Here is a 57,671-nt window from a genome sequence, read left to right as displayed (position 1 = left end):
AGTGTAGGACTTACTGGGATGACCATAAACGAAAGTACCGCAGTTGCCATCGCAACTGCTGGTGCTAAACGAAAAGTCAGCTTGTCGGCAAACTTTGGTGTCCAGTCTTCTTTGAACATGATCTTGAGCATGTCGGCAACGATCTGGAACATACCACCCGGACCAACACGGTTTGGACCATAACGGTCTTGCCATAACGCCAAGAGACGACGCTCAATAAATGACATTAATGCAGCAACCAAAACCACCACCAACAGGATCACAACTGCTTGAATCACTGAATAAGCGATTGGCCAGTTCTCAGCCCAAAGTGGCGTTTGACGTATAATTTCTTGATTCATGAATTACACTCCTACTGCCACAGACACAGGCTCTGCCAATGAAACGGTTGGTGCTAGACCAATTGGATAACCAATATAGCCTGTTGGTAAATATTCGATGACCTGTACAGGTAAGCTGATGCTCGTTTCGCCTGCTTTCACTGTAATACGTTGACCATCTTGAACATTTAAGCGTGTCGCATCTTGTTCACCCACGGCAAACATCGCTTCAGGAATACGTGATTCCATTGCTGGTGTTTTAATGGTGAATTCACCTGAACCAAAAATATGGTGCATTGGCACAAGACGGAAGCTTTCAGGATTCACAACCACGGCAGTCGGTGCAACATAGCTACGTGCAGGACGTTTTGCTAAGCGATCGAATAAACGTACACCCGAATCACCACCTTTTAAGTGACCACCGACTTCATCTTGGTACTTGTTCCACGCTTGTGGCGAGTTCCAACCCGCAGCCCATGCGAAAGGTACTAAAGACGATGCTGTCTGATTACCCACATAACCTTCCATAGAGAATGTTAATGCTGAATCTGGATCAGTTGGTTGTTTTGGCTCGTGAATTGATAACGGCGCACGCATTGCAGTACGACCTGAGTAACGACGTGGCTCACGTGCAATTTTCAAACCATGAACACGATAACCTGCATCTGGTGCAACATCTTGAATCGCTTCAAGTACTGGTACATTCTTCACGATGTCATCAATTACATCATCAAGCAATGTCCAATCAACTGCTTTACCTTTAAGACCTGTCTCAACAGCATGTAACCAACGCCATGATTCTTTGATCGCATATTCAGGCTTGTAGTAGCTTGGGTCATACACTTGATAGAAACGTTGTGCACGGCCTTCTTGACTCACTACAGTGCCATCACCTTCAGCAAAACTTGCTGCTGAAAGAACAATGTCTGCAAGCTTCACGGTCTCAGTTTCGCTGTGATCCAATACGATCACAGTTTCAGCTTTATCAAGCGCAGCTTTTACTTGAGCGACTGGCAAACGACGAGTTAGGTCATTTTCAACCACAACTACGGCATCATAGTCTTGTGCAAAAGCTTGTTCTAAACTTAAACCACCGAATAATGCCAAGCCCATTGAGTTCACTTCGGGAACAGTCAATGATAAACCAGCATTTTCATCTAAGTTTTGTGCAACCTGTGCAGCCGCTTCGATAATCGCAGGATCTTGTAAACTCGTACCAGAAATAATCAAAGGCTTTTTCGCTGCTTTCAAGGTATCTGCAATGGTTTGCGCAAATGCTTTTGCATCATCAGCCAAACCAGTCAGTGCTTCACCTTTAAGCGCAGCAGCAACCGCGAAACCTAAACGTGCGATGTCATTTGGCGATGCAACGACTTCACCCGTTGCCACATCCGCTAAACGTGTTTGCGTTGCAGCAAGAATATAGATTGGAGATTTAGCATCTTGACCAATACGTTGTACAGGCTCTGCCAACCAATCGGGTGTACGTGTTTTAGCTGCCATTTCTTTGGCTTTATTTTTCGCTGCTTGGCGAACCGATAAAGCCATACGTGGCGCAGTTTGAGTTAAGTCTTCACCCAAGATCAACACCGCATCGTAACTTTCAATTTCACGCATATTCGGGTTGTAAATACCCTGTGTTTGCATGATTGAAGCAGCTAATTCAACCAGATTTTGCTCTTTTTGAGACATACCTGTTGAATAGTTGGCTTGACCAACAAGTTGGCGAAGTGCGTAGTTTGATTCCAAGCTTGCGCGTGGCGAACCAACACCTAATACTTTTTTGCCTTTTAGTTGAGCAATGACTTGATCAAGTGCTTGATCCACACTCACGGTTGTCACAGCGTCACCATTACGGAACTGTGGTTGACGTGGACGATCTGCACGATTCACATAACCCGTACCGAAACGACCTTTATCACACAAGAAGTATTGATTTACTGAACCATTGAAACGGTTTTCAACACGACGGATTTCGCCATAACGCTCACCCGGTGAGATGTTACAGCCCGAAGAACAGCCATGACATACGCTTGGAGCATACTGCATATCCCATTTACGGTTATAACGTGCTGAATGCGTCTTATCGGTAAATACACCAGTTGGGCAGACTTCAGTCAAGTTACCAGAAAATTCAGACTCTAAAGTTCCTGATTCTGGACGACCGAAATAAACACGTGATGCATTGGCATAGACACCAAAGTCTGTACCACCCGCATAATCTTTGTAATAACGTACACAACGATAGCACGCAATACAGCGGTTCATTTCATGTGCAATAAATGAACCCAACTCTTGGTTATGATGGGTACGCTTCGTGAAGCGATAGCGACGACGGTCATGTTGCGTCATCACCGTCATATCTTGTAAATGACAGTGACCACCTTCTTCACAGACTGGACAGTCATGTGGGTGGTTGGTCATTAAGAATTCGACGATTGATGCACGAAAATCTGTTGCTTCTTTGTCTTCAATCGAGATATAGGTATTGTCGGCAGCTGGTGTCATACAAGACATGACTAAGCGCCCACGTGTATCTTCCGCATTATTATATTGCGTAACAGCACATTGACGACAAGAACCAACAGAACCTAAGGATGGGTGCCAACAAAAATACGGGATGTCGATACCAAGGCTGAGACATGCTTGTAGCAAGTTTTCAGAGCCATTGACTTCATACGATTTTCCATCGACATGAATTGTAGCCATAGTCGAATTCCTTAAGCTTGTTCTACGTCAAGAGCAGAAGCATGGGTTTTAACCTTTGCTTCGAACTCATGGCGGAAATATTTTAATGCGCCCATAAGCGGCTCCATCGCACCCGGTGCGTGAGCACAGAAAGTTTTACCGATCCATAATTTACGAGTCAGTTCTTGTAAATGATCGATATCTTCTTTCTTACCTGTACCTGTTTCGAGTGCTTTCAGCGCTTTGACTGCCCAAGGTAAGCCATCACGGCACGGTGTACAGAAACCACATGATTCACGTGCAAAGAACTCTTCTAAGTTACGCGTTGCAGAGACCATACATTGGGTTTCATCAACCACCATCAACAAACATGTTCCTAAACGTGAACCTGCTTTCATGATGCTTTCAGCGTCCATTGGCAGGTCAATATGTTCAGCCGCTAAGAAATCTGTTGATGCGCCACCCGGTAACCATGCTTTCAGTGTTAGACCGTCACGCATACCGCCCGCATGATCTTCAATCACTTCGCGCGCAGTTGTACCAAAAGGAAGTTCCCAAAGTCCTGGGAATTTCACCTTACCTGATGCACCATAAATCTTAGTACCTGGGTCTTTAGACTTATGTGCAGAAAGGTTGATATACCACTCTGGCCCACGCAACATGATTGCTGGCAAGTTGTTATAGGTTTCGACGTTGTTGACAATCGTTGGACGACCCCATGCACCAGCAACTTGTGGGAATGGTGGTTTAGTACGCGGATTGGCACGACGACCTTCAAGCGAGTTAATCAATGCAGTTTCTTCACCACAGATATAACGCCCTGCACCCGTGTGAACATACATCTCAAAGTTCCAACCAGTACCGAGGATGTTTTCACCCAAGTAACCTTTGGCACGAACTTGCTCTAATGCTTCATTTAAGTATTGAGCAGCTTCGATATATTCACCACGAATGAAGATATAACCATGAGTTGCCTCTAGGGTATAACCAGCAATCAACATACCTTCGATCAATTGATGTGGAAGTTTTTCCATCAACAAACGGTCTTTGAATGTTCCAGGTTCCATTTCATCAGCATTACAGATCAAATATCGTGGACCACCATCATTTGGTGCCATCAATGACCATTTAATTCCTGCTGGGAAACCTGCACCACCACGACCTTTAACCGTTGCAGCTTTAATGACGTCGAGTACATCTTTTGGAGGCATACTAAGTGCTTTTTTAAAGCCTGCATAACCTTCTAAAGCTTCGTATTCATCAGCATTGCGTACTGCATCTTGCTTACTCAAACGCCAAGTTAGCGGATGAGTTTCTGGATTACCGTCGCCATAAATTGGTTTTGGTTCAGTATTCATACATACTTCTCCAATAACTGTTTAACTGATGATACATCCACTAAACCGTGAGTATCTTCATCAATCATTAACGTTGGACCTTTGTCACAATTGCCTAAACAGCAAATTGGAAGCAAGGTGAAACGACCATCTGCTGTAGTTTGTCCGTATTGAATGCCTAACTCGCGCTGAAATGCTTCTGCTAAAGTTTCTGCACCCATTAAGAAGCAAGCAATCGAATCACATAATAAAATTACGTGACGACCTACAGGTTGGCGATAAATACGGTTGTAGAACGTTGCTACACCCTCTAAATCTGCCACACTGATTGTCAACAATTGCGCAATCGCATTCATTTGAGCGTCATCTACCCAGCCATTACGACGTTGTACGCATTTTAATGCATCCAATGATGCCGCACGTGGATATGGATAGTGATCAATATGGTGTTCAATCTCATGGATTTCTTCAGCAGTCAAAATCCCTTCAACATTCACACGAGGTTTTTTATCAGTCAAAATCATCATAATCGTTTACCCCTAGCGATCCACGTCAGCCATAACCACGTCAATGGTCGCCAAATAAATGATCAAGTCAGAAACCAAACTGCCATTAATCACAGAAGGCATTTGCTGCAAATGTGTGAAGGTCGGTGTACGAATACGAGTACGGTAACTCATCGTCGACTTATCTGAAGTCAAGTAATAAGTACTCGCACCTTTCACCACTTCAGTCATAAATGATGACTCACCTGCAGGCATGACAGGACCCCATGACACGCTCAAGAAGTGCGTAATCAAGGTTTCAATATCTTGTAATGTCTTATCTTTCGGTGGTGGAACTGCCAATGGATGATCCGCTTTATATGGACCAGAAGGCATATTATCCAAGCACTGTTGAATGATTTTTAGTGATTCAGTGATTTCACGGAAATGCACTAAAACACGTGCATATGCATCGCCTTCATATTCCACTGGAATATCAAAGTCGAAGTTTTCATAACCACTGTATGGACGATATTTACGAACGTCAAAGTCAATACCCGTTGCACGTAAACCAGTACCCGTCACACCCCAAGCCAACGCAGATTTAGCGTCGTATTGCGCAACATTGCGGGTACGACCAATAAATACTGAGTTTTTAAGTGCCGCAGTATAGTACTCGTTCAAACGTTTTGGCATCCACTCCAGCAATTCTTTAACAAGTTTTTGCCAGTTGTTTGGAAGGTCATGCGCCGTACCACCGATACGGAACCATGCTGGATGCATACGGTAACCCGTGATCGCTTCAACGATGTCATAGACTTTTTGACGGTCTGCGAACATATAGAATACTGGAGTCATACCACCGGCATCCTGAATCGCTGTACCACAGAATAATAAGTGGTTATTGATTCGGAATAATTCGTTTAACATCACACGAATCACTTGCGCACGCTCAGGTACTTTAATACCAGCAAGCTGCTCAACCGCCATCACATAAGGCATGTTTTGCGCACAACCGCCCAAGTAGTCAACACGATCGGTATAAGGGATGAATGAATGCCAAGTTTGACGTTCAGCCATCTTTTCCACACCACGGTGGTGATAACCGATATCAGGTACACAGTCTTTCACTTCTTCACCGTCCAACTGCAATACCACACGGAACGCACCGTGTGCAGATGGATGGTTAGGACCTAAGTTCAAGAACATGAAGTCTTCATCAGCATTACCGCGTTTTAGACCCCAGTCTTCAGGCACAAAGCGTAGGTGTTCTTGTTCAAAATCCTGTTTCGCTTGATTCTGCATATACGGCGTATATTCTGTCGCACGTGCAGAATATTCTTTACGTAATGGATGACCTTCCCAATAGGTTGGTAACAAGATACGACGGAGCATTGGATGCCCAGCGAAATCGATACCAAACATATCGTAAGCTTCACGCTCGTACCAGTTGGCATTTGGCCAAATATTGGTTGCGGTTGGGATGCTTAAATCATTTTCATTTAATGCAACTTTAATACGAATATCACTATTACGCTCAAGCGACAACAAGTGATAAAACACAGTAAAGTCTGATGCTGGTAAACCATCACGGTGAACACGTAAACGCTCATCAACCGCAGATAAGTCAAACAGCATTACATAAGGACGTTCCACTTTACGGAGGAACATAAGGACTTCTTGCACGCGTGCGCGCTCAACCCAGACTGTTGGAAACTCTTCAAAAGTCGCCTGCACATAGAAGTTCTCACCAAATTTGGTTTTGAGCTCTTCTACGATTGCAAATGCTGGGCGTGAATCAACTTGCGTTGACTCTGGCATAGCAATGTCAGTTTCAGCCATTGGCTTGGCTTCCTATTTAATACAAATTCTGGCAATTTTCCCGATGATCATGTCTCTTCAGACATGTCACAATTCATCGTTCAAATTATTTAATTTCATCCATAGAGCGTAAGTTTTTCACCGCAATACGTTCCGCATTTTTACGATCGCGTTCTGGCATCATCTTTGGCTTATACACAGGCTGAAGATCATCACCAATCACCGCTGAAAGTGGACGGCGCTCTAGTTGAATTTGGTCTTGAAGTAACATCAATGCTTGGATTAATGCTTCTGGACGAGGTGGGCAACCTGGGATGTACACATCAACAGGAATAATTTTATCGACACCTTGTACTACAGAATAGATGTCGTACATACCACCAGAGTTCGCACAAGCACCCATAGAGATGACCCATTTAGGCTCAAGCATTTGTTCATACAAACGTTGAATTACAGGCGCCATTTTGACAAAGCAGGTTCCTGCAACAATCATTAAATCTGCTTGACGTGGTGAAGCACGAATAACCTCAGCACCAAAACGAGACAAGTCATGTACACCAGTTAAAGTCGTCGCATATTCAACATAACAGCATGATGTACCGAAGTTAAAAGGCCATAAAGAGTTTTTACGCCCCCAGTTCACTGCGGTATGCAACACATCTTCAAGACGTGTCATCATCACACTTTTATTCACTTCTTCCTCAAGAGGATCAGTTACGATTTGACGATCTTGTAATGGATATTGATCGGCATCTGGATTCGCACGGGTTAAAGTATATTTCATCCCGACTTACTCCTGTTCAAATGATGATGTAGTCGGTGTTTTAGACTTAACACGACCAGAAGACTGCGCTGGAATATGACCAGTAGGATCGACAACAAGCTCTTCAATATTATTGAATCGAGTAATGTCAGCAATATTCATATTCGGTGAACCAATTTTTGTTGTCACACCAGCAGATTTACGACGATCTACAGGTGCCCAATTCAGCGCGCCTACAGAAATTGCATAAACCAAAGCGATCAAAAGATCCACAACAAAAATAACGACCGTGGTAAATCCAAACCAACCTACTTCACGAACTGATGTCGACCATGCGTAGAGGTAAAGAGCTTCCAAGTCAAAGACAACGAAGAAAATTGCAACTAAATAGAATTTGGCTGACAAGCGGATACGAGCACCGCCCGCACCAACTACACCTGATTCAAACTGCTCTTGCTTCGCACGCCCCCATGCTTTACCCCCGAGGAGTAAGGGAACTGTAAGCATAAAAACGCAAAGAAATGTAACGCCGATCACGAAGGCGATAATCGCCCAATCGTATGGAGTAATGGCACTCATGCGGGGATAACTCCTGGCAGGCCTATTTTTAACAAAGAATGTATGTATTGGCCTTCAAATACACCAAACACAAAATTAATCCCGCCAATTGTACCTGATTTCTAATTTCTCATGCTAGTTGAAGCGCTTTAGTCTTTAGGATGATTTTGTTGATTAATTTCCTGATACGACCTAGATCGCTACAAATTCACCCTTAAAAATCGAATTATCAAATCGACTAACCAATGTTAATCATTTTTTTCTTTATTCTTGCGCCAAAAATATCCGCAACTTGTCATCAATGCTCAAAAATATTGCAGCATGAACTAAATCATTGCATTGATACAAATTTGTGCTGAAAATTTAAACAAAATTTATATAATAGCCCGACCTAATTTACCCCAAAGAAAAGTGTCAGCATTGAGGCTGTTCATACCTGTGCCGAACAGATTCGCCGACACATGAGCCAAACTCCTATTTCAATTGATCAATAGCAGCATTTTTTCATTCAGCTTAGCATTGGCCTGTGCATTTGCACGCCCGAAAATCACCAGCCGATTGAGCATTTATTCAAGCAGGCGGACAATGCGCTTTACCACGCAAAAAGATAGGGCCGAAATCAGGTTGTCATTTCGACATAATATGTTGCAATTCAGCTACATGCTTTAATTAACTTTATACACTATTTGACTGAGAGATCGATATTCTAAAAGTAGCAAACAAGGAGAAAAATATGCATTTAGAATATACACATGACTCAGATTATTTCTTTTTTTCACAGCTGCTGATGCGGCACATTGAAAGTTATATTCAAAAACACCCTGATGCTGATAATGCAATTTTCGACCTAAGAGATATCTATGAAGTCTTTAGAGAAGACTTTGCGGCAACAACAACCAATCTTGAAAGTATTCTAAACATTGCTGATAGCTATAAAGTTGAAACATTAAATGGAGATCAACCATTGATTAAAAGTTATAAAATAGACGTAAAAAATAATTCATTACTTCTAGATTTTAATATAGATGCACTGAATGGCTTAAGGTCTGGTCATCCATTAATCGAGCCTGATTCATCTATTCATGAATAAGCAATATTTATGCTTCATAAAAAATTAAAGCCAAAGTTTGATGCTTTGGCTTTCTTATATTCTTCATACAAGCTTAAATGAATTAAAACTATTTTTTTATGTTTTGTTTATAACGCTTCGCTGGCCATGTCATGGTAAAACGTGCGCCACCTAAGTTAGGGCTTTGGTCTACCATAATATCTCCACCGAACCAATACGCGATACGACTCACGATTGATAAACCCAAACCATACCCACCTGATGCGCGTGTACGACTATCATCCAAACGAGCAAAGGCTTCAAAAATACGTGCGCGCTCTTGCTCTGGAATGCCTGGCCCATCGTCCTCTACACAGACATATGCCTTACCATCAGCACGAACACCACCACTAATTCGAACTTTATGATCGCAATAACGAACGGCATTTCCAACCAAGTTTTGTACCACACGATGCAAATAGCGACGTTCAGCATCTACAGATAATGACAACGGCGGTGCAATTAACTCAATTTCTTTTTGAGTCTTCAGTGCTTCAGTTTCCATTGCAACCTGATCGAGTACTTCGACCAGCACAAGGTCCTCAAAGTCCAAAGATGGTGTACCCTGCTCCAGTTTCGCATAGGTCATGATCTCATCAATCAGGGTATTGAGTGCCTCAATATCCTTATCAATCATCTCGACCTGCTGAATACGGTAACTATAGTCATCCTCTTCTGCCAGCATCTCCATACCAAAGCGGATACGTGCCACAGGCGTTCTGAGTTCATGCGACACTGCGCGCATCAATTCCCGTTGCGACTCAATCAGGCGCTGGATATGGTCTGACATATTGTTATAACTTGATGCCAAATTTGCCATTTCATCTGTGCCTTCAATCGGAACACGTAATGACAGGTCACCCGATTTCATTTTATTCAGGGCATGACGAACCTGACGAATTTTCCGCTCAAGCGGTAGAATTAAACCGTAAACACCTAGACTTAATAAGAATAAGCTAAATAAGGTAATACCTGCTGAAAGCTGAAAAGGCATCCAATTAAACATTGGAACTGGACCTAAGATAAGAACTTGTGCAGGATGATTTGGCATTGGAGAAACAATTGAAATCGTTGTACCACGTACAGTTGCACTATCCTTATATAACAGAATACTTTGGTCTTGACGTAAACGACCGATTTGCTCTGAATCTAGATTAATATCTTTAATATTGGCAATCGTAATCGGATAGTAAAAATGTTTTTTAATTCTTTCTAAATATTCACGCTCTTGCCCCGGATAAAAAATCAAATAATCCAGTACAAAAATTGGCAATGCCTTCATTTGGCGCTCGCCGAGCTTATCCACTTTGATATAAAGATAATGTTTCGCATCATCTTTCAGACCAATAATGATATAACCCACACCATTATTGGCATCATAACGAACCACTGATTTCTGCTCAGCAATCCGCTTTTTCTCAGTACGAGAAAGCTCTACACGTGCTGCATCAACATAGTAGATTGGAAGTTCTAGTAAATCGGAAGCATCAGAAATCCAATCTAGCTTTTGTTGTTTTTGAGGTTGTCGAGATACGCCCTCACTGATGACATATGAAATACCATCCGTCAGATATTCACGATATTCTTGCGCGCGTTGATAGTTGATGACCTGTACCAGCAAATAACAAAATGCGGCAACAACAACAACTAAAACCACTAATCCAGCATAAATTCGCAAGAAAATGCTGTTTTTTAGTACTCGACTTACCATAAGGGAAATAAATCCAAGCTAATTTAAAGCAAGATGCAAATTATATCCCGTTAGTTTCTTTAACGAATAAATAACCTTTGCTACGCACAGTTTTGATACGTTTTGGATTTTCTGGATCATCACCAATTTTTGGACGAATACGTGAAATACGCACATCGATCGAACGGTCTTGACCATCGTATTCAATACCACGGAGACGCTCAAAAATATCTTCACGAGATAAGATGCGCCCTGCGTTTGAAGCTAGCAACCACAATAAGTCATATTCAGCGCTCGTAAAATCAACCAGCTCACCGTTTAAAGTCACTGAACGGCCACCGTTATCGATCACGAGATCATCAAACTCGATACGTTGAGCAACTTCGTCTTCAACTGTTTTATCAGTACGACGTAATAAAGCACGAATACGAGCCAATAACACACGCGGTTGAACGGGTTTAGCAACATAGTCATCTGCACCCATTTCTAAACCAAGTACCTGATCCATATCTTCTGTACGCGCTGTCAACATCAAGATCGGTTGATGGTAATGTGGACGAACTTCTCGACAAACGGTTAAACCATCTGCACCTGGTAACATCACATCCAAGACAACTAAATCTGGTTGCTCACTGATAATACGGCGAATCGCACGATTACCATCTGTTTCGACCCCAACTTCTAAACCGTTACGAATCAAATACTCTTGTGTTAAGCGAGCTAAACGTTCGTCATCTTCAACGATCAAAATTTTTGGTAACTTTTCTTCTTGGTTCATTTGTATGCCCCTACAATTAGAGTGAATCTATCTATAAAAATCTGACAGATACATTGGTTTATGTTTTGCAATATACACACGTTTACATTGTAAACAAGTAGGCGTTCACCAAACTGATACACGGCTAGGCACTTTTGTTATATTTTTATTAAAATTATGAATTTTAATATATTTTTTAATTTCATCTGCTTTTCCGACAGAATGAATTTTTAGTATAGATTTTGTGCCAATGTTAAACAACCTGTTTCTTTCTTCACCCAAAATAATTTAAGTGTTTGTTTTTTGACTTATCCACAGAGTTATCTATAAGCCTTTTTTAATGGCTTTGTTATGCTATGTGCCTGTGAATTCAGCAGTTAAGACATGAAAAAAAAATTACCAAAATGTCAAGGATTGATCTGCTGTAAAAAATCCCGTATCTTGTGTTGAAAATAAACTTTAACCACTAAGTATTGTGTTTATCCCTCAAACATCGTGGCATACATTTTGCTCGATTCAAACGGTCTATGAACATAAAAATAGATGATAATGGAGCTATGCTGACATGAGCATCATCACTTCTACTCCTGGTCAAATTCAGGTAATTAAGCGCACTGGTGAAATCGCGTCTTTTAATGCCGAGAAGATTTCTGTTGCGATCGGGAAAGCCTTTTTAGCTGTTGAAGGTCAACAAGGTGCTGACTCTAGTCGCATCCATGACCGTATCACTCAATTAACAGAGATGGTACTCAATACGTTTAATCGTCGTTTACCTTCTGGCGGTACGATTCATATCGAAGAAATTCAAGACCAAGTTGAATTAGCACTGATGCGTACAGGCGAGCAAAAAGTTGCTCGTGCTTATGTGATTTATCGTGAACAACGTGCCACTGCTCGTCAGCAAGCAGGTGCGAACCATCATCCTACCCTTCAAATCACTGATGCTCATGGACAGCTCCAACCATTAGACCTCGGTGCACTTACAGCGACAATCGAAACAGCAAGTGAAGGTTTGGAAGGGATTGATGTTCAAGCGATCGTCGATGAAACCGTTAAAAACTTATACAACGGCGTAAAAGAAAGCGACATTGCAACGACCATGATGATGGCGACACGTACTCGTATCGAGCAAGAGCCAAACTATACGTATGTGACTGCACGCTTATTACGTAATGAGCTAGTGAGCACAGGTTTAGAGTTCTTAGGTCTATCTACAGATACATCTGAGAATGATGCTTTAGAACCTTTCTTGAAGAAAGGGATCGAGCTTGATCTTCTTTCTGCTGATCTTCTTAATTTTGACCTTGCTAAATTATCAGCAGCGATTCAACCTGAACGCTCAAATCAATTTACCTATCTAGGCCTACAAACGTTATTCGATCGTTACTTCATTCATTCAAATGGCGTACGTTTTGAATTACCGCAATTATTCTTTATGCGCGTATCCATGGGTCTCGCACTCAATGAAGAAAATAAAGAAGAGCGTGCAATCGAGTTCTATAACTTATTATCCAGCTTCGATTACATGGCATCTACGCCAACCCTGTTTAACTCAGGTACATTACGCCCACAACTATCAAGCTGTTATTTAACAACAATTGGTGATGACCTATATGACATTTATGGTGCAATGCGTGACAACGCGATGCTCTCAAAATGGGCGGGTGGTTTAGGTAATGACTGGACACCTGTGCGTGCTTTGAACTCGTATATCAAAGGCACAAACGGTAAATCACAAGGTGTTGTTCCATTCCTGAAAGTTGCAAACGATACCGCTGTTGCGGTAAACCAAGGTGGTAAGCGTAAAGGTGCAGTTTGTGCATACCTCGAAACTTGGCACTTAGATGTTGAAGAATTCCTAGAGCTACGTAAAAACACAGGTGATGATCGTCGCCGTACACATGACATGAACACAGCAAACTGGGTTCCTGATTTATTTATGCAACGTGTATTTGAAGATGCTGAATGGACACTATTCACACCTTCTGAAACACCAGACTTGCATGATTTAACGGGTGCTGAATTTGCTGAGCGTTATGCACACTACGAAGCTGTAGCAAAACAAGAAAACATGCTGCACAAGAAAGTCCGTGCCAAAGACTTATGGCGCAAAATGCTTTCGATGTTATTCGAAACAGGGCATCCGTGGATCACATTCAAAGACGTATGTAACTTACGTTCACCACAACAACACGTTGGCGTAGTGCACTCATCTAACTTATGTACTGAAATTACCCTCAATACTAACCAAGATGAAATTGCGGTGTGTAACTTGGGTTCAATCAACCTTGTGCAACACGTTCAAGGTGGTGTGTTAGACCGTGAAAAATTAGCACGCACTATTAAAACTGCAGTACGTATGCTCGATAACGTCATCGACATCAACTATTACGCAGTACCACAAGCGAAAAACTCGAACATGAAACACCGCCCTGTGGGTATGGGTATCATGGGCTTCCAAGATGCACTTTATGAAATGGGTATTGCTTACGGTTCAGATGCAGCAGTTGAATTTGCCGATGAATCTATGGAAGTAATCAGCTATTACGCAATCGAAACGTCGAGTAACTTGGCGGTTGAGCGTGGTACTTACGAAACATTTAAAGGTTCATTGTGGGATCAAGGTATCTTGCCAATCGACTCTTTAGAAATTGTTGCGAAATCTCGTCCAGAGCGTATGTTCGAAGTTGATCGTACACAACGTTTAGATTGGGATAGCTTACGTGCCAAAGTTCAAAAAGACGGTATGCGTAACTCGAATGTGATGGCAATTGCACCTACAGCAACCATTTCAAACATTTGTGGCGTGTCTCAATCAATTGAGCCAACATTCCAGAACTTGTATGTGAAATCTAACCTTTCTGGTGAATTCACCGTGATCAACCCTTACCTTGTTCGTGCATTAAAAGAACGTGGTCTGTGGGACACTGTGATGGTGAATGACCTGAAACACTTCGAAGGTTCAGTACAAAAGATTGCACGCATTCCTGAAGAGTTAAAAGCGATCTTCGCAACTGCGTTTGAAGTGGATACACGTTGGATCGTAGATGCTGCATCTCGTCGTCAAAAGTGGATCGATCAAGCACAGTCATTGAACCTTTACATCGCTGGCGCGAATGGTAAGAAACTGGACATCACGTATAAGATGGCATGGTTACGTGGTCTTAAAACGACGTATTACCTCCGTGCTTTAGGTGCAACATCTGCTGAGAAATCAACAATCAATACTGGTGCATTGAATGCAGTTAAACCAGCATCAGTTGAGGCTCCTGTCGTTGTAGCTAAAGCGGTTGAGGAGAAGAAACCAGAAGCTCAAGTTGAAGAAGATGGTTTCACTACAGCAGCACCTGTACCAATGGCGTGTTCAATCGACAATCCAGACTGTGAAGCTTGTCAGTAATTAGATTTTGGAGAAACCCTTCTTAAACAAAGTAGGGTTTATTTAAGATTTAAAGGAAAGAGGCAAAGATTATGTTCAATATTAGCCATAACTATATGTTAGGACTAGCTGTTTTAATCTTTGCCTTTATTTTCTTTTATGTACCAATGGCCTATGCATTTTTAGCCATTCGGAAACAACAGCGTAAGCAAGATCAATAAAGTGCTTTATTGGGAAGTAGAACTATGCTTCAAACTGATTTAGAACGATATGCTAATGCTCCTGCTGTTTTAGTACAGATTTATGTCGATCGGATAGTACTTCATTATCCATCTTCTACAGAATATCTAACTGAATGTGCACAGTTTTCACATCCACGTTCGTTATTAGGTGATTTTAGTATCGCTGAAACTACATTAACGCAGTTACTCAAACGTGGTGGTGGCGGTTTTAAGTATTTAGCTCCTTATATGTTTATTCAAGCAATGGAGCGAATGGAATTTGGTTTAACACAAGTAGAAATACGAGCATTACAAGAGCTAGGGCTAAGTAGCGGGGCAAGAGCGATTGCCATTTATGATGAAACAGGCAAATTATTAACGCCAAACTCACTTCCCGCAACTATCAATCTCAAACGTTTAGCGATGATGGGATTGATTATTACCCTTTTTGTTTTGCTGTGTTTCTTATGCGCCATTTTCATTTTTTAAAACTGCAATGTAAATAAATTAAGATTATAGTGAGATTAAATATGTCTATCCTTAGCTGGGACGATTTTGAAGATGATACGCAAAAACCGACTGCACCTGAACACAAGTCTGCGTCCCTCGACTCGCAAAAAACGCTTAATACGCAAGTGGTATCTGATTCAGAGCAACCATCGCCGCGCGTGGCAGTTGCACAACCCACTGGAACCAGTGCCAACCGAGCAACAAATCCAACCGATTCGTTGGCTAGAGCATCTGCAGCCCTAGATCATTTGGACGTTGCACCGGGCTTAGAAGAGCTTGAAATGGGTGCACAGCGCGTACAAGTTGATGATAAAGCCATGATCAACTGTCGTGCCGACTTGAACCAGCTTGTTCCATTTAAATATGAGTGGGCTTGGCAAAAGTATCTTGACGGGTGTGCAAACCACTGGATGCCGCAAGAAGTGAACATGAACCATGACATCGCGCTTTGGAAGTCTGAAAATGGCTTAACAGAAGATGAGCGTACCATTGTCATGCGCTCTTTAGGTTTCTTCTCAACTGCAGATTCGTTGGTTGCAAACAACTTGGTTTTGGCGATTTATCGTCATATTACAAACCCAGAATGCCGCCAGTACATTTTGCGTCAAGCATTTGAAGAAGCGATTCATACACATGCGTATCAATACTGTATTGAATCTTTAGGTATGGATGAAGGCGAAGTCTTTAACATGTACCGTGAGATTCCAAGTGTTGCACGTAAAGCATCATGGGGCTTGAAATATACACAATCTTTAAGTGATCCTACATTCCACACAGGAACACCTGAAAACGACCAACGCTTACTTCGTAACTTGATCGCATTCTACTGTGTACTTGAAGGTATCTTCTTCTACTGTGGCTTCACTCAAATCTTGAGTATGGGCCGTCGTAATAAGATGAACGGTGTTGCTGAACAGTTCCAATACATCCTACGTGATGAATCTATGCACTTGAACTTTGGTATTGATATGATCAACCAAATCAAGATTGAGAACCCTCACCTTTGGACTGCCGAATTCCAACAAGAAGTCATTCAAATGATTCTTGAAGGTACAATGCTTGAGATCGAATACGCACGTGATACGATGCCACGTGGTGTATTGGGTATGAATGCAAGCATGATGGAAGAATACTTGAAATTCATCTGTAACCGTCGTTTATCGCAACTTGGTTTACCAGAGCAATTCGCTGGTGTAACAAACCCATTTGCATGGATGTCTGAGATGATGGACTTGCGTAAAGAGAAGAATTTCTTTGAAACGCGCGTTACGGATTACCAAACTGGTGGTGCGTTAAGCTGGTAAGGTCATTTACCGAGTGGAAAAAGGCTGTCATTAGACAGCCTTTTTTTAATGGTTATAAATATTAAATGTCCCTTTAAGCTACAAAACTTAGATTGACTAGAACAAGAAACAATAAGACCTATAATCTACCATTCAAAATGACTTGAATAATACATATTGCAACATTTGGTATACCAAAATCCTTTCTATTTTAAAGTAAAATTCACGAACTTTTTCTCCAAACATCAGTCAAGACAACCCTTTTACTGATGTGCCTTGATTGCGCCAATTCTTATTGAAATCCTTTCTCTCTATATTACCCATATAGGGAGTCATTTAATTTTTAAGGTAAATTGAATGAAAAAATTCTGGAAGTATTTATTAGTACTATTACTGGTACTAATAGTGATTGCTATTGCCTTTCTTTTTAGACCGATTACGTCTAAGGCAATTCAAACGAAAAATGATGAAACTGTTGTTGATGCTGTATTGGTCGGCGGTGGAATCATGAGTGCCACACTTGGTACTTACCTCAACGAGTTACAACCTGACTGGAACATCCGCATGTATGAACGTCTTGATGCAGTCGCACAAGAAAGTTCAAATGGCTTTAACAATGCGGGTACAGGACACTCTGGCTTTATGGAAATGAACTATACCGAAGAAAAAGACGGTAAAATGGACATTTCTAAAGCGGTTAAAGTGGCAAGCCAATTCGAAATTGCTAAGCAATTCTGGACTTATCAAGTGAAACAAGGTGTATTAGAAACACCAAGTACATTCATTAACCCAGTACCACACATTGCATTCGTATGGGGCGATAACGTGAACTTCATGGAAAAGCGTTATGCTGCCATGATTCAAAATCCGTTATTCGCTGGCATGAAATTGAGTGAGGACAAAGCCGAAATTCAGCAGTGGGCACCATTGGTGATGGACGGTCGTGATCCTCAGCAAAAAGTGGCTGCAACTCGTATGGACGTTGGTTCTGACGTGAACTACGGTGCAATCACCAAGCAATTGATTAACAATCTCGAGAAAAGTCCAAACTTTAAACTCAGAACTTCGACTGAAGTCACTGGGATTAGTAAGAATGACGATAATACTTGGTCTGTTGCATTCAAAGATGTCAAATCTGGTGAAGTCAGTCATGTAAAAACACGTTTCGTGTTTATTGGTGCTGGCGGTGCTGCAATTAAATTATTGCAAATGACTGGTTTACCAGAAGCGCAACAATATGCGGGTTTCCCTGTGGGTGGTGAGTTCCTTGTGACTGACAATCCTTCGGTAACAGCAAAACACACAGCCAAGGTCTATGGTCGTGCTGATCTGGGTGCGCCTCCAATGTCTGTTCCACATATCGATACCCGTTATATCGACGGTAAAAAATATGTGTTGTTTGGCCCATTTGCAACCTATTCAAACAAGTTCCTAAAACATGGTTCACAGCTTGATTTGCTTGCATCGACCAACAAAAACAACGTCTTGCCTATGGCTGCAATTGGTCTACAAAATGCTGATCTTGTTCAGTATCTGGTAAGCCAAGTGTTAATGTCTGATGCAGATCGTTTCAACGAGTTGAAAAAATACTACCCTGAAGCTGATCCTAAAGACTGGCATTTACAACAAGGTGGTCAACGCGTTCAGATCATCAAAAAAGAGCCAGGCAAACCTGCTAAATTGCAATTCGGTACAGAAATCTTTGCATCTAAAGACAAGTCTGTAACTGCATTGTTAGGTGCTTCTCCGGGTGCATCTACATCACCTTACATCATGCTTAACTTGCTTGAAAAAGCATTCCCTGAGCAGACTAAAGGTGTATGGAATGACAAATTGCATGAGATCGTACGTTCTTATGGTAAAGACCTTTCAAAAGATCCAGCGTTGTTAGATCAAATCCGTCAATACTCAAGTGCAACTTTGGGCTTGAATTATACGACTCCAGCAAACTTAGTTCCTGCTAAGAAAGTAGAAAAAGCTGAAGCTGTTGCTCAATAAGTAACGCTAAGTACATCAAAAAGGGAGGAGTTTTGGCTCTTCCCTTTTTCTCATTTTGTCTTTTATTTTTATACTATGCCTTCTGCTGCACCCCACTCTGCTTTTGCTGCATTTGCCAGTCGTGACTTTAAGTTATTGACTCTCAATCAATGCTGCCTGACTTTTGCGGTGCTGATTCAAGAGGTGCTGATTGCCTTTCATCTGTATCAAATCACCAAAAATCCACTTTTCCTCGGTTTACTCGGTATCATGGATTTTTTACCTTTTCTGGCGCTGTCTTTATGGGGTGGTTATATTGCTGATCGTTTTAATCGGCAGCGTATTTTACAAATCAGTTTTAGCTTTGCCATCCCATTATCGATTGCTTTGTGGATCAGTTTTGATCTTTTCCACACCCAAACCATCAGTGCAAATTTATTATTAATCTCATCCTTGAGTATTTTATTTTTATTTGGCTGTATTCGCGGCATATACAGTCCCTGCTTTAATTCTTTACGTCCTTTTGTCGTACCCGAACATTTGTATACTAATGCAGCAACATGGACCAGCATGTGCTGGCAAGCTTGCGGCATACTTGCACCCGTGGTTGGCGGTTTTCTATTGGCGCATCTGGATTTGGATATTACTTTTAGCGTCATCGTGGCACTTTTTTTAAGTGGCAGTATTGCCCTCTGGTGTTTGCAAAAACGAGATTTTCCTCAAATCCAAACAGAATCGGTAACTCAAAGTCTAAAAGACGCACTCCAATTTATTTTTAAAACCAAAATTATTTTTTGGGCGATTTTTCTCGATCTCGGCTCTGTTTTCTTTGGCGGCATCATCGCGCTACTGCCCATTTTTGCCCAAGATATTTTGCATGTCGGTGCCGATAGTTTTGGTCTATTACGCGCTGCGCCTGCTTTTGGCGCATTGGTGATGATGATCATTTTAATTCGCTATCCACCAAAATCTAGACCATGGCAGATGATGCTCATAGCAGTGACAGGCTTTGGCCTCTGTACTTTATTATTTGCTGTTACCAGACAACTGTATTTTTCTGTCGCAGTTCTCATTATCATGGGAGCATGTGACAGTATCAACATAGTCATTCGTCAAACGATTCTGCAACTAATTCCACCCAAGGATATGCTTGGCCGTGTCGCTGCCATTAATGGCATCTTTGTCACCTCGAGTAATCAGCTCGGTGCATTACAGTCCAGTGTGATGACACGCTTTTTTAGCGTGGTGCCAGCCATGTTGATTGGCGGTTCACTGTCTTTGTTTTGTGTGCTACTGACCAAGATCAAAACCAAAGATTTATTGAAGTTTCGTTTTTAATCCCCCAAACAAACAGCTATTTAAAAAACCAATATCATATGAAACACACTTTGCCCGAATCTTCAGGCCCCTCCAAATTTATTATTTTTTCCGTTTTTGTATGGCTAGTGCTGTTGTGGCTACAGTCGACCTATATTGTCATTATCGGAGGGCAAGCCTATTTGTTCTGGACTTCTTTGAGTCTGTTGATTCTGAATGTACTCAGCTTGCGCCCCAACATCTTAAAAAATCGAATTGCTCTGTCAATTACAGCACTACTGTTGCTCTATCTGGGCTTTCACTCTTTATTTTGCACCTATTTGATCATCGCTTTTTACTGTATTTTCTATTTATATGCGGGTGAATATAAACATAAACGCGCCATTAAGTTGATCAGCATGTTTTTGATCATGATCGTTTTTGCAATCTACCAAAGCCAATCACTGCATGAACTGAAAAGCCATTATGCAAACTATGAAACGGGTGAAACATGGCAAAAATACGGTGCGCTATAAACCCTAACATTTATGTTTGTTGTGTTCTTGATAAAATCATTTTTTCTATATGTAACCATAAACTGAAGTGTATCCTGCAAAGTCAGTTGAGCAGGTTTAGTGCCCAATAGAAATTGATATTCGTGTCCTGTAGGATTAGTTTTGTGATCAAAATATCGTGATTGCGTTACTACACCGACTTTCAGTAATTGTTTTTCTAATTCAAGTGCTTGTTATTCGTACTTTTCTGTTTGAGATATTCAACATGTTGACGATCTGTTTTCCATGAAGATTCCAATATTTCTTTTTCTATTCTGTAATGAATTCTTTTTTGCTTCATTGAACTGATTACTTCCTCATTGAAGCTCTTTACATAATTTATCCATGCCTTTCCACGAAATACATTTTCAGGCATCTCTGTTTTGAATTCACTTCTAGGAGTAAAAACAATAACTGAATGCAAATATTTTGGTTCAAGTATATCACTTAAAATCATCTCCAAAACTTTCATGTGTTTGTAGTTTTGATGTAATGGATTTTGAAATTTATAACTTTTTTTATAAATCTTTTGCGTCCATTGTTTCTGACGAGCACTACCAAAAATCCAACCCGTATAGTTTTTCGTTTCTATAATAAAAACACCGTAAGGACTTATTAGAATGTGATCAATTTGTGTTGTTCCCTGCTCTTGATCAGGAATCGTACAGTTATTTAACAGAATATACTCATCGCCTAATGCTTTATCGACATGTACGGCAACCATGAGTTCACCCATCTTTCCTTTAAAATGGGGCGATTTCAAATAAGTAAGAACAGCTAAAATAATAATGATAAAAATAAAATAGAAAACCATCTCTTCCCAATCACTTATAGTTTTGAAGTTTAAAATAATAAATCTAATACGTTATAAATATTATATTAATAACATAATCAATTAATTCAGACGTAAAAAAACCGCTTTATTAGCGGTATTTTATCTCATCTCTAGGATGATGGTCGGAGCAGTAGGATTCGAACCTACGACCCCCTGGTCCCAAACCAGGTGCACTACCAGGCTGTGCTATGCTCCGAATGTGGGGTGAATGACGGGATTCGAACCCGCGACAACCGGAATCACAATCCGGGGCTCTACCAACTGAGCTACATCCACCATAACATATTTTTGGTTCTATGTACCAAGCTGCCTAATGGCGCGCCTGACAGGATTCGAACCTGTGACCATCCGCTTAGAAGGCGGATGCTCTATCCAACTGAGCTACAGGCGCATAACGATGATAATATTATCAAGCGATACTTTGCCGATCTTAAAGCAATGTTTTACAACATTATTTTAAATGGTCGGAGCAGTAGGATTCGAACCTACGACCCCCTGGTCCCAAACCAGGTGCACTACCAGGCTGTGCTATGCTCCGATTTTCTCAGCTTTTATTGTATCGCACATCGTGCGGTACGGTGTGCATTCTAGGCTTGACGTTGCATCACGTCAACACCTAGTTTAAAAAAAAATGATTTTTCCTTATCAAATGTATATTTAACAAGCATTTTAACGCTTTAACGAGGCACTAAAGTTCAACATTCGATCTAAAGGCAATTTGGCACGTTCAGCCAGAGCAGGCTCAACGTGTATTTCCTGATCACCATGCTGTAACACATGCAGAATCCCATCCAGTTCGTTCATTGCCATCCACGGACAATGGGCACATGAACGACAGGTTGCGCCCTCACCCGCCGTTGGCGCTTCGAATAATTCTTTATCTGGTGCTGCTTGCTGCATCTTATAGAAAATACCGCGATCAGTAGCTACGATCATTTGTTTATGCGGTAAAGTCTGCGCTGCTTTGATCAATTGCGAAGTACTTCCCACTGCATCAGCAATATCCACTACTGATTCAGGTGACTCTGGATGAACTAAAACCGCTGCATCTGGATAGAGCGCTTTCATTTGCGCAATACCACGGGCACGGAATTCTTCATGCACGATACATGCACCATCCCACAACAACATTTCAGCGCCCGTTTTCTTTTGAATATAGCGACCTAAATGCTGATCTGGTGCCCAAATAATTTTTTCGCCCAAACTATCTAAATGTTCAATGATCTCAACCGCACAACTTGAAGTCACCACCCAATCGGCACGTGCTTTTACAGCCGCCGAGGTATTGGCATACACCACCACGGTATGATCAGGATGCTGATCACAGAACGCTGAAAACTCATCTACAGGACAACCCAAATCCAGTGAACAAGTGGCTTCCAAAGTTGGCATCAACACTGTTTTTTCTGGTGATAAGATTTTAGAGGTTTCACCCATAAACTTTACGCCTGCCACCACAAGGGTTGTTGCAGGATGATCACGACCAAAACGTGCCATTTCCAATGAATCAGAAACACAGCCCCCTGTCAGTTCAGCAAGCTCTTGTACTTCAGGATCACAGTAATAGTGAGCCACAAGCACTGCATTTCGCTTTTTCAACTCAGCTGCAATTTGGGCAAACTTTTCTTGTTTCACTTCTGGGCTAAGACTATTGTCCTTTGGTTCGCCCAAACGATCTAAATGCGCCTGCACAATATTTTTGGCTTCGTTCGCAATTAAATTCGCATCATTCATAAAGCGTCTTCTCTATCCTGCGTGCTTGCATCGCTGCAAACTTATAACGTGGGTATCTTGGTGAGCATTTAGTTAATATCACACTATCCACATACCAGCTTATAAAAAAAGCCTCACTGTGGAGGCTTTATTATAACGCAAATTTATGAACGATAATCGGCATTAATTTTGACATAGTCATAAGAAAAGTCACAGGTATAAACCGTGTCTTTAGCTGTACCACGACCGAGGTCAATACGAATGCTAATTTCCTTTTCAGCCATGACGGCTGCACCTGCTTCTTCAGTATAATCTGGGTTTGCACCACCATCTAAGCAAATCTGAACATCACCTAACCAAACTTGTACTTTACTACTATCTAGGTTGGGTACACCTGCCTTACCAATCGCCATCACAATTCGCCCCCAGTTTGGATCTGAAGCGAATAAAGCAGTTTTAATTAAAGGAGACTCAGCAACGCTATAGGCAACATCACAACATTCTTGAGTATTTTCTCCACCATCAACCTGTACAGTAATGAACTTGGTCGCACCTTCACCATCACGCACAATCAATTGCGCTAAACGGTTCATAATACGCGCCAGCACATCAAGAACCTGTTGATAACGTGCATCCTCTTGGCTCTGAATCTCAACACCACCTGCTAATCCAGTTGCCACAAAAATACAAGAATCATTGGTTGATGTATCACCATCAATGGTAATACGGTTAAACGAATGCTCAACCGTGGTTTGCAGTAACCGCTGTACCATTTCACGGCTAATCGGCGCATCGGTTGCCACAAAGCTAAGCATGGTCGCCATATTTGGACGAATCATGCCTGCACCTTTACTAATCCCCGTCATCGTATAAGTTACGCCGTCCAGTTCAAACTGCTCAGATGCACCTTTTGGTGTGGTATCTGTGGTCATAATACCTGATGCAGCATCCGCCCAACGATCGGCATTTAAATCATTTAATGCAGGTTGAATACCTTGCACTAAACGTTCAATTGGTAATTGCTCACCAATCACACCCGTTGAAAACGGTAAAATCTGATTGGTTTGCACGCCTGCTAACTCAGCCAACTTGGCACAAGTAGCTTCTGCATTTTTATAACCGACTGTGCCTGTTGCAGCATTGGCATTGCCTGTGTTGATAATCAAGTAACGTGGTGTATTTTCTGCTAAATGCTTTTTACTCAATTGAACAGGCGCAGCAGCAAAAGCGCTTTGGGTAAACACCCCTGCAACGTTTGAGCCTTCAGCAAATTCAAAAATGACCAGATCGCGTCGGTTTGGATAACGGACATACGCCTCAGTTGAGCCAATTTTTACACCCTGCACCACATGCATAAGTGGCATAGTTACGTCACCAACAGCCATTTTTAAACTTCCATTCAATTTGTTATGAAAAAGAAAATGAATACATACCCTATATATGAGACTCGGAAAGGTCATCTACAACCTGAGTGGTATTTGTAATATCCCGTTTCTGCGATAGATAAAACAAATGCAACAAGTGAACAGGTTTTATAGATGACAATGCCTTTGGTTACTTTGGGCGAAACCAAAGTAACTCGAACCGAAGGGTATTCCTAATATTGAATTACACTAAGCAAGACACCGCCTCGCGAATAACTGAGTTACGGTTCAAGTCCTAAAATATGTCGATTCATATCTGTTAAGTAGCTTATTCCAAAAAGAAATGAAAATCGAGTATTAACACTACAGATTATGGAATTTGGCTTTGCTCTAAACTCAGTAAAATCTGCTTCTTATCCAAACCACCTGCAAAACCAACTAATGCCCCACTCGAACCAATCACCCGATGACATGGCGCAATAATTGAAATTGGGTTTCTACCATTGGCTGCCCCAACAGCACGCACTGCTTTTTCATTACCAATCTGAACGGCTATTTCCTTATAACTACGTGTTTCACCATATGGAATGGTTAATAAAGTCTGCCAAACCTGTTGTTGAAAATCTGTCCCTTGAAAGTCCAAAGGTAAATCAAATTGCTGACGTTGCCCTGCAAAATACTGTTCTAATTGTTTTTTAACTCGAATTAACATCGGATGTTGATGATCTTGTATCAGTTCAGCCAGTCGAACTCGTTTATGATCTTCATTGTCCCACATCACGGCGACCAATGCATGATCATGAGCAACCAGTTTTAATGCACCCACAGGAGAATCCATGTACATATACACCAGTTGCATTACACTCTCCTTAAACCATTAATTTGATGACAATTTCATCAGCATTAAGCCAGATACAATTAATATTGCAGCAATCATTCGCATCGCAGTCATTGGTTCATTTAAAACCATGATGCCAACAATAAATGATCCTATCGCACCAATTCCCGTCCAAACCGTATAAGCTGTACCCAAAGGCAACGATCGCATTGCAATTGACAATAATACGACACTTAAAATCATAAAAATGAGGGTCACGATACTTGGCGTTAGCTTGGTAAAACCCTCAGACATCTTCATTGAATATGCCCAAATAATTTCAAAAATACCCGCCAAAATTAAAATTGCCCATGCCATTTTTCACACTCAACCTTAACAAGAGTTGGGTCGTCCCAACGTGATGCTTTTGAAGTGAGGTCGTCCTCTTAGGAAAAGCAGTGTACTGTAAAATTTCGAGATTATGTGAAAGGTTATGTATGGATTCCAGTGCAGTATTTTAAAAATTAAAAGCTTTATCTAAGGTTAAGATTTACTGCCATGAAATCTGATCGACCTGCATTAGCTCACATGCCCCGTTTCCTGTATCTTCACGGGATAAAGAACTTTTCCAATGCCAGCCATCTTTTGTCTGGATTTCGATTAAAGAACCCTTTAAATAGACTAAATCATCTTTTTTAATTTTTTTCATTTGAGATGCGACATAAGCATTGGCAGGAACCAGATGCATATTGGCACTATGCGTTGCGATTTCTCGCAAAGAAATAGGCGGTTGATGATCTATACGCCAGTGATACCAACGATTACTTTGTGATACATCAATTTGTTTATAGATCTGCGGATTTGCCATATCTCCCCAACCAACAGCAATATCCATTGGTGAAAATTCAGCTTCACGCCCTAAATTGTAGTCTTCTCTAGAAAGCACACGAAATGCGCCTTCATAACGCTCCAATGCATTAATTTGTACGCCTTGTTGAGTGGTCATTTGACTAATATTTGGCGCTGGTTTTAATACCTGTGTCCAAACCAACCATGCAATAGCCAATCCTAGTACGCCATACATCCATCTTGGCATGCTTAATTATCCTTCTTTCTCTGTAAGCATTTTATCCATTGCTTTAAATGATTGAAGCATGAAATTAAAAAATGACCTAAAACACTTAAATAATTATCCTGCGACTCAACTTTATGGTCCTGTAAAGTTGCAGTATCTGTATTCAAAGTATTCATTTCTAAAGGTTCATAATGTGACAAAGTTTGTTGTAACTCAGCTCCCAAGCTCAAGCGAATTAGAGCAATTGTCACTTCATCAATTGTACAATAATGATATAAAGTTAGATGACGTGTATCTAAATCAATACTATGTTCAACTAAGATTTCAGCAAATGGCAATAATGCTTTTCGAATACGTTGTACTTCCACCAAACTACTCATGTGTGGAATATAATAAAAACTGACTTTCATACTGCCGCCATCACGTGGAACAGCGTCAAATTGAGTTATCAAATTTTGTGTTTTTTCTCTCCGACTTAGAGATTCATTTGCTTTATCAGTTATTAAATTGTCTTGTTGTTCTAAAGCCATTTATGCACCATGAATGACTCAAAAAAGATACTGTCAGTATAAACCAACAGTATCTCAGGGAAGTGACATTTTAGACAAAGGATCAGAACTTTAACGTAAGTCCCAAACCATATAGCCAACCTTTTTTACTGTCTGTAGCCGACTGTAATTCGGTTTGTTTCAAACCTTTGTTGTATGCATAAGCGACATCAATAAATGGCATGATTTTTTTACTGATTTCATAACGCGTTTGCAGACCTATCTGAAGTTTAGATAATCCAGATTTATTTGCATAACTTGACTCATCATTGAATATTACATCTGCATTCAAATAAGGTTGAGCAATCAACTTTTGCGTAAATAATACATCCCGTGTTGTTTCCAAACTCAGTTGCCAGCGTTGGTTTTGACCTGCATAAATATAGGCTTCGGTTTCAAAAAAATACGGCGCTAGACCATGTAATCCCAATACCGCGTCCCATTGATTTTTATCATGCTTTTGCTCAGGCTGATATTGATAACGAACACCTGTTTGTACATCCCAAAAGTCAGCAACATTGCGGCTGTATAACAGCTTTGTTTCGGTTTGAGTTTTTTCTGATTCTGCTTTTTCAACATGTGCTTGAATGAATATTTTATTTTTATCACTTCCCACCCATGTTTTTAGCTCAGTACTGGCACTGCCTCGACCATCGTCATCAACGATCCATGCATTTTTAATCGCTGTGGCTTGATAAATTTGTCCACCATGTTCACGATGATGATCATGTGTATCATGTTGAATATCAGATGGTACTTGCTTTAATTCAGGTTGATGTTCTGAATGATCAACAGGAGATGATGTCTCCATCAATATATTCTGTTGTACCGACTGATCCATTTGCATCATTTGATCATGCCCCTCATGTGCAGATGCAAATACACTCAAACAAGAAACCATGCTACCAATTGCCAATAATTGTGTATAGCGTTTCATCGTAGAAGCTTGCTTAGTGATGTGCATGGCTCGCTCCTTGAGTAGGTTGAACAGGCATAGTTTGTGAAACTTTGCTGCCATCGACATTTGCGACAATCAATTTACTCATCATGCCCGCACTCATGTGGTATAATAGGTGACAATGAATCGCCCATTCACCGAGCTCATCCGCAGTCAGTAGAGCTGTAACAGTTTTGCCCGGCGGCACGATCACCGTATGTTTATTTGGCATATCCTGCGGTGCCTGACCATTCTCCAACTGCATAAACATGCCATGTAAATGCATTGGATGCGCCATCATACTTTCATTCACAAATTTGAGACGGATACGTTCGCCATAACGCACGGTTAAAGGTTTGAAGTCAGGATCACTAAACTTTTTACCATCAATCGTCCAGATGTAACGCTCCATCGTGCCCCCAAGACGAATCACCAATTCTCGCTCTGCTGGACGACTATAACGCTCTGGTTGTGATTGCAACGACTTCAAATCTGCATAAGTTAAGGCTTTCTGACCGATTGGTGTTGCTGCATTCGCCCAACCCTGTACATGATCAATACTTACTTTTGTGGAAGATGTAGCCGCTTGATGCTGGCTATGATCCATCTCCCCCATCGTCATCTGCGTATGAGCATTGTGATCCATCATGCTCATATCCATCTGACCATGTCCACTATGATCCATTTTCGACATGTCCATTTTTTCATGTAAGGGATGATCCATCGCTGTTTTTTGCATCGGTGTAACTGGTGCTTTACCTTGTGGCATCTGATGCTGACTATGATTCATATTGGCCATATTCACTGGCTGATCTGAACCATGCCCCATTTTGCTCATATCCATCTGACCATGCGAACCATGATCCATGCCCATATCTTCCATCGTCAATAATGCACGTGGGCGCGCTTTAGGAATCTGAACCTTTTGCCTATTCGGTGTCATGCTATTGTGCAATGACCCAATTGCAAAACCAGAACGGTCAATTGACTCTGCTTCAATTTGATAATGTGCCTGCTTAGGTTCAACCAATACATCATAAGTTTCTGCTGTGCCAATACGAAACTCATCTACGGGAACAGGCTGTACAGGCTGACCATCGGCACTAACGACTGTCATTTTTAGGTTAGGAATACGCACATCAAAAAAAGACATGGCTGACGCATTGATAAAGCGCAAACGAATCTTTTCACCCGTTTTAAAAGCGCCTGTCCAATTTTGTTGAGGTGTTTTCCCATTCACCAAGAAAGTATAACCAGTGACATCAGACAAATCGGTTTTGAGCATCCGCATCTGGTTCCACATCGAACGATCTTGCCACGTTGCTTTTAAACCGTCTTGTTTCACCTGCTTCCAGACATCGCCCACCGTTTCACGTTGGTTTTGGTAATACTCAGCCGACTTCTTCAAATTTGCCATGATCTTGTCGCTTTCCGTTTCATGAAAATCAGACAACATCACCACATAATCACGCTCAGCTTTTTCATATGCGGCAACAGGCTGTTTTCCTTTTGGATAAATCACCAGAGGACCATATAAACCATCCTGTTCCTGTCCTTTACTATGCGCGTGATACCAATAAGTTCCGTTTTGACGAACTTTAAAACGATACTCAAAACTGCCATTCGGCTTAATACTTTTAAAGCCATTAAAACCAGGCACACCGTCCATCAATCCTGGCAAAAGTAATCCATGCCAATGTAATGACGTATCTTGATCTTTGAGTTGATTATGCACATGAATGACCGCTTCATCCCCTTCTTCAAACTCTAATAACGGCGCAATAAATTTGCCATTTACCGTAATACGTTTGACAGGTTTTCCAGTAACATTGACCATTCCTTGATTAATGTTCAGATGATATTCTTTTATTGCAGCCAAAGTATAAGGCGCAAAAATTAGACTTAAGCCAGCAATGACACCAGCATATATTTTTGAGGACATAATATTTTCCTAATCTGTGAACTATTTTTAAATCGCTCGTTGAAGCGAAAAAGAGCTTCTAAGACAGATTAGGTTCTAGGAGGACGTAAAATTTCTTGCCAATGACCGGCAAGATGACGAGCTTGATACGCTGTATTTTTATAAGTGTTTAGCTCAAAAAAAGGTGAAACAGACAGGCTTGGAATTTGTTGATCGAGTGCAAAATTAATCGTTTGGCAATGTGAAATATTATTACAATCGGGGCAATGTTGCTGATCTTGCATTTGCCCATCATGGCATTTAACCACATTGGTTACATCATGCGACATATCCATTTGATGATGCGGACGTGTCATCTGTTGATCATGACATGGTATCACTTTCGCTGTAGGCATCTTTTGATCAAGTTGAATCTTTTGGACTGCTGCAATAGACGCACCGCTTCCCCCGATGGAAAATATCATCAGGAATACAAACCATAGATGCTTGTATTTTTTATGAAGTTGCACTAAATATCCTTGGATCAATCATCAAATGAATGCAATTTACTTAGCATAATTTCTTTCTATCTTATACACAATCTACTTTATGTTCAAATTATGCTAATTTCAGACATTTAAGCAACAAGATTGCCGATTTATCAAGAGAAAAATAATAAAATACATTATGAACAAAAATAAAGCAAAATAAAGGACTTGACGCACAAAAAAAGGACAAAAATTTGTCCTTTTTTGATATTTTTGTTGAGAATATAAACAACTGAAATCATTTTGTTTATTTTAACAACATCTTATCCACTTGCTTATCAACACTGTTATCCACCCAGTTATAAACAAAGTTATCCACAACCTTATGTGAAAAATAGGATGAAAACACTAAATGTCTTTTGCACCAACTTGAGCTAATTCTGCACGCATTTGATCAATTACAGTTTTATAGTCAGGTTGACCAAAAATTGCCGAACCAGCTACAAACATATCCGCACCCGCTTCAGCAATTTCACGAATATTTGCTGGGCCAACACCACCATCAACCTCTAAACGAATATCAAGACCGCTGGCATCAATGATTTTGCGTGCTTGGCGAAGTTTCTCCAATGTCATTGGAATAAATTTTTGCCCACCAAAACCAGGATTCACACTCATCAATAAAATTTGATCTACTTTATCGAGAACATAATCAAGGTAATGTAAAGGGGTTGCTGGATTGAAAACTAAACCTGCTTTAGCACCACCCGTCTTGATCAGTTGTAAAGAACGATCAATATGATCCGTTGCTTCTGGATGGAAAGTAATAATATCTGCACCTGCCTCCAAAAAATCACCGATCATACGATCAACAGGTGAAACCATCAGATGCACATCAATTGGCGCCTTAATTCCATAATTTTTCAATGACTTACAAATACCTGCACCAAAAGTTAAGTTTGGTACATAATGGTTATCCATGACATCAAAATGCACAACGTCTGCACCCGCAGCTAAAACTTTTTCTACATCTTCACCTAAACGTGCAAAATCAGCAGATAAAATCGAAGGAGCAATTAAATAAGGCTTGGACATGAATGACCTGGCAAACTTTGAAAAATGATAATTGAATTATAACAAATTCATCGGCTTTAGGCTGTTACAAAGATACGATTACGACATTGCAAACTTGCAACAACACGTTGCATGAATACTGTTTTTAACTGCATACGATTTTGCTATTTTTAATGGTGAAATCATATGCAGTTAAAAAATGAATAGTACGACACAAATTACAACTCACGATGGTAAACGTATCAGTAAACGTTTATTGAATCACTGGAAGCACAAATTTGAAGTATCAGAGACTGAGCAGTATTCAAAAATTTTTATGCCGACAGCAACAGTGACGCTTACGCCACAAGAACAGCATTTAGATGTATTGATTGAAAATCAGCAAGAAGATGTTGCTCGTCTAGAACAGGTGGTTATTGATCATTTAAATCGTATGGCACAGCAAGAGTTTATTGTTGAATGGCAGCATCATTAAAAAAGAAGCTCAATCGAGCTTCTTTTTTGAACCTGCAACTTTTTCTAGTTGCATGGCATGGAACTGTAAGTGGTCATTCTTAGCAAAAAACTATCTAATTTTTCGAAAATGATTGAGGTCATATATTTATTAATAAGCCATAACGTTAAAGTTAAGGCGGCACACTGAAGTATCCATCTAAAACGACTGTTAACCACTTTAATCTGCAAAGTTGTACTCTGCACTTTGCACCATCCCTTTTTCAAGTGTTACACGACATCCCCACCGCCCTAAGGTCTTTGACTCTACCATAAAGATCACGCCTGACTCTTGGCGAGGAAGATTAAGACCATGCTCCTTGGCGAAAGCACTCAATGCTACAACTGACATGCCAGAAGTAATTTCACTACAGGTTTGACGCATACGACTCTCAGCACTGCCAAAGGAATACGAACAATAAGAGATGCTACCAACAATAAGGAGAGCAGTTATCAGATTTGCTACTTTACTGACTTTGCTCACAAACTTTCCTTAGTGACTAAGATTGAGGCTAAGCCCCTAGACAGTTATATGGCATAACTACCATAAGAATTTAAAAAGATACTGCACAATTTTTCTTCTCATTTCGTGGCATTACTCTATCTAACAATTTAACCCACATATCAAATAGACTACAAAATAGTTTTAATGCTTTTCTAACTGAATCGCATGAAATTGCAGATGATCATCAATAAAACTTTGAATAAAGTAATACCCATGATCATAGCCCTTGTGCTGGCGTAAAGTTAAATGCTGCCCTGCTTCTAGACAAGCTTGCTTAAACTTTTCAGGGTTTAATTGAGCATAAAACTGATCTTCTAGACCTTGATCAATTAAAATTTCCTCAAAAATTCCACCCTTTTGCTGGACTAAAGCCGTTGCATCGTGTGCTAACCATTGCTGTTGATCTGTACCTAAATAGTGACTAAATGCCTTTTCTCCCCACGGACAAATACTTGGAGCGCAAATCGGAGCAAAAGCTGAAACCGATTTAAATTGCTCTGGGTATTTAAACGCCAAGGTTAATGCACCATGACCTCCCATTGAATGTCCAAAAATTCCAATCTGACTTTCAATAATTGGAAATGCTTGTAAAACATGTGCATAAAGTTCATCAACCAAATAAGACTCCATTTGGTAATGTTCAGCCCAAGGTTGTTGAATAGCATTGATATAAAAGCCTGCACCCTGACCAATATCCCAATGATCGCCCTGCGCAACTCCCTCTCCACGCGGAGAGGTATCAGGGCTAATTAAAATCAGACTCAGCCGGGCTGCCATACGTTGTGCATGTGCTTTAATTGCAAAGGTGTCTTCAGTGCAAGTTAAACCCGCAAGATAAAATAATGCTGAACAAGGCTTTCCTTCTAAAGCAGCAGGAGGTAAATACACTCCAACTTTGGTTAGACCTTTAAGATGCTGTGATTCCAGTTGATAAATACGCTGTTCACCTTCAAAACAACGATTTTTTTGCAGTAGATGCATGTTGATTATCCTGTGTTTTTGTAATGTCTGTTGTTGTGATATTTTGCGTTGGGAATAAATATGGCTCAAGTTGTGGCAACATCAATTCCATGTTACGACCAATAGCCCATTGCGGCTCGGATGGTTCAAATCCTTGAGCTGTTTCCCACTGTGTCACAGTTTGTTTAGACTGATCAAATGCTTTTTTCATTGAGGATTGTTCACGCATCGCCAAATCGAAGAAAGCACGACCAAAATAAGTGTAATCCGCTTCATTATTACAACCAAAAGAGGTTTTATCTGCGGCTGAAGCAGTAATAATTAAGGTTTCAGGTGACTGTAATGCTGGAATAAAACTTCCTGAATAACACGCTGAAATTACAATCACTCGCCAACGAATACCTGATTTATCGAGCGTTTCACGTAGCCATTTCGGGTCGACTTGCCCTAATTCTAATGGTGCATTTTCGAGTTCAAAATGATTACGCTCACCGTGGGATGTCATATAAAGAAATAATACATCGCTATCACGGTTCATCTGCTGACCAATCCGACGCAACGCTAACTCAATACTGGTTTTAGACGCAATTGGAACATCTAAACGTGTCGCAGGATTATTAATCAACATAATGGAACGTCCAAACGTTCCAAAACGAGTATCAAATTGCTCTCTAATGCGCTCAATTTCAGATTTGAAAACATCAGCGTAGCTATCCCCAGCTACGCCCATAAAATACCAATGGCTTTTCGCAATATCACCATATTGGATTTGATCTAAAGCTTTGTCCAACACATGACTTTGCGCATAAAAAGCATCTTCAGCAAAACTTGGTGGTGTTTCTTCAACTTTCCAAATCGGTTGATCTTTTACCGAAAGTTGCCAAACCACCATGGTTGCAATAGTCGCAATAAAAACTAAAGCACGCTCCCACCACGGCCAATTTAATGCCCGTGAAAATACCCAAATCACAGCCAGACTTTGCCAAACAAATAGTCCAACAAATAATGGTGGTAAGAAACCATTATAGATTGTATCGGGAATGAAATTTAGATAGCCATTTGAACCTAAATATTGGATCAAGCACTGTAATAATAGGATATTAGTATCAAGCACTAACCATAATAATGCGGGTACAAGCATTAAACGGGCTTGGTTCATGCGTTGCGAAAGGAAAATCCCCACAATTAAGGCAATAAAAGGCCAAAGCGCGTAACCAATCAAACCTTGAGGGTTGAATTCACCAATTTGCCCTGCCACCAACCAGCTATAAAGTGAATTGGTACAACCACCTAAAATACCCCAAATAATGAGTTGCGTAATTGATGGATGAACAATCTGTAAGGAACGTCGAGACCCAAGGAACAACCACATTCCAGCAATTTGGTTACTTTTAAAATCATGCCAGATATTAATGGAGGGTTTGAGGTCGATCATAAAGTTCTTCGGGTATTTCTCTTTTCAAGCTTAGATTGAGAATATGTCTATCTTTTATAAAATGAATATGACTTTTCCTAAAAGGAACAACGTCTTTCCTTCATTTAATCTCGACAAGAATTTTTTATCAATCATGCTTTTGCACTATATCACAAATCTTTACCGAGCATTCACCTAAGCTAAACAATCACTTGGATAAAAGTTAAGTTGAACTTTTGGGAAAATATGCATCAAAACGACAAGCATCACCTAGCCATTGATGATCTGGAGCTTGATCAGCCAAATAAACTGCATGTCGAGGTCGTTTTACAATAACGCGCTTAGCGATTTTACTGGCAAGATGCAGTAATTCATCACCTAAATCCATTTCACCATCTTCAGGTAATAACATATGCAATAATTGCATTTGCTTTTTGACCTGTGCCTGTTTCTTTTGTGCTTGGTGGTTTTGATCTCGCTGTGGGAACATCGGATCTAAATAAATGACATCGATCTGTTCATCTCGCTGCTTTAATCCATGTAAATAATCAGTTGAATCAGCATAAATGAGTTGAATCCGTGGCATAACAGATTGCAGAAAAGGATCTCGTTCTGCTTGGGCTTTGGTATATTCTAATAATACAAATAGGATGGGATGACGTTCAATTAAACGCACATCAGCACCCAAATAAGCCATCAATAAACTATCATGACCTAAGCCAGCTGTTGCATCAATTAAGCTAGGTTTTTCACCTAATTGACATGCTCTTGCGATCATTTCGGATTTCAGACTGGCTCGTTTTAAACGAGGAATTTCAGCACGCCAATCCGGTTGCATTTTCATCCCATTCGCAGCCAGACTCAGTCCATCTTCATCTAAAACCAAGGCCATATCTGGATTCAGACGAAGGAAACGTGCATTCACTTTTTCAACGATTTGACCTTTTAGTTCGACATCCAAACTCGCTAAACGGGTTTGAAGTTGTTGAAATTGCTCCGCGTACTCCGTCTGATACCAACAGATCATCTGCATTACCAATGCACCCAACCTGTCCACCATGTCGCCAAAATAAATAAACCAAACACTATACGGTAGTAAGCAAAAGCGGTGAAATCATGCTTAGAGACATAACGAATTAATGCACGAATCACAATTAAAGCTGAAACAAAAGCAACAATAATTCCAACTGCTAAAATAGCCATATCATTACTATGTAATTCATGACGCATTTTATACATATCCAGTAAGCCTGCCCCCATCAATACAGGAATACCGAGGAAGAATGAAAATTCAGCCGCTGCTTTACGTGAAATACCTAAAAATAATGAGCCGATAATGGTTGAACCAGAACGTGATGTCCCAGGAATTAATGCAAGACATTGAATCAAACCAATCAAAGTTGCCTGCTTGAATGTCAAATCCTCGACTTCAGGACTTATAATTTTATGCTGACGGCGTTCGGCCCATAAAATAATCAAACCACCGACAATGAGCGCAATTGCAACCGTAACTGCATTAAACAAATAAGCCTTTACTACATCGCCAAAGGTTAATCCAATAATCACAATTGGAATAGAAGCAATAATTAAATTCAGGCTTAAACGTCGACCTTGTTCTTGACCTGTGAGTGCGCCGATTAATGCGCCCCAGAGTTTGCCCCAATATTCATAGATTACCGCTGCAATTGCACCGATTTGTACTGCAACAGCAAACATTTCTCGCTTTTCAAGCGTCCAGAAGTCTAGCAACTGCCCTGCTAGAATCAAGTGCCCTGTACTTGAGATCGGTAGAAATTCAGTAATCCCTTCCACCAAACCCATAATTGCTGCTTTAAATAGCAATAAAAGATCCATAATTAACCTTAATTCGCTTTACTTTGTTCTGGAATTTTTTTCCATGCATCATCACGTAAATACACAGGGAGTGCATGCTCAGCATCAACCCATTTTTCTTGTACAGCATAAATTCGAGCAATTGTTGCAATGTCTTGTGCAGTTGCTCGAATTTCTGTTGCAGACGTTTTTAGAATGGAAGCCTCTTGCGAGTCTATTTGACTTGGCTTAATCAATTCTGAACCTGAGCCAATCGCCGTAAATTTACGATATGCGGTCGCTTGTTCATAATTTAATAATTTTTCTTCATCGACAGCATGCATAATGCCATTTTCATCTAGACTAAAATTAGCAATATAAACTTCTTGCATACGTGCATCTAAAACAGCTGTAACCTGATGTAATCCTGTCAAACGATATGCAGCTTGCGCTAACGCTTGCAAGCTTGATACAGGAATAACAGGCAAATCTTGTGACCATGCCAAAGCTTGAGCAACCGCAGCATTAATACGTACACCACTAAATGAACCTGGCCCACGACTAAACGCAATTGCAGCCAAATCAGCCAATTGAGTTTGAGTTTGTAATAGCGCCTGTTCAGTTAATGGCAAAATGGTTTGCGTTTGTGCTTTTGGTCGCTCATCTAATTGAAAATAGAGTTCTTGAACATCATCAATTAATGAAACTGAACAGTGCTCATTTGCAGTTTCCAATGCAAGCAACTTCATGCAAAAACCTTAGCTTAAAAGAGATAAAAAACGTCGAGTATCATACCCCACTCAAGCGCCCTAAGCGAGTTATTGACTTTTTATAGATACAAAAAAGCCAAGGATATACTTGGCTCAAGAAACACACTATATCAATTCGTAATTATTAGAAATTAAACTCTTCCAATACTAAAAAATTCTTATAATGTTCAGCATAATGTAAAGCACTCAAGCGTAACCGTGCAGCGCCTTGCTCATCTAAAGTTTTGATCACTTTTCCTGGTGATCCCATCACCACAGAATTGTCAGGGATAACTTTACCTTCAGGAATCAATGCATTTGCACCAATAATACAATTTTTACCAATCACCGCATTATTTAAAACTACAGCATTGATACCAATTAAAGAATTATCTCCAATCGTACAGCCATGCAACATGGCTTGATGACCGACTGTCACATAATCCCCAATATTCAGTTCAATACCTGCATCAGTATGTAAAACTGCATTCTCTTGAATATTCGAGAAATTTCCAATCCGAATTTTACAATTATCAGCTCTTACAACCGCACCAAACCAAATACTAACTTGGCGACCTAACTCAGCTTGACCAATCACCGTTGCATTCGGTGCAATCCAGCCATCCCAAGGTTCATGTAATGCTTTAGGGCTCAATCCTTGATATGTGTACATCATGACAAAATACTACTCTATTTTAATAAGACGTGATTAGAATTTAGATAATCCAAAATGAGGAGGATTAACTAAAAAAGGCCATTTTTTTTGATGTCCTAGCCCATACTGAAATAATGATACTAACATTCGAGCGGTTAAACCCCATACGATCTCATTTTCAACCTGCATACTCGGAAAATAAATTGATTGTCGAGCTAAACGCACTTCATACGGTAAAGGTGGTGCATCAATTAATTGCTGCAATGGTGCAAAAAAAATACGATCTATCTCTGTAGGTTGTGCAATTAGATCTACTTCTGCGGGAATTAATCCTACAATCGGTTTCACAGATAAACCACTACGCGCACGTTGTATCGGTAGATCACCTAACAGCTTGACATCGAAGGGATTAAGCGCTGTTTCTTCTTGTGCTTCACGCAAAGCAACTACAATATTACTGGTATCACTCGGATCACGCTTTCCTCCTGGAAAAGACACCTCACCTGCATGTTGAGATAAATGGATTGAACGACGTGTGAGTAAGACCTTAGGTTGCTGTTCTTGTGTAATTGCAATTAAAACCGCTGCATCAGCTTGTTGGATTCGTTTGGAAAAACGCAACCGTTGTTGTAAAAGCTGTATTAACGATGGTTCTTCCATATGACTCATCTCTTTTTCTCATTTTCCTTAAAAATCATCATAACTGAAATTTCAATCACAATCATAGATCATGATGCGAAGTGATCAAAATTCAGTTATGCTGAGTTATCTCTGTAGCTGATGATAATTATGAGCTTTTGCGTTGCGTGTGGACATCAAACTGAAGCAAAAATCCCGCTAGGTGATCATAAAACACGGCTCGTCTGTACACACTGTGGCAATATCCACTATGAAAATCCGAAAGTTATTTGCGGTGCATTAGCCATTTGGGATAATAAAGTTTTATTGTGTCGACGTGCCATCGAACCACGTTATGGGCTATGGACACTTCCTGCTGGGTACATGGAATTATTTGAAACCATGGAACAAGGTGCTGCTCGTGAAACACGAGAAGAAGCTGAAGCCGAAGTTGATATTGAACAACTATACTGTATGTATAATATTCCACGTATCGGGCAAATTTATGTTCTATTTAAAGCACAATTGAAAGATGGTGTTTTTGGAGCTGGAGAAGAAAGTCTCGAATGCCGTTTATTTGAAGAACATGATATCCCATGGGCAGAACTCGCATTTCCGAGTGTAGAACAAACTTTAAAACATTATTTTGCAGATCGTAAATTAGGATTATTTCCATCTCATTTAGAAACATTAGGTACACGTTTAGATCATACAGGTTAAATAAAAAGACCGCTTATCGCGGTCTTTTTATTTAACTTTTATTTTGTCTTAACAGCTTTACAAGCATTTAAATTTTGATCTGCAAGTTGAATAGTCACTGGACCAGTCCAGCGTTTAGCCATTTTACGATCTTCATCTGTTGGTTTAACATACTTATTTCGCTCTGTGTCGTCTTTCAAACTATCGTATAAATTTACATACACATCCTGATAATAAGCGTAAGTGTTTGACCAATATACTGTACTACTTGTCTCAGTAAAGTCAGTTAATGTTATTTCCTTTTGTGGGGCATCACTTAATAAATTATGAATATTAATTTTAGCGCCACCAATAGCTCTAATCGTCTCGTTATAAATAACGCCAACATTTAATCCAAACATCGCACCATTTAATATACCAAATTTTGGATTAGACAAAATTGCTCGGACAGATACTGATTTACTTGTAGGTGTAAAAGAGGTTGCTCCTGTAGAGCCTATACGATATTGAGTTTCTCCAAATTCATCAGTGATCGTCCCATCTGAATTAATAGATTGGATTTTTCCACACTCTCCAGACATATCACTAGATGTAGAATTTTTACGAATATCAGTTCGGATATCACCATTCTCGTCAATTACAATCCCTAATTTAATTTTTTCTGAGTCAGGAATACTATTATCAGAGAAACCAAAAATTAGAGTCGCATATAAAGGGAAAATATATTTTTGATTTGTTTTTACATTTGTACTAGTTTTAAAAACATCTTTACCTAAGTAACTTGGCGGGTTTGCTTTATAAATTTCTAAACTTCCATTATAAGCTCGACCATCTATAGCTTGCTCCCATTGCCCCAAATGTGCTGTATTTACAGGGTCAGTATCTTTAGCATTTAATAGCAGTCTATAAACATATTCTGTCCCAGGGATTGTATGACCGTTAATCAACTTACCTTGCTTAAATTTTAAGTCTTCTGATGGGTTGGTTGTCAAAGCAAAACGCAGCGGTTGGTTAGAGTTTATTTCACGATTAATCGGATTCAACCACGTATTTTGAGGATTAATTTGTACTTTTTGAGCTTTGACTTTAGTAATTAATACAGATGGTGGATAAAGTTTACCCTCTATAAAACTTGCAGGACCTCTCCATTGTTGACCTGTTCCTATTGTATATCCTTGTCGATCTGTAAGTAAAAAGACCTCCCCCATCGAATGTATAAGGTCATTACCTTTATCAGGATTTACACAATCATTATAATTTGATTGATTACAACCAAAAAAGCCATCTGGAGTCTTAACTGAAGGTGTAATTGTACCCGCTTTTAAGAAAGGTATTGTTGTTTGCCATACACCTGCATTAGATAAATTTAAGAGACGCTGAAGCAGCACCATCGCCTGTTCATCTGTTACATTACTAACACTTAACCATGGCTTTAAGATATCAACGTAAGAACCATTACTCAGTTCAGCGACACCAATATCTTTAGTTAATTGAGATAATAGATCTTTCTTTTCGTCAGTAATCTGAGTAGGTTGAATATCCCCCAAAGCATTATCTTCTTGCTCAAGACCAATGCTATGAAAAATTTTTATTAATGCTATCGCTACGCGAATAGTCTCATCATTTGGATCAAGTGCTGTTGGCATTTTTCCTGTTAATGCGCTTGCTAAATCAATGACTCGAAGCCGTGGTACTGGATACCTTAAATCATTAATCTTGGAAATATCATCCAATTTCACAACACCAAGGTTAATTTTCCTAGCATCTTTACCTTGTATATAAAAAGTTGCCGTGTCGCCTAATTTACAAGCTCCCCCAACAGCATTTGAATCAAGTTTAGTTGCAAAGTGATTTGCCTTATCGCTACTACAATCAAAATTTAAACCAGAAATAGGATAATCCATGGCAAAGGGTAGACAGTCGCTACTTGTAGGCGTACAACTCGTACTAGTTGTTACGCCACTAACCCCTTTATTTGGATCTTCATTAATTTTTGTACTCTCGCCTCCACAACCTTGTAATAATGCTACTAATGTCGTTAAAGCAAAAGGTAAGAAAATTTTGTTATTTGTCATGGGTTCATCCTATTAATGCTTACTGTAAAGCAGCAATCTTAATCTGTCCTTGATTTGAAAGTTCCTGCTCTGGAACATCCACGGCTGATGCTAATGGAGTCATCATCATATAATAACTTTTAGGCGGTATCTTAATTACACCTTGAAGGGCTGCATGTTGTAATAATGTTGCTGGAATCTTCTGATTCTTAAATCCACTCACGCCTTCTAATATACAACCAGACTTATCTAAAAAAATCACTAAAGGCCAATAATATGTCGGTTTATCATTATTAGATGCATAAGAATCAAATTGCATATATTGAATATTTTGATCAAGCTTGACCAATTCATATTCAAATTTTTCTTTTATAGGTTTCCGAGGCCATAAGCCAATTTCTTTTTCGGGAACTAAACTCTTGATTGTTTTATTTTTGCTATAACTTTCTAAGAAACAACGATCATTCTCAAATGCCAGAGATAAATCTTGTGCAGATAAACGAACATAATTATTAGATAAAGTAATTGAATTTAGACTCTGGTTTGATTTGTTTAATATTTTATCCAAAATTGATCGACTTACGCCTTTTTTACGCTCTATCGTCTCTAAACGTCCTGTTCCATCAGGCATAGTATAAAAGCGCTTTTTACCCTCTAAATTAAATTCCTGATCTTCTAAATATTCATTATTCACATATTCAATTCCATCTACTTGTATGAATGCAGATGAAGCAGATGAAGCAGATGAAGCAGATGAAGCAGATGAAGCAGATGAAGCAGATGAAGCAGATGATTCTGCCTCAATATTAGTTAGACTTTTACTAGCAACATTTAATTTTGGTGTTATCTTTTTATTCGTATTTGCATCAATTATTTCTTTTGAAGTATTTATAAAATTTTGAGATTTTGTTTGATTAACTACGTCAGAAGCTAATTTTGATTCTGAAGATGATTGCATTTTAACTGTATTCTTAACAACATCTTGATTAGACATTGATATTGTTGGTAAATCTAAATTGACATTATTTCTAACTGGTAGATTTTTTTCTGATGCTGCTGGAGAATCAACATGAGTAGAACGTTCTGTTCTATTCTCATTTTCTGTTGGTTTTTTAGGAATAATCATTGGTCTTCCATCAGGGCCAATAATTGTATAAAAACCTTGTGCATATACAACCGAAGTACTTGCAATAACAGTAAAAATTACAGATATTGCAAGCTTAGATTGTTTTATTATCATAGTCGTTAACATTACCATTTTGTTCTATAGCTGATACCAAGCAAAGTTACCTTAGTATTGGTTTTAATATCTAGGCCTGCATACGGGTTTAATAAAATATTATCAACCCCTGTTTTATTTGCAAGACTACTAGTATTTGCAGGAATATCATCACGACTGCGTAAGAAGCCAATTGAAAGATCTAAATCTGTATCTTGATCAAATCGATAACCAGCACCTAAACCGAACAGTTGAGCATTATTAATTGGTACCATCGTATTGCGCTTGTCATCCGGAATTGAACTTGTACGAGGCTCATAACCCATGCGCAACTTCAGCCGATCAGTTGCTGAATATTCAAAACCGATTCCCCAACGCCAAGATGATTGAAACTTTAAAGGTAAAGCTAAAGAACGATCCGTTACATCAGCAGTCAAAAGTTTAGCAACCTTTAATAATGATATTTGTCGATCAAATTCAAACTTAAACTTATCCCATGCAGCGAAGTCGGTCCAACCGAGATCAAAGTTCATTTGCAAGTCGGGAAATATTTTATATTTTATACCCGCTTTAAAATGTTGCGGATATTTAAAATCCATGGCAACTAAACCAGATTCCACATTAGGAATATACCCAGGCAAGCCAAGAATTGCCGCAAGAATTTGACCAGTCGCTGACGAATTTAAACCAGCTACGAGTTGTTGCGGAGCTGTCGCATTATTAATTAAATATTTACCTCGCAATCGCATTTTAGCTTCACTTTGATAAACCATACCAAAACTAAAATCATCGGTTGGCTCCCATAATACGCCCAAATTATAACTTGGACTTAATGATTGCTCTAAAGATACATCCATTGCCCCCACTTTACTAAACGGGTTCATACCTTCTTTGGCGTTACAAATACCAAATAATAGTAAATCGGTGATAATATCCCCATTATTCTTAAATGGAGTACATACCACTTCATCTACCATTCGCAATACACCAATCATTTCATTTGGAAAGCGTAGATCCGTTTTAAGTGCGATCGCTTGGTAAGACATACCAAATGATGCACCAACTGATAAATGATCATTCACTTGATAACCAAAAGAGGGCGATAAATAGGTAATACGCTCTAATGCAACTTGTTGGCCCATATAATTACTTGGATTACCATCTTCTGCGCCAAAACCTGCAACTAATGGTGCGTACATAGCTGTCGCATAGGTTACTTTGGAACCAGGTGGCTTATAAGCAATCGCTGCAGTTGGTGCAGCTAATGGAGCATTAGGTCCTAAATCTACGATTTTTTTAAGAATCGGTACATAAATACTTGCGTATTCAATGTCCCCGTGAACTGTTCCTTTAAAATCTGTACAAATTCCAGTTCTAACTTCTGGTCCGTCATTACAAACCAATGGATCATCGGAATAACCAAAAACATTATAACCAGCAGGAGCTGAATACTCACGTTGAATAGCAAAATTAGCTAAAATCCCTTGTACATCAGTTTGTAAACCATCAATTTTCGCCAGTGCTGCTGGATTAAAATGTACTGCACTAATGCCTGGTGGATCAGCGGTGACAGCATTCCCCAAAGAAAGAGAACGTAAGTCTACAGATAAGTCTTGTCCCAATTGCGCATTGGCAATATTTGATAAGCTAGCTAAAAAAATTGCTGCCGTTAAAGGACATAATTTTAGGTATTTCACCATTACATCTCCTTAACGAACTTTTTTGCCGAAACCTATAATATCGAGTGGGAATGACAAGCCCAAGGACACATCTGGCGCATCTTCCGTTAATCCAATAGCAACGGTGCCATTTACAATTGTTTCAGGTGATACCCTTACGCCCAATGCAAATGACAACATGGCACTACTTTGATCGGCCGATTGATAACTTTCATCATTCTTGAAGTAGAATTTTGCACCAGTGTTAAAACTTTGCTGATAGGACATTGTGAGTGATACGTCGTAGTTAAACGAATATGCAAATCCGAATGAAAAACCACCACTTAAACCTGGGTCAAAACTTTCAAGAATACGAGGTCCTGTTGCACCACCACCACGTAACTGATTTAAACCTGATTCTTTTAAACCATAGTTTGCTGACACTGAGCTGAACAAAACAACAGGGTCAATATATTTACGCGTACTTGCTCCAAAACCGACCGAGTAATATCCTTTACCTGTAGATAATTCATCAATACCAATTTCATAAGGACTATCACCAGTTTTAGTTGATAAGTTACCAAATAAAACCAACGGAAGACGCCCTTGTTTTAAAGGAAACGGTTCCCAACGAGCTCCAAAAGAAATATCACCTAAACCTGCGGCTGTCTTATCCTGTAAAAGATCTTTTTTAGCCATTAATGGAATAGATGCTGATAAGGTCAAGTTATCAAGTAAACCATATTGCGTAGTAAATGTATTGGTCAGTGTATGGTTTGCGTCTTCTTCAACACGTAAGCGTTGTAAAGCACTTGTACTATCGCCCGTAGCAAGATCTAGTCTACTATCTCGATAGTATGTGTAATCAATGTCATAATAAGAAGAAATAACACCTTTTTTTATCAATGAATATTGACGTTCGTTAGATGTAAATACTTCTTGTAAATTTGTTTCTTTAGTCGCATCACCTTCTTGCTTTTGTAATGCATTTGCTGCTTGTGTTGCTTGACTATCACCAGCTTTTACATTGGACTCATCTTTCACTGCATTTGTAGCTTGATCTACTTGCGCTGTTTGTTCGGTCTGAACTTCCGTTGATTTCTGTTCTTCAGCATAAAGTGTTGTTGTTACTGCACTCATACTTAATGCCAACACACTGATGTTCATCCATGGACTTTTCATTTTGCGTTACATCCTATTAATACATTAATTTTAATGATTTCTAAATTACTTCCGCTTGTAATATAAGCGCATAAAAGTCGTAATTGGTTGATTGTAAGTAGCAGAGGTCGGATCTGCATCTAATACTTTACGCATCGTTGATGCTTTATCAGCCATACGTTCAAACTTTTGTGTCGGAAACTGAATTTCCGCAAGCGCATATTTATTAACAGTTGCATCTTCTACATGGCGCATATCTGAGTCTTGCAACGCTAATAAATTTTTACGATACTCTTCCGGAATATCTACAATGAAAAGTGTATTATTATCCCAAATCTGTTTAAAGCGAATTTCATCAAAACTAATATTGCCTAATGATGGATCAGCCACATAAACTCGACCGTTTTTATATGCTTTATATACAACAAAATGTTTAAAACCAGCATAAGTAATAGGAACAATTGCAGGCTGTTTTAAACTGGTTAAATCTGAAAACTCCCCTCGATAACCACCACTATTCAACCCAAGTGCAGTAACAAATCGCTTCATGTCTAACAGAGAAAAACTACGGCGCTCAATAATACGTTGATACTCACCATACTGAAGCAAACCTGTCATCGTTTGTTGTTCAGTCAAACGTAAACCACCATAGCCATTTAACAGCGTAGTTAATGCGGCTGATCCACAACTGTAGTCATACGCCTGACGAACAATACCCCGAAATTGATCTTCTATAGCAGGTTTAATTGTGACCGCCTCACGATGATTACGTGTAAAAGAAGGATTACGAGAATCTAAGGTCTCTGTATAATATACAGTCCCCTCTGGTTTTTTTTCTATTTCGAAGGCTTGCGTTGTAAAGTAATACATCAATGCTGAGCCTAAAGCGATCTCTAACATAAGTCTCTTTTTCTAACAGTGGCACAACTTGCCTTATTCATTTTATTTTAGTGTCCGTAAACACCTCATCCCTGCATGTTGAAGATACCTTTTTTTATAAAAAAAAGCAGCTTTTTTTTAGTTTTTTTTGACGAAATGTATTTTTTAATAAAAATTAGTTGTCATTAAGTAATTTATTGTGCTTTAGCAAAACTATTTTCCGTTTTTTTAGCACATAAAAATACTTATTTCAAATAAAAAAAAGCGCAACTAGTGCGCTTTTTTTTGTTATAAGATTAGTGACCAGAAATAGTGATCACAGAACCTTGAACATTTGCAGTACCGTTGAAGTAGTAAGTTTGTAAACCTTGAACTTCTACATCACCAATTGAAGCTGCTGCTTGACTGCCTAAATGAACACCTTTGATGTACATATCAGTTTTAGGTGTAGTAGCACCAGAACCTGTGACAATACGTAAGTAACCGTTATTAGTGTCTTCTTTACCAACAACACTTACAGCAGCTTTCACTGTTAAGTTTGCAGCGTTAGCATCTGAAACTTTGATGCTCTCAAGGAAAATTTGACCTGCAGCACGGTTACCAGTTGTACCATCTGCAGTACCAGTTTTTGTAGAACTATCAACAATACCTAGGTTTTTAATCTCTAAACCACCTTGCATAGTTGTATTTAATACAATCATCGCACCTTGTGGAGCAGCACCTAACTGAATATTAGCGTTTGTAAGACCAGTTTTGATTGTTAAACCAGATAAAATTGCGTTGTAGTTAGTTGTATCATTACCACGACGAACTGTAGTGCTTGCTGCATTAGAGCCAGACACACCAATTTCACCGATATAAATATCTAAACCAGATACAGCAGCTGCAACGTTAAGGAAAGCACCATTTGCACCAGTACCTTTATCCGTATCAATTGTAAGATCAGCAAGGTTATGTGATGCTAAAGCACGGCTATTATCTACAGTTGTAGCATTTAACATTGGAGCAGTAATTACAATACCATTTGTTGAGTTAAGGTTTGTAGCGCTAGCAGCTAAACCATTACCTTGAATAACAATCGCACCAGCATTAGCAGCCGCACCACCCAAACCATCATTATCGTGAATTAAAACTTTTTCAATTTCAATTTTAGAAATACCAATACCAATATTGATACCGTCTTGACCTGTTGCAGCGCTTAGTGCAGCATCATCCATTGACTGCATAGCCATTGCATTCGCGCTAATCGCCATTGAAGAAACTAAAGCTAGTTTAGTAAACATTTTCATTGAGCACTCTCCCAAGAGCATTTATTTTTTGACTTTCACTACTCTAAACTGTCCACGGTCGTTTTTTTCTTAATGACAACTTGAACTTCCAATCCTTGAGTAGTTCGTTTAGCAAGTACTAAATTACAGGTTTGTTATTTTATGTTCAACTACTGTTAATCGTTTTTTATAAATAACCCGACAAACGGCATAATACTTTTTTCGTGCACCACTTTAATTTATATGCTCTAACATATCGAAAGCACTATAGTTTTTTAATCAGCATTTTTAGAAAATCATAGTCAAATATCCTATTTAAACCTTTTATCATCCGCCCAAATCACTGCAAAATGTAAACAATTGCGCTTTCTTAAACCAATTCATGAAAATTACAACTTGTTTTACAATTTCAGTAGACAGAATCACAATACATTTCAGAAATATTTTTCAACTTTTATCTACAGGATAAATATCAGTAGAGTTTAGATGATTGTAGTACAATTATATTTTCCAAATGTATATGAATGTATTTTTGTTATATGTCTCATTTTCAGCAAAAACTTGACACGCAACTCACCTCTGCATTTGACCTTCTTATACAACTGAATGAACTCACTGGTTTAGTTTATTTATATGACAATCACACTCCGACAATTGGTTTTTTGCCTCAAGAATTTTTAGTATTAGAACAGTCAAAACTCAAAAAATTTTGTAAAACTCAATTTAATAAATATAAGAATGTACAAGCAACCTTACCTATTAGCGATTTTTTAAATTTTCAATCCCATTCACAAAGTTCAATGAAAACTACTTTTGGTGGTGGATATATTGGCTTTTTTAGCTATGACTATAGTGCAAATCAATTTATAAACATGGTTTCACGAAATCAACCCAGTTTTTTCTTAGGTCTATATTCGACTTTTTTAAAGTTTCAGGGTGATGCTTGGTATTTTTATAGTGATGAAAATGAAGCTGAAAGTATTTATCAAAATGTCATAAATCTAATCAATCAATCAACCAATATTCAAAAAACACCTTTCTCATTATTAGAAAAATGCTATCCGCGCTGGTCTAAGCAACAATACCTACATGCATTTAATCAAGTGCAGGAATATATCAAAGCTGGTGACTGCTACCAGATTAATTTAACTCAAGAGTTTATTGCAAAAACAGAAGGCTCATTATTAGATCGAGCACAGGATTTATGGGCGCTCACCCATGCACCTTATGCTGCCTATCTCAAGATACATGATTTTGAGTTACTCAGCTGTTCTCCAGAATTGTTTGTCGAGTTTCAAACAAATCGAAAAATTAAAACACGACCAATTAAAGGTACAATGCCTCGTTTTGATGATGCCGAGCAAGACCAACAATCTAAAGATCAGCTCAGCCGCTCTGAAAAAGATCAGGCTGAAAATGTGATGATTGTTGATTTACTTCGGAATGATTTAAGTGTTTATGCTGAAACAGGATCTGTAGAAACGACAAAACTTTTCGAAATTGAAAGCTTCAACCAAGTCCATCATATGGTCAGTGAAATCACTGCAACCTTAAAAAAAGAAGTAAACCCCATGCAGATGTTATTGTCCGCCCTTCCGGGTGGTTCAATTACAGGGGCACCCAAAATTCGCGCTATGCAAATTATTAATGAATTAGAAGGTGCTCCACGTGGCGCATATTGTGGAAGTTTGGGTTATTTTAATTTTGATGGAACAGGTTGCTGGAATATCTTAATCCGCAGTATTCAAAAATATCAGGATCAATTATCGATGTGGGCAGGTGGCGGCATTACGGTTGCTTCTGATGCCGAAGCCGAGTACCAAGAATGCTTTGATAAAATTTCTGCCATGCTTGATTTGCTCAATACATGGCAAAAATCTGAGAACTAAATTTTATAGAATTATAAAATTTGATTTTTAAGTGTATCGACTAGACGCTGGTTTTGTTCATCGGTACCAATTGTGATACGTAAAAATTGATTAATTCTTGGTTTATTGAAATAACGCACAATAATACCATGCTCACGTAATTGTTGAGCCAGTTGAGCAGCATCGTATTGAGGATGCGTGACAAAGATAAAATTGGCTTTCGATGGTAATACATCAAAACCTAAAGCCACGAGATCACCAACTAATTTTTCTCGACTCTCAATCACTTTGGCACATTGTGCTTCAAAATAAGCTTGATCTTCAAATGAGGCTACCGCTGCGGCAATCGCAAAACGATCGATTGGGTATGAATTAAAGCTATTCTTTACAGCTTCAAGTGCTGCAATCAAATGCGCTTGTGCAATCGCAAAGCCGACACGTAATCCCGCCAATGAACGAGACTTAGATGTCGTTTGGCAAACGACTAAATTTTCGTAACGATTAACCAATTGCACTGCTGACTCAGCGCCAAAATCGACATAAGCTTCATCAATCACAACGACTCGATCAGGATTGGCTTTTAACACCTGTTCAATTTGATCTAAGCCTAATGCAATACTGGTTGGCGCATTTGGATTAGTAATGATAATACCGCCATTTTCCTGTGCATAATCCGACACATCAATTTCGAATTTTTCATTCAATGGAATCTGCTTGGTCTGAGTTCCAAAAAACTGGCTATAAACAGGATAAAAACTATAGGTAATATCTGGGTAGAGAATTGGCTCTTTCTGAATAAAAAAAGCCTTAAAAATATGCGCTAAAACTTCATCCGAACCATTACCGACAAAGACTTGAGCAACATCAACATGCTGCTGTTTAGCAATTGCCTGCTTTAAAGCGGTCGCATCTGGATCTGGATACAAGCGCAAAGCATCGGCTTGGTGAGTTAAAACTGCTTGAACAGCTTCCACAACTTTAGGTGATGGTGGATATGGGTTTTCATTGGTATTAAGTTTTAGTAAGTTCTGAATCTTAGGCTGCTCACCTGGTACATATGGCTCAAGTTCACGAACTTCTGGACTCCAAAAACGCATTTGTTCAGTTGTAAACGTCATTGTTCTACTCTCATATATCTCAAAAAAGGGGCTTCTATCAGCCCCTATCTATTCTTCGAATCGGTTATTGATAACGATAGCGTGCCGAGCGTGCATGGGCATCAAGATTTTCTTCAACTGCCAACACATCTGCTGTTTTAGCCAAAGTTTTAACGCCCTCTTGCGAGCACATAATTAAACTTGAACGCTTTTGGAAATCATAAACGCCGAGCGGTGAAGAAAAACGCGCTGTACCCGAAGTCGGTAAAACATGATTTGGACCTGCACAATAATCACCGATCGCTTCAGGCGTATAACGCCCCATAAAGATCGCACCTGCATGACGAATCTCTTGGCTCATTAATTCAGCATCATCAAGACATAATTCTAAATGCTCTGGAGCAACCTGATTAATCAGTTTAATCGCTTCCGCACGATTCTTTACTAGTACCAACGCACCACGATTTTGAATCGAAGTTCGAGCAATTTCTGCTTTTGGCAATTCACTTAAATGCTTTTCAATGGCTGTTTCGACAGCATTTAAAAGTGCTTCATCTGGCGTAATAAAAATGGCTTGTGCAACCGTATCATGCTCAGCTTGAGACAATACATCCATAGCCAACCATTCAGCATTATTTTCCCCTTCGGCATACACCAAAATTTCCGAAGGCCCCGCGATCATATCAATACCCACCTGACCAAAGACTGCACGTTTGGCTGCTGCTACAAAACGGTTCCCCGGTCCTGTAATTTTATCGACAGCTGGAATGGTTTGCGTTCCATAAGCTAACGCTGCAACGGCTTGAGCACCGCCAATAGTAAATACACGGCTTACCCCTGCTAAATATGCAGCTGCTAAAACCAATGGATTCAATTCACCATTCGGCGCTGGAACCACCATGATAATTTCAGGAACCCCTGCTACATGTGCTGGTAAAGCATTCATAAGTACAGATGATGGATAAGATGCTAATCCACCAGGAACATAAATCCCGACGCGATCAAGTGGCGTGACTTTCTGACCTAAGGTATTCCCCAGATCATCAACATAAGTCCAACCTTCCTGCTTTTGTGCCTGATGGAAAGAACGAATACGTTTTGCAGCCAATTCTAAGGCTTCACGAATTTCTGTGCTTAAGCCTTCAAATGCAGTTTTAAGTTGAGCTTGGGTCAGTTCCAAATCCGAGAATTGATGCGCTGGATGTCGATCGAACTGTTGTGTTAATTTAAGTACATGATCATCACCATACTGACGAACATCAGCAATGATTTGGTCTACAGTTTGTACTAATTGAGGATCATTCACAGTTTCAAATGCTAAAAGTTCAGCAAATGCCTGTTTAAAATTTTGATCCTGAGTCGATAAACGTCGCATCAATTTACCCACAAGGCGAATAAGAGAAAGCTAAGTTTACTCTTTTTCAACACGCTTGTGGGCAAGATAACATCAGCATTTCCACCTGCTTTAATAGAAAAAATCATTTTTAGGTTTAAATATTTTAAATTTTATGTATTTAAGTCTGGATTATCCCAATCTCCATCATGCTGTATTAGCCAATTCAAAGCACCATGACGTTCCACAACAACTGAAGCATTTAAATTTTCAGGCGCATCTTGTTGTTTTAAACGAGCATCATCTGAAAGTAAGACATTCTTTCCCTTAATTAGAAAATTAAGCGATAAAAAAACCGTTCAAAAGAACGGTTTTTTTGAATCATCATACAAAATCATACTGAACGTAATTTCACAGCTTCTTCAAGTTGCGTCAAAATTGGATTTAACACGGCTTGTTTACGTTTAAAGCTCGCTTTATTGACAATTAAACGAGAAGAAACTTTGCAAATTTCTTCTAATGGCTCTAAACCATTGGCACGTAAAGTATTACCTGTATCGACCACATCGACGATGTAATCACCCAACCCAACCAAAGGTGCAAGCTCCATCGATCCATAAAGTTTGATCACATCAACTTGTTCACCTAAACTTGCATAGTATTGACGAGTAAGATTCACGTATTTAGTTGCAATTTTTAAACGGCCTTTCGGACGTTCCATGCCAACTTTACCAGCAGTCATCAATTTACAATTTGCAATTTTTAGATCAAGTAACTCATAAACATGTTGGGCGCCATGTTCCATCAGCACATCTTTACCCGCTACACCAAAATCTGCTGCACCGTTCTCAACATACGTCGGTACATCAGAAGCACGAAGAATCAAAATACGTACTTTTTTATGTGTGGTTGGGAAAATTAATTTACGTGATTTATCAGGATCTTCTAATAAATTAATACCCGCATTCTCAAGTAAAGGTAATGTCTCTTTTAGGATACGTCCTTTACTGAGCGCTAAGGTTAAACCATGATCAAAATTACCCATTACATCAAAATTTGGATCATCGTTTCTTAAGTCATTCATCCTTTTACTCGCTTAATCTGAGCACCTAAACTTTGTAACTTTTCTTCAACTTGTTCATAGCCACGATCGATATGATAGATACGATCAACTAAAGTCTCACCTTCTGCGGCTAATGCAGCGAGAACAAGAGAAAATGATGCACGTAAATCAGTCGCCATTACAGGAGCAGCTTGCAATTTATCTACGCCAGTTACGACTGCATCATGCCCTTCCACTTGAATATTTGCGCCCATACGTGACAATTCAGGAACATGCATAAAACGATTTTCAAAAATTGTTTCTGAAATCGTTGCAAAACCACGACCAATCACATTGACCGCCATAAGCTGTGCTTGCATATCAGTTGGAAATTCGGGATGAGGTAAAGTTCTAAAGCTCACAGCTTTAGGACGTTTACCTTGCATATCTAGTTCAATCCAATTATCACCACGGGTCACTTCTGCACCCATTTCTTCAAACTTATCCAATACTGCTTCTAACAATGCTGGGTCCGTATGCGTGGTTTTAACTCGACCACCTGTAATTGCAGCAGCAGCTAAATATGAACCAGTTTCAATTCGATCAGCAACAACCGCATATTCACAGCCATGTAAACTTTCAACGCCAGTTACAACTAATGTATCTGTGTCCAGACCTTCAATCTTGGCACCCATTTTAATGAGCATTTGTGCAAGGTCAGTAATTTCAGGTTCACGAGCAGCATTACGAATTGTCGTCACACCATCAGCCAATACAGCAGCCATCAAGATATTTTCAGTGCCACCAACAGTGACCATATCAAAAATAACTTCGCCACCTTTTAAGCGACCATCAACAGAAGCATGAACATAACCATTTTCAACTTCAATCTGCGCACCTAAAGCTTCCAATGCTTTTAAATGCTGATCAACAGGACGAGAACCAATCGCACAACCACCAGGTAATGAAACTTTAGCATTTCCATAGCGAGCCAATAGTGGACCGAGTACCAAAATTGATGCACGCATAGTTTTCACAAGTTCATAAGGTGCAAACTGATTATCTAATGTTGACGCATCCGCACGAACCGTATCCCCTTCATAACTGATTGTAACGCCTAAGCCAGCAATCAGCTTCACTAAGGTGTTCACATCTTTTAAATGAGGTACATTCGTTAAAGTAATCGGAGAATCTGCGAGAATCATTGCAGCAAGTAAAGGCAGAGCCGCATTTTTAGCACCAGAAATACGTACTTCGCCCTCGAGCTTAACACCGCCCGTAATTAAAAATTTATCCATTAATATTTAAGCTCCGAAAAGGCTTGCTTTGCGCCATTCGTCTTTTGTCATTGCGCGAATCGTAACTGCGTGCACTTCACCACTTGCGATATAAGAGTTTAATGGTGCATATACGGCTTGTTGACGAGTAATCGTACGTTTGCCATCAAACTGATCATCAACAATTCGAAGGTCGAATTTCCCAGCTTGGCCACTCACTGCTACGTCTGCTTCAGGGAAAGCTTCTTTTAAAATTTGCGTGAGCTGCTCACTATTCATTACTAGACCTCTTATACAACCATGGCGTCAAACCATACATTTTACTATAACTTTTTCAGATAATTCAGTAAGCCTTTTCTTTTTTATCGATAAAAAAAAGAGGCTAGTTACAATAGCCTCTTTTGATAAAAAACTTAAGTTAAAATTGCCAGCTCATGTTGATAAGAACACTGTATTTTTCTATGTTTTGCAAGCTGTCTTTTTAGTTTTTCTGTTAATTTATTAATCGAAGTATACATATCATCTGCTGTCGCCTGCGCAAACAGTTCAATCCCCGGTAAGCGAATAATCGCCTCAGCAATATGATTTGAGCTCCCTTTATGAGAACGTCTATCAATTTGATGATCTTTAGCCAATTTGATTTGCATACTATTCACTTGATCTAGATGCTTAGTCATTTGACTAAATTTCATTTTTATATTTTCTTCAATAGCAGGCGTAATAGTTAAATGGTGTCCACGAATCGTTATTTGCATAATTCTATCCCTCACCTTTTCTAAGGATACAAAGAATCACCTAAGCAAATTTAATGCATATTAAGATTCAACATTCATTAAATCATTTTAGCGATTCCTTTAGTGATTATTAAAAAGATTCATTATTCCGTAATAATGAATCCCTAGAATAGTCACACCTTGAAATTTAGATCAAGACTTTTCTTTCTGAAGATGATGGAATATGTAACGATTCACGATATTTTGCGACTGTACGTCGAGCTACTTCAATCCCCTCATCTTTCAACATTTCCGCAATTGCATTATCAGACAAAGGCTTACGCGGATTTTCATTCGAAACTAATTTTTTAATCATTGCCCGAATCGCAGTTGAAGATGCTTCACCACCTGTCGTTGTTCCAACATGGCTTGAAAAAAAGTATTTCAATTCAAATAAACCACGTGGTGTAAGCATATATTTATTGGTTGTTACACGTGAGACAGTAGACTCATGCAATTCAACTTCCTCTGCAACATCACGGAGAACTAAAGGCTTCATCGCCTCAGGTCCTTGTTCAAGAAAAGCTCGCTGATGTTCCACAATACAAGTTGAAACTTTGAGTAATGTTTTATGCCGTTCATCTATACTTTTAATAAAATTTTTCGCCTCAAGCATTTGATTACGTAAATAAACATTATCATCACTCTGATCAGCACGACGAATCATATTTGAATAAAAAGAATTAATCCTTAATTTAGGCATAACATCTGGATTAAGCTGCACTTGCCAATGCTGATCTTTCTTGGAAACCACAACATCAGGAACTTGATATTCAGATTCTTGTTGGTTAAATTCTAAACCTGGATACGGTTTTAATGTTTTTAATAAATCAACAGCACCTTTCAACTGCTCTTTAGACAAACCTGTTTGTTTTAATAGTTTATTTAAATCATTTGCTATTAATAATTCATAATACTTCAGTAAACACTTTGCTTCAGCTAAGTATGATTTTTTTTGATCTATGCCTTCTAATTGGATCTTTAAACATTCTGCTAAATTTCGAGAACCCACTCCAATTGGATCTAGACGTTGAATATGTTTTAAAACAACAATAATTTCATCTTCTTCAACCTCATCAGCACTCTCCATTTCCTGTAATAAACGAGTAACTGCAAGCAAAATATCATCTAATTCAGCATCTAAAAACCCTTTATCATCTAAAGAATCAACGATGCAATAGGCAATTAATTTATCTACTGTAGAAAAATGCAATAAATTCACTTGCTCTAAGATATGTTCTTTTAGACTCAATTGAACTTGACGATTATCCTCTCGTTCCTCATATTCTGGCGACGCCAATGCAGTTGATTGATGTGTATAAATATCATCCCATTCGGTATCAACAGGCAAGTCATTTGGTAAATGATCTGCATTAAGTTCAGTTGTTAAATCTCCTGACTCACTGATCTCTGAAGTAGATAAACTTTCTGTTGTATTATTTTCTTCAATTTTTTCCAGTAACGGATTACTATCTAATTGAATTTGTATTTCTTGCTCCAACTCCAAACTAGAAAGTTGTAGTAAGCGAATTGCCTGCTGTAATTGAGGGGTTAACGATAAACTATTCGCAACTTTCAACCCTACAGATAATTTCATACTAAGACTTCCCTTTTTAAATAAGCAAAAAACATGCCCATAAAAATATTTATAACATAAAGCAATGTTTACGCCTATAAGCAAAGCTCTTTTCTACTGATTAATCTGCTCAAAAATAGCAAAGGTGCAAATATTTATTGTAATTGGGGATTGTATCCCTCTCATTTAACAAACATTCAAATAGCGTATATTATTTTATGTTTTGCTGCTTAAGACACTCTAGCATTTCTTCAAGCACGTTCTGTCCCATCGTTCTTCGCACAAGCTTAATTAAATCCTCTGCTAGAAAACTAGACTAAGTCGTACTCCTTGAACCGGATGAATGCGCATAACGACCAGAAGTAGAACAGACCTTTTTATCTGATGCAATAAAAGCTACATATAGCTCACCGTCAGGATCATCCAATATCCATTCACGAACAAATCTGGGTTCTTGATTTTGTTTCTCTGTATTTTTTTAATGCTATTCAATATTAAGAAACACAAATAGATAGAAGCAATAGCAGATAAAAGTGTATAAAAAATCATGCTAACCCATCTTTATTAATTATTCGACATACTACTAAGAGAATAACACAACTCTAATTTCTACATATGACACAATTTTCATTAGACTAAACTTTATTCTTAGATCAACTCCCAATTTCTTTGCCAAAAAAAACACCCCTAACTGTTAGGTTAGGGGTGTTCGTATTTAAAAGCTGGCGATGACTTACTCTCACATGGCAAGTGCCACACTACCATCAGCGCTAAGAGGTTTCACTTCTGAGTTCGGGAAGGGATCAGGTGGTTCACTCTTGCTATTGTCGCCAGCAAACTGTTGTGGTGTTTTGGGGTCTTATTGATCATGTTGTGTTTTCACTTCATGTCTGCCTTACTTACGAACCAAAGAGTTATTAACGGATTAGATATTGAGTCTAACTTTGTGTTCAGCATTTTAACTAGTTTTCACACTAAATCAAGTTATGTATTGAATTTATCTTGAATACAACAACTGTTTGGGTGTTGTATAGTCAAGCCTCACGAGCAATTAGTATTGGTCA

At 39.3% G+C, this 57,671-nt stretch carries 52 protein-coding genes, 4 tRNA genes, 1 rRNA gene and 3 pseudogenes (1 of these 60 running past the window's edge); 12 read left to right on the top strand and 48 right to left on the bottom strand.

Features of this window, described 5'->3' with window-relative positions; translation table 11 throughout:
• The 7 genes from nuoH to ndhC form a co-directional block, all read right to left on the bottom strand.
• A protein-coding gene (gene nuoH / locus NO346_RS13450) for an NADH-quinone oxidoreductase subunit NuoH (RefSeq protein ID WP_004663752.1) crosses the window boundary here: on the bottom strand, positions 1-341 show its 5' portion. 676 nt of this gene lie to the left of the window's left edge; only the first 341 of its 1,017 coding nucleotides appear in the window; the start codon lies at positions 339-341; its stop codon lies beyond the left edge, outside the window.
• Positions 342-344: 3 nt separating this feature from the next.
• A complete protein-coding gene (gene nuoG / locus NO346_RS13445; protein ID WP_256415480.1) occupies positions 345-3,029 on the bottom strand; it encodes an NADH-quinone oxidoreductase subunit NuoG in 2,685 nt (894 codons plus the stop codon).
• An 11-nt stretch (positions 3,030-3,040) separates the two neighbouring features.
• Positions 3,041-4,366, bottom strand: a complete 1,326-nt coding sequence (gene nuoF / locus NO346_RS13440) for an NADH-quinone oxidoreductase subunit NuoF (protein WP_256415479.1) — start codon at positions 4,364-4,366, stop codon at positions 3,041-3,043.
• Positions 4,363-4,872 carry an NADH-quinone oxidoreductase subunit NuoE gene (gene nuoE, locus NO346_RS13435; protein WP_087545390.1) on the bottom strand — a complete coding sequence of 170 codons (510 nt, stop codon included), beginning with the start codon at positions 4,870-4,872 and terminating at the stop codon, positions 4,363-4,365. The genes nuoF and nuoE overlap by 4 nt, the downstream gene beginning before the upstream one ends.
• A 12-nt stretch (positions 4,873-4,884) precedes the next feature.
• A complete protein-coding gene (nuoC, locus tag NO346_RS13430) occupies positions 4,885-6,672 on the bottom strand; it encodes an NADH-quinone oxidoreductase subunit C/D (protein WP_046740048.1) in 1,788 nt (595 codons plus the stop codon).
• Between the two features lie 85 nt (positions 6,673-6,757).
• Positions 6,758-7,435: an NADH-quinone oxidoreductase subunit B family protein gene (locus NO346_RS13425; protein ID WP_004638049.1), complete on the bottom strand. Its 678-nt coding sequence runs from the start codon at positions 7,433-7,435 to the stop codon at positions 6,758-6,760.
• A gap of 6 nt (positions 7,436-7,441) precedes the next feature.
• Complete coding sequence (ndhC, locus tag NO346_RS13420; protein WP_004663758.1) at positions 7,442-7,993, bottom strand: NADH-quinone oxidoreductase subunit A; 552 nt, start codon at positions 7,991-7,993, stop codon at positions 7,442-7,444.
• A 413-nt stretch (positions 7,994-8,406) separates the two neighbouring features.
• On the opposite strand from ndhC, the pseudogene NO346_RS13415 reads away from it, so the two are divergent.
• Positions 8,407-8,583: pseudogene (locus NO346_RS13415) on the top strand (GGDEF domain-containing protein); the annotation flags it as partial.
• Between the two features lie 122 nt (positions 8,584-8,705).
• Complete coding sequence (locus tag NO346_RS13410) at positions 8,706-9,062, top strand: hypothetical protein (RefSeq protein ID WP_005158632.1); 357 nt, start codon at positions 8,706-8,708, stop codon at positions 9,060-9,062.
• 88 nt (positions 9,063-9,150) lie between these two features.
• Here NO346_RS13410 and bfmS read toward each other — a convergent pair whose 3' ends face one another.
• Entirely contained in the window at positions 9,151-10,791 is a 1,641-nt protein-coding gene (gene bfmS / locus NO346_RS13405) for a sensor histidine kinase BfmS (protein WP_256415478.1), read from the bottom strand.
• A 40-nt stretch (positions 10,792-10,831) separates the two neighbouring features.
• Positions 10,832-11,548 (bottom strand): response regulator transcription factor BfmR, encoded by a 717-nt coding sequence (gene bfmR, locus NO346_RS13400; protein WP_256415477.1) that lies wholly within the window; start codon positions 11,546-11,548, stop codon positions 10,832-10,834.
• Between the two features lie 544 nt (positions 11,549-12,092).
• On the opposite strand from bfmR, the gene NO346_RS13395 reads away from it, so the two are divergent.
• The 7 genes from NO346_RS13395 to NO346_RS13365 all read left to right on the top strand — a co-directional run bounded on the left by NO346_RS13395 (position 12,093) and on the right by NO346_RS13365 (position 20,729).
• Positions 12,093-14,927 (top strand): ribonucleoside-diphosphate reductase subunit alpha, encoded by a 2,835-nt coding sequence (locus NO346_RS13395; RefSeq protein WP_256415476.1) that lies wholly within the window; start codon positions 12,093-12,095, stop codon positions 14,925-14,927.
• Positions 14,928-14,998: 71 nt separating this feature from the next.
• A complete protein-coding gene (locus tag NO346_RS13390) occupies positions 14,999-15,127 on the top strand; it encodes a preprotein translocase subunit YajC (RefSeq protein WP_256415475.1) in 129 nt (42 codons plus the stop codon).
• A gap of 24 nt (positions 15,128-15,151) precedes the next feature.
• Positions 15,152-15,616 carry a hypothetical protein gene (locus NO346_RS13385; RefSeq protein ID WP_004682967.1) on the top strand — a complete coding sequence of 155 codons (465 nt, stop codon included), beginning with the start codon at positions 15,152-15,154 and terminating at the stop codon, positions 15,614-15,616.
• Between the two features lie 41 nt (positions 15,617-15,657).
• Positions 15,658-16,941, top strand: coding sequence for a ribonucleotide-diphosphate reductase subunit beta (locus NO346_RS13380; protein ID WP_256415474.1), 1,284 nt, complete (start codon positions 15,658-15,660; stop codon positions 16,939-16,941).
• A gap of 336 nt (positions 16,942-17,277) precedes the next feature.
• A complete protein-coding gene (gene mqo, locus NO346_RS13375) occupies positions 17,278-18,918 on the top strand; it encodes a malate dehydrogenase (quinone) (protein WP_256415473.1) in 1,641 nt (546 codons plus the stop codon).
• Between the two features lie 75 nt (positions 18,919-18,993).
• Entirely contained in the window at positions 18,994-20,235 is a 1,242-nt protein-coding gene (locus tag NO346_RS13370) for an MFS transporter (protein WP_256415472.1), read from the top strand.
• A 38-nt stretch (positions 20,236-20,273) separates the two neighbouring features.
• Positions 20,274-20,729 carry a hypothetical protein gene (locus NO346_RS13365; protein WP_256415471.1) on the top strand — a complete coding sequence of 152 codons (456 nt, stop codon included), beginning with the start codon at positions 20,274-20,276 and terminating at the stop codon, positions 20,727-20,729.
• Positions 20,730-20,925: 196 nt separating this feature from the next.
• Here the strand turns inward: NO346_RS13365 and NO346_RS13360 are convergent, their stop codons facing one another.
• The 15 genes from NO346_RS13360 to rpe form a co-directional block, all read right to left on the bottom strand.
• A complete protein-coding gene (locus NO346_RS13360) occupies positions 20,926-21,561 on the bottom strand; it encodes a nuclease-related domain-containing protein (protein ID WP_256415470.1) in 636 nt (211 codons plus the stop codon).
• Positions 21,562-21,701: 140 nt separating this feature from the next.
• Positions 21,702-21,778 (bottom strand) — tRNA-Pro (locus NO346_RS13355).
• Positions 21,779-21,782: 4 nt separating this feature from the next.
• A tRNA-His gene (locus NO346_RS13350) sits at positions 21,783-21,858 on the bottom strand.
• A 38-nt stretch (positions 21,859-21,896) separates the two neighbouring features.
• Positions 21,897-21,973 (bottom strand) — tRNA-Arg (locus NO346_RS13345).
• A gap of 70 nt (positions 21,974-22,043) precedes the next feature.
• Positions 22,044-22,120 (bottom strand) — tRNA-Pro (locus NO346_RS13340).
• A gap of 131 nt (positions 22,121-22,251) precedes the next feature.
• Entirely contained in the window at positions 22,252-23,316 is a 1,065-nt protein-coding gene (nadA, locus tag NO346_RS13335; protein WP_256415469.1) for a quinolinate synthase NadA, read from the bottom strand.
• A 143-nt stretch (positions 23,317-23,459) separates the two neighbouring features.
• The gene (argJ, locus tag NO346_RS13330; RefSeq protein ID WP_005158682.1) at positions 23,460-24,680 is read right to left on the bottom strand and encodes a bifunctional glutamate N-acetyltransferase/amino-acid acetyltransferase ArgJ; all 1,221 of its coding nucleotides are present in this window, start codon (positions 24,678-24,680) and stop codon (positions 23,460-23,462) included.
• A gap of 349 nt (positions 24,681-25,029) precedes the next feature.
• Entirely contained in the window at positions 25,030-25,518 is a 489-nt protein-coding gene (locus tag NO346_RS13325) for a methylated-DNA--[protein]-cysteine S-methyltransferase (RefSeq protein WP_256415468.1), read from the bottom strand.
• An 18-nt stretch (positions 25,519-25,536) separates the two neighbouring features.
• Positions 25,537-25,854 (bottom strand): multidrug efflux SMR transporter, encoded by a 318-nt coding sequence (locus NO346_RS13320; RefSeq protein ID WP_087547900.1) that lies wholly within the window; start codon positions 25,852-25,854, stop codon positions 25,537-25,539.
• A gap of 172 nt (positions 25,855-26,026) precedes the next feature.
• Positions 26,027-26,572, bottom strand: coding sequence for a hypothetical protein (locus tag NO346_RS13315; RefSeq protein WP_005218164.1), 546 nt, complete (start codon positions 26,570-26,572; stop codon positions 26,027-26,029).
• A gap of 2 nt (positions 26,573-26,574) precedes the next feature.
• Entirely contained in the window at positions 26,575-27,081 is a 507-nt protein-coding gene (locus tag NO346_RS13310) for a cobalt transporter (RefSeq protein ID WP_256415467.1), read from the bottom strand.
• A gap of 82 nt (positions 27,082-27,163) precedes the next feature.
• On the bottom strand, positions 27,164-28,063 hold the full coding sequence (locus tag NO346_RS13305; RefSeq protein ID WP_256415466.1) for a copper resistance protein B: 900 nt from the start codon (positions 28,061-28,063) through the stop codon (positions 27,164-27,166).
• The gene (locus NO346_RS13300; protein ID WP_256415465.1) at positions 28,050-29,978 is read right to left on the bottom strand and encodes a copper resistance system multicopper oxidase; all 1,929 of its coding nucleotides are present in this window, start codon (positions 29,976-29,978) and stop codon (positions 28,050-28,052) included. Before NO346_RS13300 ends, NO346_RS13305 begins: the two co-directional genes overlap by 14 nt.
• A gap of 68 nt (positions 29,979-30,046) precedes the next feature.
• Complete coding sequence (locus NO346_RS13295; RefSeq protein WP_256415464.1) at positions 30,047-30,466, bottom strand: hypothetical protein; 420 nt, start codon at positions 30,464-30,466, stop codon at positions 30,047-30,049.
• Between the two features lie 366 nt (positions 30,467-30,832).
• Positions 30,833-31,519 (bottom strand): ribulose-phosphate 3-epimerase, encoded by a 687-nt coding sequence (gene rpe, locus NO346_RS13290; RefSeq protein WP_256415463.1) that lies wholly within the window; start codon positions 31,517-31,519, stop codon positions 30,833-30,835.
• 178 nt (positions 31,520-31,697) lie between these two features.
• On the opposite strand from rpe, the gene NO346_RS13285 reads away from it, so the two are divergent.
• A complete protein-coding gene (locus NO346_RS13285; protein WP_256415462.1) occupies positions 31,698-31,973 on the top strand; it encodes a DUF2218 domain-containing protein in 276 nt (91 codons plus the stop codon).
• 198 nt (positions 31,974-32,171) lie between these two features.
• On the opposite strand, the gene NO346_RS13280 is transcribed toward NO346_RS13285, so the two are convergent.
• The 8 genes from NO346_RS13280 to NO346_RS13245 form a co-directional block, all read right to left on the bottom strand.
• Entirely contained in the window at positions 32,172-32,474 is a 303-nt protein-coding gene (locus NO346_RS13280) for a hypothetical protein (protein WP_256415461.1), read from the bottom strand.
• A gap of 162 nt (positions 32,475-32,636) precedes the next feature.
• Positions 32,637-33,476 carry an S-formylglutathione hydrolase gene (gene fghA, locus NO346_RS13275; protein ID WP_256415460.1) on the bottom strand — a complete coding sequence of 280 codons (840 nt, stop codon included), beginning with the start codon at positions 33,474-33,476 and terminating at the stop codon, positions 32,637-32,639.
• Positions 33,445-34,890: a C13 family peptidase gene (locus NO346_RS13270; protein ID WP_256415459.1), complete on the bottom strand. Its 1,446-nt coding sequence runs from the start codon at positions 34,888-34,890 to the stop codon at positions 33,445-33,447. Before NO346_RS13270 ends, fghA begins: the two co-directional genes overlap by 32 nt.
• A 202-nt stretch (positions 34,891-35,092) precedes the next feature.
• A complete protein-coding gene (locus tag NO346_RS13265) occupies positions 35,093-35,902 on the bottom strand; it encodes a class I SAM-dependent methyltransferase (RefSeq protein WP_256415458.1) in 810 nt (269 codons plus the stop codon).
• The gene (locus NO346_RS13260; protein ID WP_256415457.1) at positions 35,902-36,723 is read right to left on the bottom strand and encodes an undecaprenyl-diphosphate phosphatase; all 822 of its coding nucleotides are present in this window, start codon (positions 36,721-36,723) and stop codon (positions 35,902-35,904) included. Before NO346_RS13260 ends, NO346_RS13265 begins: the two co-directional genes overlap by 1 nt.
• A gap of 8 nt (positions 36,724-36,731) precedes the next feature.
• Positions 36,732-37,430 carry a tRNA (adenosine(37)-N6)-threonylcarbamoyltransferase complex dimerization subunit type 1 TsaB gene (gene tsaB / locus NO346_RS13255; protein WP_256415456.1) on the bottom strand — a complete coding sequence of 233 codons (699 nt, stop codon included), beginning with the start codon at positions 37,428-37,430 and terminating at the stop codon, positions 36,732-36,734.
• 145 nt (positions 37,431-37,575) lie between these two features.
• A complete protein-coding gene (locus tag NO346_RS13250) occupies positions 37,576-38,103 on the bottom strand; it encodes a gamma carbonic anhydrase family protein (RefSeq protein WP_241282007.1) in 528 nt (175 codons plus the stop codon).
• Between the two features lie 36 nt (positions 38,104-38,139).
• Positions 38,140-38,754 (bottom strand): CoA pyrophosphatase, encoded by a 615-nt coding sequence (locus tag NO346_RS13245; protein ID WP_005218190.1) that lies wholly within the window; start codon positions 38,752-38,754, stop codon positions 38,140-38,142.
• 120 nt (positions 38,755-38,874) lie between these two features.
• Between NO346_RS13245 and NO346_RS13240 the strand changes: the two genes are divergently transcribed.
• On the top strand, positions 38,875-39,423 hold the full coding sequence (locus NO346_RS13240; RefSeq protein ID WP_005158740.1) for an NUDIX hydrolase: 549 nt from the start codon (positions 38,875-38,877) through the stop codon (positions 39,421-39,423).
• A 38-nt stretch (positions 39,424-39,461) separates the two neighbouring features.
• On the opposite strand, the gene NO346_RS13235 is transcribed toward NO346_RS13240, so the two are convergent.
• The 6 genes from NO346_RS13235 to NO346_RS13210 form a co-directional block, all read right to left on the bottom strand.
• Positions 39,462-41,477, bottom strand: a complete 2,016-nt coding sequence (locus NO346_RS13235) for a hypothetical protein (protein ID WP_087536801.1) — start codon at positions 41,475-41,477, stop codon at positions 39,462-39,464.
• A 19-nt stretch (positions 41,478-41,496) separates the two neighbouring features.
• Positions 41,497-42,708: a putative pilus assembly protein FilE gene (filE, locus tag NO346_RS13230; protein WP_256415455.1), complete on the bottom strand. Its 1,212-nt coding sequence runs from the start codon at positions 42,706-42,708 to the stop codon at positions 41,497-41,499.
• Positions 42,708-44,372: an outer membrane protein transport protein gene (locus NO346_RS13225; protein ID WP_256415488.1), complete on the bottom strand. Its 1,665-nt coding sequence runs from the start codon at positions 44,370-44,372 to the stop codon at positions 42,708-42,710. Before NO346_RS13225 ends, filE begins: the two co-directional genes overlap by 1 nt.
• A 12-nt stretch (positions 44,373-44,384) precedes the next feature.
• Entirely contained in the window at positions 44,385-45,515 is a 1,131-nt protein-coding gene (locus NO346_RS13220; protein ID WP_087536798.1) for a hypothetical protein, read from the bottom strand.
• A gap of 45 nt (positions 45,516-45,560) precedes the next feature.
• Complete coding sequence (locus NO346_RS13215) at positions 45,561-46,394, bottom strand: C39 family peptidase (RefSeq protein ID WP_087536797.1); 834 nt, start codon at positions 46,392-46,394, stop codon at positions 45,561-45,563.
• A 275-nt stretch (positions 46,395-46,669) separates the two neighbouring features.
• Positions 46,670-47,662 (bottom strand): DUF6160 family protein, encoded by a 993-nt coding sequence (locus NO346_RS13210; RefSeq protein ID WP_256415454.1) that lies wholly within the window; start codon positions 47,660-47,662, stop codon positions 46,670-46,672.
• A gap of 518 nt (positions 47,663-48,180) precedes the next feature.
• On the opposite strand from NO346_RS13210, the gene NO346_RS13205 reads away from it, so the two are divergent.
• Entirely contained in the window at positions 48,181-49,530 is a 1,350-nt protein-coding gene (locus tag NO346_RS13205; RefSeq protein WP_256415453.1) for an anthranilate synthase component I family protein, read from the top strand.
• Positions 49,531-49,541: 11 nt separating this feature from the next.
• Here the strand turns inward: NO346_RS13205 and hisC are convergent, their stop codons facing one another.
• From hisC to rrf, 10 genes and pseudogenes are all read right to left on the bottom strand, one after another.
• Positions 49,542-50,627: a histidinol-phosphate transaminase gene (gene hisC / locus NO346_RS13200; RefSeq protein WP_256415452.1), complete on the bottom strand. Its 1,086-nt coding sequence runs from the start codon at positions 50,625-50,627 to the stop codon at positions 49,542-49,544.
• A gap of 64 nt (positions 50,628-50,691) precedes the next feature.
• On the bottom strand, positions 50,692-51,981 hold the full coding sequence (hisD, locus tag NO346_RS13195) for a histidinol dehydrogenase (protein ID WP_256415451.1): 1,290 nt from the start codon (positions 51,979-51,981) through the stop codon (positions 50,692-50,694).
• Positions 51,982-52,112: 131 nt separating this feature from the next.
• Positions 52,113-52,241: pseudogene (locus NO346_RS13190) on the bottom strand (DUF4272 domain-containing protein); the annotation flags it as partial.
• A 92-nt stretch (positions 52,242-52,333) separates the two neighbouring features.
• Positions 52,334-53,023: an ATP phosphoribosyltransferase gene (gene hisG / locus NO346_RS13185; protein ID WP_087536792.1), complete on the bottom strand. Its 690-nt coding sequence runs from the start codon at positions 53,021-53,023 to the stop codon at positions 52,334-52,336.
• Complete coding sequence (murA, locus tag NO346_RS13180; RefSeq protein WP_256415450.1) at positions 53,020-54,279, bottom strand: UDP-N-acetylglucosamine 1-carboxyvinyltransferase; 1,260 nt, start codon at positions 54,277-54,279, stop codon at positions 53,020-53,022. Before murA ends, hisG begins: the two co-directional genes overlap by 4 nt.
• A 6-nt stretch (positions 54,280-54,285) precedes the next feature.
• On the bottom strand, positions 54,286-54,537 hold the full coding sequence (ibaG, locus tag NO346_RS13175; RefSeq protein ID WP_087545791.1) for a BolA family iron metabolism protein IbaG: 252 nt from the start codon (positions 54,535-54,537) through the stop codon (positions 54,286-54,288).
• A 134-nt stretch (positions 54,538-54,671) separates the two neighbouring features.
• A complete protein-coding gene (hpf, locus tag NO346_RS13170; RefSeq protein WP_005158799.1) occupies positions 54,672-55,013 on the bottom strand; it encodes a ribosome hibernation-promoting factor, HPF/YfiA family in 342 nt (113 codons plus the stop codon).
• A 166-nt stretch (positions 55,014-55,179) separates the two neighbouring features.
• Entirely contained in the window at positions 55,180-56,628 is a 1,449-nt protein-coding gene (locus NO346_RS13165; protein ID WP_005158801.1) for an RNA polymerase factor sigma-54, read from the bottom strand.
• 190 nt (positions 56,629-56,818) lie between these two features.
• Positions 56,819-57,156: pseudogene (locus NO346_RS13160) on the bottom strand (hypothetical protein).
• Between the two features lie 171 nt (positions 57,157-57,327).
• Positions 57,328-57,442, bottom strand: a 5S ribosomal RNA gene (gene rrf / locus NO346_RS13155).
• Positions 57,443-57,671 lie beyond the last annotated feature (229 nt).

It is taken from the genome of Acinetobacter sp. 5862, assembly GCF_024494585.1.
GTDB lineage: Bacteria > Pseudomonadota > Gammaproteobacteria > Pseudomonadales > Moraxellaceae > Acinetobacter.
The sequence above is the reverse complement of the archived record's forward strand: the minus strand, read 5'-3'. Positions and strand labels throughout refer to the sequence as shown.

Excerpts from the sequence above, each read along its gene's own strand:
- NO346_RS13245 (WP_005218190.1), bottom strand. The coding sequence starts at position 38,754 with ATGAGTCATATGGAAGAACCATCGTTAATACAGCTTTTACAACAACGG.
- bfmR (WP_256415477.1), bottom strand. The coding sequence starts at position 11,548 with ATGAACCAAGAAGAAAAGTTACCAAAAATTTTGATCGTTGAAGATGAC.
- NO346_RS13380 (WP_256415474.1), top strand. The coding sequence starts at position 15,658 with ATGTCTATCCTTAGCTGGGACGATTTTGAAGATGATACGCAAAAACCG.
- NO346_RS13265 (WP_256415458.1), bottom strand. The coding sequence starts at position 35,902 with ATGCAGATGATCTGTTGGTATCAGACGGAGTACGCGGAGCAATTTCAA.
- filE (WP_256415455.1), bottom strand. The coding sequence starts at position 42,708 with ATGTTAACGACTATGATAATAAAACAATCTAAGCTTGCAATATCTGTA.
- argJ (WP_005158682.1), bottom strand. The coding sequence starts at position 24,680 with ATGGCTGTTGGTGACGTAACTATGCCACTTATGCATGTGGTGCAGGGT.
- mqo (WP_256415473.1), top strand. The coding sequence starts at position 17,278 with ATGAAAAAATTCTGGAAGTATTTATTAGTACTATTACTGGTACTAATA.
- fghA (WP_256415460.1), bottom strand. The coding sequence starts at position 33,476 with ATGCATCTACTGCAAAAAAATCGTTGTTTTGAAGGTGAACAGCGTATT.
- hisC (WP_256415452.1), bottom strand. The coding sequence starts at position 50,627 with ATGACGTTTACAACTGAACAAATGCGTTTTTGGAGTCCAGAAGTTCGT.
- NO346_RS13425 (WP_004638049.1), bottom strand. The coding sequence starts at position 7,435 with ATGAAATATACTTTAACCCGTGCGAATCCAGATGCCGATCAATATCCA.
- rpe (WP_256415463.1), bottom strand. The coding sequence starts at position 31,519 with ATGTCCAAGCCTTATTTAATTGCTCCTTCGATTTTATCTGCTGATTTT.
- NO346_RS13300 (WP_256415465.1), bottom strand. The coding sequence starts at position 29,978 with ATGTCCTCAAAAATATATGCTGGTGTCATTGCTGGCTTAAGTCTAATT.
- NO346_RS13310 (WP_256415467.1), bottom strand. The coding sequence starts at position 27,081 with ATGGCTTTAGAACAACAAGACAATTTAATAACTGATAAAGCAAATGAA.
- NO346_RS13360 (WP_256415470.1), bottom strand. The coding sequence starts at position 21,561 with ATGGTTTTCTATTTTATTTTTATCATTATTATTTTAGCTGTTCTTACT.
- ibaG (WP_087545791.1), bottom strand. The coding sequence starts at position 54,537 with ATGAATAGTGAGCAGCTCACGCAAATTTTAAAAGAAGCTTTCCCTGAA.
- NO346_RS13270 (WP_256415459.1), bottom strand. The coding sequence starts at position 34,890 with ATGATCGACCTCAAACCCTCCATTAATATCTGGCATGATTTTAAAAGT.
- NO346_RS13260 (WP_256415457.1), bottom strand. The coding sequence starts at position 36,723 with ATGGATCTTTTATTGCTATTTAAAGCAGCAATTATGGGTTTGGTGGAA.
- NO346_RS13385 (WP_004682967.1), top strand. The coding sequence starts at position 15,152 with ATGCTTCAAACTGATTTAGAACGATATGCTAATGCTCCTGCTGTTTTA.
- tsaB (WP_256415456.1), bottom strand. The coding sequence starts at position 37,430 with ATGAAGTTGCTTGCATTGGAAACTGCAAATGAGCACTGTTCAGTTTCA.
- nuoC (WP_046740048.1), bottom strand. The coding sequence starts at position 6,672 with ATGGCTGAAACTGACATTGCTATGCCAGAGTCAACGCAAGTTGATTCA.
- NO346_RS13250 (WP_241282007.1), bottom strand. The coding sequence starts at position 38,103 with ATGTACACATATCAAGGATTGAGCCCTAAAGCATTACATGAACCTTGG.
- bfmS (WP_256415478.1), bottom strand. The coding sequence starts at position 10,791 with ATGGTAAGTCGAGTACTAAAAAACAGCATTTTCTTGCGAATTTATGCT.
- nadA (WP_256415469.1), bottom strand. The coding sequence starts at position 23,316 with ATGAATGATGCGAATTTAATTGCGAACGAAGCCAAAAATATTGTGCAG.
- hpf (WP_005158799.1), bottom strand. The coding sequence starts at position 55,013 with ATGCAAATAACGATTCGTGGACACCATTTAACTATTACGCCTGCTATT.
- NO346_RS13205 (WP_256415453.1), top strand. The coding sequence starts at position 48,181 with ATGTCTCATTTTCAGCAAAAACTTGACACGCAACTCACCTCTGCATTT.
- hisD (WP_256415451.1), bottom strand. The coding sequence starts at position 51,981 with ATGCGACGTTTATCGACTCAGGATCAAAATTTTAAACAGGCATTTGCT.
- NO346_RS13215 (WP_087536797.1), bottom strand. The coding sequence starts at position 46,394 with ATGTTAGAGATCGCTTTAGGCTCAGCATTGATGTATTACTTTACAACG.
- ndhC (WP_004663758.1), bottom strand. The coding sequence starts at position 7,993 with ATGAGTGCCATTACTCCATACGATTGGGCGATTATCGCCTTCGTGATC.
- NO346_RS13210 (WP_256415454.1), bottom strand. The coding sequence starts at position 47,662 with ATGAAAATGTTTACTAAACTAGCTTTAGTTTCTTCAATGGCGATTAGC.
- NO346_RS13370 (WP_256415472.1), top strand. The coding sequence starts at position 18,994 with ATGCCTTCTGCTGCACCCCACTCTGCTTTTGCTGCATTTGCCAGTCGT.
- NO346_RS13315 (WP_005218164.1), bottom strand. The coding sequence starts at position 26,572 with ATGCCAAGATGGATGTATGGCGTACTAGGATTGGCTATTGCATGGTTG.
- NO346_RS13325 (WP_256415468.1), bottom strand. The coding sequence starts at position 25,518 with ATGCAACTGGTGTATATGTACATGGATTCTCCTGTGGGTGCATTAAAA.
- NO346_RS13395 (WP_256415476.1), top strand. The coding sequence starts at position 12,093 with ATGAGCATCATCACTTCTACTCCTGGTCAAATTCAGGTAATTAAGCGC.
- NO346_RS13305 (WP_256415466.1), bottom strand. The coding sequence starts at position 28,063 with ATGCACATCACTAAGCAAGCTTCTACGATGAAACGCTATACACAATTA.
- NO346_RS13390 (WP_256415475.1), top strand. The coding sequence starts at position 14,999 with ATGTTCAATATTAGCCATAACTATATGTTAGGACTAGCTGTTTTAATC.
- NO346_RS13285 (WP_256415462.1), top strand. The coding sequence starts at position 31,698 with ATGAATAGTACGACACAAATTACAACTCACGATGGTAAACGTATCAGT.
- nuoE (WP_087545390.1), bottom strand. The coding sequence starts at position 4,872 with ATGATGATTTTGACTGATAAAAAACCTCGTGTGAATGTTGAAGGGATT.
- hisG (WP_087536792.1), bottom strand. The coding sequence starts at position 53,023 with ATGAATGACTTAAGAAACGATGATCCAAATTTTGATGTAATGGGTAAT.
- NO346_RS13220 (WP_087536798.1), bottom strand. The coding sequence starts at position 45,515 with ATGAAAAGTCCATGGATGAACATCAGTGTGTTGGCATTAAGTATGAGT.
- NO346_RS13410 (WP_005158632.1), top strand. The coding sequence starts at position 8,706 with ATGCATTTAGAATATACACATGACTCAGATTATTTCTTTTTTTCACAG.
- NO346_RS13365 (WP_256415471.1), top strand. The coding sequence starts at position 20,274 with ATGAAACACACTTTGCCCGAATCTTCAGGCCCCTCCAAATTTATTATT.
- nuoG (WP_256415480.1), bottom strand. The coding sequence starts at position 3,029 with ATGGCTACAATTCATGTCGATGGAAAATCGTATGAAGTCAATGGCTCT.
- NO346_RS13240 (WP_005158740.1), top strand. The coding sequence starts at position 38,875 with ATGAGCTTTTGCGTTGCGTGTGGACATCAAACTGAAGCAAAAATCCCG.
- NO346_RS13235 (WP_087536801.1), bottom strand. The coding sequence starts at position 41,477 with ATGACAAATAACAAAATTTTCTTACCTTTTGCTTTAACGACATTAGTA.
- NO346_RS13320 (WP_087547900.1), bottom strand. The coding sequence starts at position 25,854 with ATGGCATGGGCAATTTTAATTTTGGCGGGTATTTTTGAAATTATTTGG.
- murA (WP_256415450.1), bottom strand. The coding sequence starts at position 54,279 with ATGGATAAATTTTTAATTACGGGCGGTGTTAAGCTCGAGGGCGAAGTA.
- NO346_RS13165 (WP_005158801.1), bottom strand. The coding sequence starts at position 56,628 with ATGAAATTATCTGTAGGGTTGAAAGTTGCGAATAGTTTATCGTTAACC.
- nuoF (WP_256415479.1), bottom strand. The coding sequence starts at position 4,366 with ATGAATACTGAACCAAAACCAATTTATGGCGACGGTAATCCAGAAACT.